Below are 55011 nucleotides of genomic sequence, written 5' to 3'. Positions count from 1 at the left end.
GGTTGAACGAGATCGCCACGTAGAAGAACGCGAAGAAAACGATCAGGAGGAAGTACGTGGCGATGTAGTACGGGTGGTCGCCCTTGACGAAGTGCTTCTGGATCCAGGTGGCCCAGCCGGCGGTGGAACCGCTGAACTGCACGACCAGTGCCGGGATGTAGAGCAGCGACGAGGCGAAGATGACGGGGATGATGCCCGCCTGGTTCACCTTGAGCGGGATGTAGGTCGAGGTGCCGCCGTAGGCACGACGGCCGATCATGCGCTTCGCGTACTGGACCGGGATCCGCCGCTGCGCCTGCTCGACGAAGACCACCAGGCCCACCATCGCGAGGCCGACCAGCATGACCACGCCGAACTCGACCCAGCCGTCCGCGATCTTGCCCTGCTCCTTGATGGCCCACAGGGATCCGATGAAGCCCGCGGCGATCGAGATGAACATCAGGATCGACATGCCGTTGCCGATGCCCCGGTCGGTGATGAGCTCACCGAGCCACATGACGACACAGGTGCCGGCGGTCATGGTGAGCACCATGACGACGGTGGTGAAGATCGACCGGTTCGGAACGATCTGGCTGGCCACCGAGCAGTTCTGGAAGAGGGCGCCGCTGCGGGCGGTGGCGACGAGGCCGGTGCCCTGCAGGATCGCCAGCGCGACCGTCAGATAGCGCGTGTACTGAGTGATCTTCGACGTGCCGGCCTGGCCCTCTTTCTTGAGGGTCTCCAGCTTCGGGATGACCACGGTCAGCAGCTGCAAGATGATGCTCGCCGTGATGTACGGCATGATGCCGAGCGCAAAGATCGTGATCTGCAGCAGCGCACCGCCACTGAACATGTTGACCAGCCCGAAGAGTCCGCCGTTCTGGCCGGACGCCTGTTCAACACAGATCTGGACGTTCGTATAGCTCACGCCGGGTACGGGAACATGGGACCCGAGCCGGAACAGCACGATGATGCCGAGCGTGAAGAGCAGTTTCTTGCGCAGGTCGGGCGTCTTGAACGCCCGGGCGAACGCGGTTAGCACGGTGCCTCCTGCGACCCCCGCGCTACTGCGTCAGAGGTGACGGTCTGAGGGATCGACGAATGTGTACAAGCAAAGGTGCAGGCCACCTTACCGGCGTCTGCACCTTCCATGGAACGACCAACCGGGGATGCCCCATATGTGAGGCACCCCCGGTCGGGTTTCTAGCTATTTGTCACTGAGTTCGTCTTAGACGAGCTCGGTCACAGAGCCACCAGCGGCGGCAATCTTCTCCTTGGCGGAGCCGGAGACGGCGTCAACCGAAACCTGCAGCGCCACGGAGATCTCGCCCTGGCCCAGGACCTTGACGAGGCTGTTCTTGCGAACCGCGCCCTTGGCGACCAGGTCGGCCACCGTGACTTCTCCACCCTCGGGGTAGAGAGCGCCGAGCTTGTCCAGGTTCACGACCTGGAACTCGGTGCGGAACGGGTTCTTGAAGCCCTTGAGCTTCGGCAGACGCATGTGGAGGGGCATCTGCCCACCCTCGAAGCGCTGCGGGATCTGGTAACGGGCCTTCTGGCCCTTCGTACCACGACCTGCCGTCTTACCCTTCGACGCCTCACCACGACCGACACGGGTCTTCGCGGTCTTGGCACCGGGGGCGGGACGGAGGTTGTGGGCCTTCAGCGGGCTGCTCTCAGCCATGTTAGTCAACCTCCTCAACCGTCACGAGGTGGCGGACGGTGTGAACCATTCCGCGGAACTCGGGGCGGTCCTCCTTGACGACGACGTCGTTCAGGCGCTTGAGCCCGAGCGAACGCAGCGTGTCGCGGTGGTTCTGCTTGCTGCCGATGTACGACTTGATCTGCGTGACCTTGAGGCGAGCCATTACGCACCCGCCCCAGCACGTGCACGGAGCAGAGCCGCGGGAGCGACGTCCTCGAGGGGCAGACCACGGCGAGCCGCGATCTCCTCGGGACGCTGCAGGCCCTTGAGGGCCGCCACGGTCGCGTGCACGATGTTGATCGCGTTGGAAGAACCAAGCGACTTCGACAGGATGTCGTGAACGCCGGCGCACTCCAGAACGGCGCGCACCGGGCCACCGGCGATAACACCGGTACCGGGGGCGGCCGGCTTCAGCAGCACGACGCCCGCGGCACGCTCACCCGTGATCGGGTGAGGAATGGTGCCCTGGATGCGCGGAACCTTGAAGAAGGACTTCTTGGCTTCCTCGACACCCTTGGCAATGGCCGCGGGAACTTCCTTGGCCTTGCCGTAACCGACACCTACAGTGCCGTCACCGTCGCCCACCACGACCAGCGCGGTGAAGCTGAAGCGGCGACCACCCTTGACAACCTTGGCGACGCGGTTGATCGCGACAACGCGCTCAACGTAAGCGGTCTTCTCGGCGGCAGGGCCACCGTCGCGACCCTTCCGGTCCCGCCGCTCGCCGCCACCGGCACCGCTTCCGCGGCGCTGGGGTCCAGCCATTGGATTACCTCTCTCTGTTACGTCCGTGAGTCCCGGAAAACGGGGCTTAGAACTTCAGCCCGGCTTCGCGGGCGGCGTCAGCCAGAGCGGCAATGCGCCCGGCGTATCGGTTGCCACCGCGGTCGAACACGACGGTCTCGACACCCGCGGCCTTGGCACGCTCGGCGACGAGTGCGCCGACGGCCTGGGCCTGCGAGCTCTTGTCGCCTTCGCCACCACGGATCGAAGCGTCCAGCGTCGACGCCGACGCCAGGGTGTGACCCTGGAGGTCGTCGATGACCTGAGCAACGATGTTGCGGTTGGAACGCGTCACGACGAGGCGCGGACGCTCCGCCGTACCCGAGACGTTCTTGCGGATGCGGATGTGGCGGCGGGCCTTGGCGGCACGCTTGTACGCGTCGCCCTTGGCGATCTTTACACCGTATGCCATGGCTACTTACCAGCCTTTCCGACCTTGCGGCGGATGACTTCGCCGGCGTACTTGACACCCTTGGCCTTGTACGGGTCGGGCTTCCGCAGCTTGCGGATGTTGGCGGCGACCTCGCCGACCTTCTGCTTGTCGATGCCCTCGACCGAGAACTTGGTGGGCGACTCGACCTTGAAGGAGATGCCCTCGGGCGCCTCGATCAGGATCGGGTGGCTGTAGCCAAGCTGGAACTCCAGGTTGGAGCCCTTCGCGGCGACGCGGTAACCGACACCGCTGATCTCAAGAGCCTTGACGTAACCCGTGGTCACGCCGGTGATCATGTTCGCCACCAGCGTGCGGGACAGGCCGTGCAGGGCCTTGTTCTGACGCTCGTCGTTGGGGCGGGTGACGTTCAGAACGCCGTCCTCACCCTTGACGATCTCGATCGGCGCCTTGACGGTGAGCGCGAGGGAACCCTTGGGGCCCTTCACAGCCACAGCCTGGCCGTCGATGGTGACGTCCACACCGGCGGGAACCTGGATGGGGAGCTTGCCGATTCGCGACATTGCTTTTCCTCCGTTCCCGACTACCAGACGTAGGCGAGGACTTCCCCACCTACGCCCTTCTTGCCTGCCTGCTGGCCGGTGAGCAGACCGTGGGACGTGGAGATGATCGCCACGCCCAGGCCGCCGAGCACCTTCGGCAGGTTGGTGGACTTTGCGTACACACGCAGACCGGGCTTCGAGATCCGCTTGATGCCCGCAATGGAGCGCTCGCGGTTCGGGCCGAACTTCAGCTCGAGGACGAGGTTCTTGCCGACCTCGGCGTCCTCGACCTTCCAGCCGGTGATGAAACCCTCCTGCTTGAGGATTTCTGCGATGTGCGACTTGATCTTGCTGTGCGGCATCACGACGGAGTCGTGGTACGCCGAGTTAGCGTTACGCAGACGCGTGAGCATGTCTGCGATCGGGTCAGTCATGGTCATGAAGTGGCCTTCGGCCTCTCTCGCCGGGGTTTCCTGTATGCGCCATCCCTCTCCCCACTCAGTGGCGGGACGGGTGCGGTGCGGGGACCTACGGCGTAGTAAGTCGTTATGGGCGGCGGACGCCCAACCACACAAGCCTAAGGCATGCGCGGCCGGGCATCCGCCGACCAGATGCTTACCGAGAGTGCCTGGAAGTTCCCAAGTCCTTGCGGACGAGAGGGAATTACCAGGAGCTCTTGGTCACGCCCGGCAGCTCGCCACGGTGAGCCATCTCACGAAGGCAGACGCGGCACAGGCCGAACTTGCGGTACACGGAGTGGGGGCGACCGCAGCGCTGGCAGCGGGTGTACGCACGCACACCGAACTTGGGCTTGCGGGCAGCCTTCGCGATGAGAGCCTTCTTCGCCATCTCGCTTACGCCTCCTTGAAGGGGAAGCCGAGGTGACGAAGGAGGGCGCGGCCCTCGTCGTCGTTGGTCGCCGTGGTAACCACGGTGATGTCCATACCCCGGGTACGGTCGATCTTGTCCTGGTCGATCTCGTGGAACATGACCTGCTCCGTGAGACCGAAGGTGTAGTTGCCACGGCCGTCGAACTGCTTCGGCGACAGACCACGGAAGTCACGGATACGCGGCAGCGCGAGCGACAGCGTACGGTCCAGGAACTCCCACATGCGGTCACCACGGAGGGTGACGTGGCAGCCGATCGGCTGACCCTCGCGCAGCTTGAACTGCGCGATGGACTTGCGGGCCTTCGTGACGGCCGGCTTCTGACCGGTGATCGTCGTCAGGTCCTTGATGGCGCCGTCGATCAGCTTGGAGTCGCGGGCTGCGTCGCCCACACCCATGTTGACCACGATCTTCACGAGGCCGGGAATCTGCATGACGTTCTCGTAGGAGAACTCTTCACGCAGCTTGCCCGCGATGTCCTCGCGGTACTTCGTCTTGAGACGCGGAGTGGTAGCCATCAGATGTCCTCACCCGTCCGCTTGGCAACGCGGATCTTGTTGCCCTCGTCATCGAAGCGGAAACCGACGCGGGTAACGACCTTCTGGCCGTCCTTCTCCACAACCAGCTGAACGTTGCTGACGTGGATCGGCGCCTCGGTGATCACGATGCCACCGGTCTGCGAGCCACCAGCGGTCTGGCCGGCCTTGGTGTGCTTCTTGACCCGGTTGACACCCTCGACGAGGACACGGTTCTCAGTAGGGATGGCCAGAATGACCTTGCCCTGCTTGCCCTTGTCCTTACCGGTGATGACCTGAACCAGGTCGCCCTTCTTGATCTTCATGCTTACAGCACCTCCGGCGCGAGCGAGATGATCTTCATGAACTTCTTCTCGCGCAGCTCACGGCCCACCGGGCCGAAGATACGGGTGCCGCGAGGGTCGCCGTCGTTCTTCAGAATGACGGCGGCGTTCTCGTCGAAGCGGATGTACGAGCCGTCCTGGCGGCGGCGTTCCTTCACGGTGCGAACGATGACCGCCTTGACGACGTCACCCTTCTTCACGTTGCCACCGGGGATCGCGTCCTTGACGGTGGCAACGATGACGTCACCGATGCCCGCGTAGCGGCGACCGGAACCACCGAGAACACGGATGCAAAGGATCTCCTTGGCACCAGTGTTGTCGGCGACACGCAGTCGCGACTCCTGCTGGATCACGTCTATCTCCTGTTTGTCTGCCGGTTCCCGGCGGGGGCTTCACTCCGAAGAGCTACCGCCCCCACCGAGCCTGGCGGAACGAACCTGAGGGGCCCCTGGGCTGCTGCCCAGGGCCTCAGATAATTACTTGGCCTTCTCGAGGATCTCGACGATGCGCCAGCGCTTGCTCGCCGACAGCGGACGCGTCTCCATGATGAGGACGCGGTCGCCGACGCCGGCAGCGTTCTGCTCGTCGTGCGCCTTGAGCTTGTTCGTACGGCGGATGACCTTGCCGTACAGAGCGTGCTTCACGCGGTCCTCGACAGCGACGACGACGGTCTTGTCCATCTTGTCGCTGACGACAAGACCCTCACGGGTCTTGCGGAAGCCGCGGTCAGTCGTCTCAGTCACGTTCTTCTCGCTCATCAGGCGCTCTCCACCGTCTCGATACCGAGCTCACGCTCGTGCATCAGGGTGTAGATGCGAGCGATGTCCTTACGGACGGACTTGAGCCGGCCGTTGTTCTCCAGCTGACCCGTGGCCGCCTGGAAGCGCAGCTTGAACAGCTCTTCCTTGGCCTCGCGCAGCTTGCCAACGAGCTCCTCGTTACCGAGCTCACGCAGCTCGGACGCCTTGGTTCCCGTCGCCATCACGACTCACCTGCCTCGCGCCGAACAATCCGGCACTTCATCGGAAGCTTGTGAGCAGCGCGGGTGAGCGCCTCACGAGCAATCTTCTCGTTCGGGTAGGACAGCTCGAACATGACCCGGCCCGGGTGCACGTTCGCGATCCACCACTCGGGAGAACCCTTACCGGAACCCATGCGGGTCTCGGCAGGCTTCTTCGTCAGGGGACGGTCCGGGTAGATGTTGATCCAGACCTTGCCGCCACGCTTGATGTGGCGGGTCATCGCGATACGAGCCGCCTCGATCTGGCGGTTCGTCACGTAGGCGGGGGTAAGCGCCTGAATGCCGTACTCGCCGAACGAGACCTCAGTACCGCCCTTGGCCATACCGCGGCGCTTCGGGTGGTGCTGCTTGCGGTGCTTGACCCTACGAGGGATCAGCATGTCGGTCAGGCCTCCGTTCCGGTGCTCTCAGCCGGAGCGGCGGCGGGAGCGTCGGCCTTGGGGGCCTCGGCACCAGCAGCCTGCTGCGGCTTGCGGCCACCACGGCCGCCGCGCTCGCCACCACGGCCACCACGGCCGGCGGGACGGTCGCCAGCGCCGGCGGCACCACGGGCCGGGCGGTTACCCGCACGGGCCGCAGCGTTCTCGGCGCGAACCTCGGCGATGTTCTTGACGTCGCCCTTGTAGATCCAGACCTTCACACCGATACGACCGAAGGTGGTCTTGGCCTCGAAGAAGCCGTAGTCCACGTTCGCGCGGAGGGTGTGCAGCGGCACACGGCCTTCGCGGTAGAACTCGGAGCGGGACATCTCGGCGCCGCCGAGGCGACCGCCACACTGGATCTTGATGCCCTTGGCGCCGGCCTTCATCGTGCCCTGCATGCTCTTACGCATGGCGCGACGGAAGGAGACGCGGGAGGAGAGCTGCTCGGCAACGGCCTGCGCGACCAGCTGAGCGTCGACCTCGGGGTTCTTGACCTCGAGGATGTTCAGCTGGACCTGCTTGCCCGTGAGCTTCTCGAGGTCACCGCGGATGCGGTCGGCCTCGGCGCCACGGCGGCCGATGACGATGCCCGGACGAGCGGTGTGGATGTCCACACGCACGCGGTCACGGGTGCGCTCGATCTCAACCTTCGAGATGCCGGCGCGCTCCATGCCGGACGTCATCATCCTGCGGATGGCGACGTCTTCCTTGACGTAGTCCTTGTACAGCTTGTCGGCGTACCAACGCGACTTGAAGTCGGTGGTGATGCCGAGCCGGAACCCGTGCGGGTTTACCTTCTGGCCCATTACCGGGAACCTTCCTTGCTGCTGACGACCACGGTGATGTGGCTGGTCCGCTTGCGGATCCGGTAGGCACGGCCCTGGGCACGCGGACGGAACCGCTTCAGGGTCGGGCCCTCGTCCACGTACGCCTCGCTGATGACCAGCGTGGAGGCGTCCGGGTGGTTGTAGTTGTGTGCGGCGTTGGCAATGGCGCTGTCGAGCACCTTGCCAACCGGCACGCTCGCGGCCTGCGGGGCGAAACGCAGGACCGCCTGAGCCTCCGTGGCATCCATGCCACGGATAAGGTCCACCACTCGGCGGGCCTTCATGGGCGTGACGCGGATGTACCGCGCCTGGGCCCTGGCTTCCATGGTTGTCCCTTCGGTGTAAGTCATAGTCGTAACCACCCCGCCTTTAGCGGCGCTTCGACTTCCGGTCGTCCTTGACGTGGCCGCGGAAGGTGCGAGTCGGCGAGAACTCGCCGAGCTTGTGGCCGACCATCGACTCGGTGACGAACACCGGGACGTGGATCTTGCCGTTGTGCACCGCGATGGTGTGACCCAGCATGGCCGGGATGATCATCGAGCGACGGGACCAGGTCTTGATGACGTTCTTGGTACCGGCTTCGTTCTGTACGTCCACCTTCTTGATGAGGTGTCCGTCGACGAAGGGTCCCTTCTTGAGACTGCGCGGCATCTAAACCCGCTCCTAGCGCTTCTTGTTCGTCTTGCGGCGGCGGACGATGTACTTGCTCGAAGCCTTCTTCGGCGAGCGAGTACGACCCTCCTTCTGACCCCACGGGGAGACCGGGTGACGACCACCGGAGGTCTTACCCTCACCACCACCGTGCGGGTGGTCGACCGGGTTCATCGCGACACCGCGGACGGAGGGGCGAACGCCCTTCCAGCGCATGCGGCCGGCCTTGCCCCAGTTGATGTTCGACTGCTCGGCGTTGCCGACCTCACCGACGGTCGCGCGGCAGCGCGCGTCGACGAGACGGATTTCACCGGACGGCATACGAAGGTGGGCCATGGTGCCCTCCTTCGCCAGCAGCTGCACGGAGGCACCAGCGGAGCGGGCGAACTTGGCGCCGCCACCGGGACGGAGCTCGATCGCGTGGATCGTGGTACCGACCGGGATGTTGCGGAGCGCCAGGTTGTTACCGGGCTTGATGTCGGCCGTGGGGCCGTTCTCAATCCGGTCGCCCTGCTTCAGGTTCTTCGGCGCAATGATGTAGCGCTTCTCACCGTCGGCGTAGTGCAGGAGCGCGATGCGCGCAGTGCGGTTGGGGTCGTACTCGATGTGCGCGACCTTGGCCGGCACGCCGTCCTTGTCGTGACGACGGAAGTCGATCACACGGTAGGCGCGCTTGTGGCCGCCACCCTGGTGTCGAACCGTGATCCGACCGGTGTTGTTACGGCCGCCCTTGCTGTGCAGGGGGCGGACCAGCGACTTCTCCGGCGTGGACCGCGTGATCTCGACAAAGTCGGCGACGCTGGAGCCACGACGGCCCGGGGTCGTCGGCTTGTACTTGCGGATACCCATTTCTCAGTCCTCGTCCGATTCCGGACGACTAGACCTCCGTTAGGAGGCCTGGCCGCCGAAGATGTCGATTCGGTCGCCCTCAGCGAGGGTCACGATGGCGCGCTTGGTGTCAGCGCGCTTGCCGAAACCGGTCTTGGTGCGCTTGCGCTTACCCTGACGGTTGATCGTGTTGACCCCGGTGACCTTGACCCCGAAGACCGCCTCGACGGCCTGCTTGATCTGAGTCTTGTTGGAGCCGGGCGCGACGATGAACGTGTACTTGTTCTCGTCCAGCAGCGCGTAGCTCTTCTCCGAGACAACCGGCTTGATCAGCAGGTCGCGCGGGTCAGTGAAGGTCTTGCTGGTAACGGTCGCCTCAGACATCAGGCGTCGCTCCCTTCGGTCTCATCGGCCTTGGGGCCAGACACGAAGGACTCGAAAGCGGCCTGAGTGAAGACCACGTCGTCAGAGACGATCACGTCGTACGTGTTCAGCTGGCCCGGCTCCAGGATGTGCACCTGGGGCAGGTTGCGGGCGGACAGCCACGCAGCCTCGTCGGCGCGCTCGACGACCAGGAGCACGTTCTTGCGCTCCGAGATCTTGCCGAACAGCGTCTTGGCGGCCTTCGTGGAGGCGGCACCCTCGACCACGCCGGTGACGACGTGGATGCGGGAGTGACGCGCACGGTCCGAGAGGGCACCGCGGAGGGCGGCGGCCTTCATCTTCTTCGGGGTCCGCTGCGAGTAGTCACGCGGCTGCGGGCCGTGGACGACGCCACCGCCTACGAACTGCGGAGCGCGGGTGGAACCCTGGCGAGCGCGGCCGGTGCCCTTCTGGCGGTACGGCTTGCGGCCACCACCACGGACTTCGCCACGACGCTTGGTCTTGTGCGTGCCCTGACGGGCAGCGGCCAGCTGAGCGACAACGACCTGGTGGATCAGCGGAACGCTGGTCTTCGCGTCGAAGATCTCCGCGGGGAGCTCGACGGTACCGGCCTTGTCGCCTGCCGGCGAAAGGATGTCAATGGTGCTCATTACCTCAAGCCCCCTTGGCCGCGGTACGGACCAGGACGAGGCCGCCGTTCGGACCGGGGACCGCGCCCTTGATGAGGAGCAGACCCTTCTCCGCGTCAACCGCGTGGATGGTCAGGTTCTGGGTGGTGACGCGCTCGTTACCCATACGACCGGCCATGCGCATGCCCTTGAAGACACGCCCAGGGGTGGCGCAGCCACCGATCGAACCGGGGGAGCGGTGCTTGCGCTGGACGCCGTGCCCTGCGCCGAGGCCCTTGAAGTTGTGACGCTTCATGACACCGGCGAAGCCCTTGCCCTTGCTGTTGCCCGTGACGTCAACCTTGACGCCGGACTCGAACACGGCAGCCGTGATCTCCTGGCCGAGCGTGTACTCGCTGGCGTCGGAGGTACGGAGCTCCACCAGGTGGCGGCGGGGGGTGACGTCGGCCTTGGCGAAGTGACCCTTGAGGGGCTTGTTCACCTTGCGCGGGTCGATCTCGCCGAAGGCGATCTGGACCGACTCGTAGCCATCGATCTCGTTCTTACGGACCTGGGTAACAACGCAGGGCCCGGCCTTGACCACGGTCACCGGGACGACACGGTTGTTCTCGTCCCAGACCTGGGTCATGCCGAGCTTCTCGCCCAGGACGCCCTTGATCTGCTTTGCCATCTTCTCCGTGCCTCTCAGAGCTTGATCTCGATGTCAACGCCGGCCGGAAGGTCCAGGCGCATCAGCGAGTCAACGGTCTTGGGCGTCGGGTCGAGGATGTCGATCAGGCGCTTGTGAGTGCGCATCTCGAAGTGCTCGCGCGAGTCCTTGTACTTGTGCGGCGACTTGATGACGCAGTACACGTTCTTCTCAGTGGGCAGCGGCACCGGGCCCGCGACCGACGCACCAGTGCGCGTCACCGTCTCGACGATCTTCTTCGCCGACGAATCGATGACCTCGTGGTCGTAGGCCTTGAGCCGGATGCGGATCTTCTGTCCCGCCATGGCTACTCCGTAGTCCTGTCTGTTGTGGAAACGCTCTGGTTCTCGGCCGGCTGCGGATCGCTCCGCCGCTCTCCTCCGACCCACGCGGTCGGGCGTGTCGCGCTCCCTCTACAGAAAATTCCCATACGGAAATTCCCTCGTCCAAGGGGGCGCGGTCCCAAGACCGCAGATCGGGGGCAAACACCCACCGAGTACCTGGCAGGCACCGTGCTGACGCTTCCCAGAAGATTCCCGTACGTCCGCCCCATTGCTGCCCCGAGAGGCAGGTAAGGCGACGAGTACTGTGGGACTTGCTTCCGGTCCTCCCGGCGGGAGGCGCGCAGCATCGGCACACGGCCGAGCAACTTGAGTAGTCTGCCATACGAGACACGTATGGCGCCAATCGGGCCGAAGAGAATACCCCGCCACGCTGAGTGGTCAAACTGCACCGCGCTGCGGGGGTCCCGGTACCTTGTCCGGCGCCCGCTCGGGAACGCGATATCGCGCCGCAGCCCGCGCCCTGTCCGGTTTCCGGGCCCTTGCCGCGGTCTCACCGGTCCACCGGAACACCAGGGGGCGCGGGCCCGGCGGGGGTGTCCTCGTCGAAGACGGGGGGCGGGACCGTCGTGGACGTCACACCCGCGATCGTCGGCCTGTCCGGATCCACCGAGGGGGGCGGGGCGCTCGGGCGCGCCGCCCACCTCGCCCACCTCGGTCGGCGGTCGCGGCGCCTCCCCCGGCCCCGCCCCCGCCGGCGAACCGTTGGATCACTTCGTGAAGTAGCCGGTGATGTCCGCGATCAGGTCGACCGTGCCGTCGTTGTTGTAGAAGCTGACCTTCCCGTCCACGACCGGGACGACCACCAGGTTCGGGATCGTCTGGCCCCGGGTGAAGTTCAGGTTCGAGGCGCTGGAGCGGGTCGTGCCGCTCGGGTACACCGAGACGTAGCTCGCCGCCGTGGGGTTCGTCGCGGTCACGTTCAGGACGACCGCGGTGACGCCTTCGGCCGGGATACCAGCGGTACCCGCCACCGGCAGGGTCACCACACCCTGCGCGCCCACCTTCGCCTTCGCCACGCCCAGCCCGGCGCGCGTGTCCATCAGCCGCTTCGGGCCGATGTTGACGTGCGTCGATCCCTCGCCGGCCGAGGTGAAGTAGCCGGTGACGTCCGCGATCAGGTCGACCGTGCCGTCGTTGTTGTAGAAGCTGACCTTCCCGTCCACGACCGGGACGACCACCAGGTTCGGGATCGTCTGGCCCCGGGTGAAGTTCAGGTTCGAGGCGCTGGAGCGCGTGGTGCCGCTCGGGTACACGGAGACGTAGCTCGCCGCCGTGGGGTTCGTGGCGGTCACGTTCAGGACGACCGCGGTGACGCCTTCGGCCGGGATGCCCGCCGTACCCGCCACCGGGAGCGTCACCACACCCTGCGCGCCCACCTTCGCCTTCGCCACGCCCAGCCCGGCGCGCGTGTCCATCAGCCGCTTCGGGCCGATGTTGACCTGGGCCGAGCCCCCGTCCGCCCTCGCGAAGTAGCCGGTGACGTCCGCGATCAGGTCGACCGTGCCGTCGTTGTTGTAGAAGCTGACCTTGCCGTCCACGACCGGGACGACCACCAGGTTCGGGATCGTCTGACCGGGTGTGACGTTCAGGTTCGAGGCGCTGGAGCGGGTCGTGCCGCTCGGGTACACCGAGACGTAGCTCGCTGCCGTCGGATTGGTCGCCGTCACGTTCAGGACGACCGCAGTGACGCCTTCGGCCGGGATGCCCGCCTTGCCCTCCACCGGCAGGGTCACCACGCCCTGCGCGCCCACCTTCGCCTTCGCCACGCCCAGCCCGTCGCGCGTGTCCATCAGCCGGGTCGGGGGAACCGGCACGAACGTGGCGGACTTCGGTACGGGGACCTCCGCGACGACGGTGACCGGCAGGCTCGTGGAGACCTTGCCGTTCAGTGCGGTCGCCTTGACCTGGACCGTGTGGGTGCCGGTGGTCAGCACCGTGTTCGCCGTACGGGCCGTGCCCTCGGTGGTCGCGGCCGGTGCTCCGTCCACGAGGAGCTCGAAGGAGCGCAGCAGGCCGTTCGCCGTGCTGGTGGTCCAGTCGACCTTCAGGGGTCCGGTGGACTTGAGGCTCACGCCCGGCCCGGGGGCCGTGCCGTTCACCGCGGCGATCTTCAGCTGCGCCGCCGGACCGCCGGTCCGGATCGCGGCGAGCTGGTCGTAGAGCCCGCCGCCCGGGCAGATGGTGTTGAAGCCGTCCCGGTGGCCCGAGAGGGTCTTGAACGGGTACGCCTGGCCCCCGGTGAACGAGGTGCCGGCGTAGTTCTTCGAATCGGTGCCGGCCACCAGCGTGGTCGTGCCGTTCAGGTCTCCGTCGTACTGGCCGAGCTTGTAGGCCGCGATCTGGGAGATCGAGTCCAGGGCGGCGGCCGAGGCCCCGGCGGTCTGGTGGTCGCCGAGGACGGCGATGCCCATCGACTCCGAGTTCCAGCCGTAGGTGTGCGCGCCCTGGACGGGCTGGTCGATGCCGCCCAGGCGGCCCTCGAAGAGGGTGCCGCACTTGTCGACCAGGAAGTTGTAGCCGATGTCGCGCCACTTCTCGACGGTCACGTGGTACTCGTGGATGCCCCGCACGATGGCCGCGGACTGCGAGCAGTCGTACGGTTGCGAGCTCGCCGTGTGGTGGACGAAGGCGGCCTTGATCCTGCCGCCGGGGAGGTAGCCGGGGCCCTCGTCGTTCAGGCTCTCGTCGGCCTCCCACTCGGCCCGGGTGACCACCTTGGGCTGCGGGGCGGTGGAGACCGGTCCGGGCGGCAGCACCTCCGTGGCGAAGGCGACCGGCTCGGCGGGCAGCTCGCCCTTCTTCGCGGCGCCGGCGGTGCCGGGGTCCACCAGGTTGAGGGTCAGGCCGGCGGGCAGGGCCGCGCCGCCCTTCACGCGCACCTCGGCGCCGTTCGAGGGGCCGACCCACACCGGCTCGGTGGCGCCGGGCGCGCCGGGGCGCTTGCCGTCGAGGCCGGGCTTCACCGGGTCCAGCGCGATCCACCCGGACCACTTCCCGGTCTCCGAGCTGCGCGAACGGGCCTCGATGGCGCCGTCGACCTTGGCCTCGGGGTCCGTCCAGGTCACGCCGAGGAGACCGAAGAGGTCCGTGTCCTGCTGGGCGAGTACGGCCTCGCCGGTGCCCTTGGTCTTCAGCGCGAGCCGGTCGACCCCGGCCTTCGCCCTGCCCGGCTGCCCGGCCGCGGCGCTGTAGGGCTTCGCCTTGCCCGGCCCCTCCCCCGCTGCCTTGGCGTCGGGGCCGTCCGGTCCGGATCCGCCCGCCACCCCCTGGAAGCCGAGCACCGCCGCCACACCGAATGCGGTGGCCAGCGCGGTACCGCGCACGCGACCCAGTCTCACGTTGTCCCCAACTCCTGTTCCGAGCACCTCAGGCAACCCACCTGACCGCCCGGATGCTACTGGCAGGCGGACGGAGGGAGTCCGGCGGGGGCCGGTCCGGAGAAACACGGACCCCGGCCCGCCGTGAGGGGCGGACCGGGGCCGGGGTCTCGGTGCCGAAGGGGTGCGGGCGGGGGCCTCAGCGGTGGCGCCAGAGCACCCAGTCGTGCGTCTCGTTCACCTCGGCCACGTACCAGCCCTGGGGGGCGTTCGGCCAGGAGTCCTGCGGCTCGGCGTCCTTCGAGGTCAGCGGCAGTACGGCCGCGTCCGCCAGGGCCGGCGGCCGGTCGCCCTGCCGCAGTTCCCTCGTCCAGACCCGGCCCTCGTAGACCTCGTACGCCTGGGCCATTCGCAGGCCCCAGTCGACGCCCTCGTCCATCACCAGGTTCTCGCCCGGCTTGAGCTCCGCGGACTGGGTGAAGCCTGTGGCCAGGTACTTGCGGATCTTCCGGTGCGGCTCGGCCACGTTCGAGGTGACCGTGGTCGTCGCGTACGTGCCGAACAGGGCCAGCGACACCGCGACGGCCCAGACCACCCGGCGCCCGCCGGCCAGCCGGAACATCACGCAGGCGGCGAGCACCAGCAGGGCTCCGGCGATGGTCCGCCACATGTGCAGCTTCGTCCACTCCGAAGCGAGGAACAGTGCGTCGGGCATCGCCCACGGGATGATCCAGCGCGCGTAGAGGCCCTTGCCGACCACCATGATCACGAACTCGGCGGTGACCACGGTGAACACCACCGCGCTCAGCACCAGCCGCAGCAGGTCTCCGGTCCGTGCGCGCCACAGCGCGGCGACGCCGACCACGAAGAACGCCGGCACGAGGACGGCCAGGTACCGGGCGTAGACCCAGTTGTCGATCCGCTTGTCACCGGGCAGTCCGGCCGCCGCCGCGAGCGCGATCCCGCACAGCAGGGCGACCATGGCGAAGGAGACCACCCGCGAGGCCCGGGTGAAGCGGGGGCTGAACACCGCGAACACGCACAGGGCGAGGGCGATCGCGCCGAAGCCCCAGGAGGAGACCGAGAAGTACCAGAGCTGGCCGATCGCACGGGTCACCGTGCGGCGCAGCAGCTCGGGCTCCACGAGGTTGTCCATGACCTGCGTGCCGACCGAGCTCGGCGGGGTGTCCTTGAACTGCGCCTCCAGCCAGGTGGCGAGCAGTTTGGCGCCCAGCACGGAGACGGCGAGGCCGCCCCAGGCGGCGAGCGTGGAGCGCGGCGGCGCCCACCTGAAGACCAGTGCGCCCAGGAACACCGCCGCCGTGATGGCCACGACCACACCGCCGCGGTCGTGCACGGCCATGGAGTAGCCGGCCAGCAGTCCGGCCCCCGCTCCGTACCAGGTGCGGCGGCGCGGGTCGCCCTCGCTCAGCCAGCCGTGCAGGGTGATCAGCCAGCCGAGGAGGACCACCGGGAGCACGGTGTCGGACATCGCGAACTCGGAGTAGAAGACCACGGGCGGCATCAGCGCGGCCGCCGTGGCGATCAGGAACGAGAGCCCCCTGGGCAGGTCGAGCCTGCGCAGGGCCACGTAGGCCAGGGGAAAGACGAGCGCGTTGAGCAGCGTGTTGATGCCCATGACGAGCTGGTACGCGGTGACCGGGTCGTCCGCGATCCGCAGGGCCGGGGAGAGCAGCAGCGGATAGCCGCCGGGGATGACCGAGCCGACCGGCATCTCGGTCGTGGGCCGCCCCGCGAGCACCCGGGCCAGGACGAGGTACGAGGGCTCGTCCGCGTGGACCGAGGGGTAGCTGTTGCCCCACACCAGGGAGAGCCGGAACAGGACCTGCGTCAGGTATCCGGTGACCAGTGCCGCGGGCCAGAACCACCGCCGGCGGAGGGCGGAGTCCCGCAGGGCGAGCAGCCGCTCGGTCCCGGCGGGCCTTCCGTTCCGTTCAGGGGCGGACGCGTCCCTCGCTCCGGCCGCGTCCATCGTTTCGGTTCCCGACTGCACCCCTGGCACTTCCTGTTCTGGTTGGACTGCTGGGCAGGCTCAGCTCTGCCCGGAGGTGAAGGCGTGCCGGGCCAGGTTCTTGGCACCCTCGCGGTTCCCGCGGCGCAGCGCCCCGGGGAGCATCGTGATCGCGTGGAAGCGGGAGGCACTGTGGATGCGGGCGGCGCGGGCGGCCTTGGGCCAGCCGCGGGCATCCATCCGGTCGGCGACCGCGTCGAAGTAGCGCGCCTGCTCGGTGAAGCGGGTGCCGGTGAAGGCCTGGACCGAGGACTCGCTGACGGCGTGCCGGCGGTACTGGAAGACGGTGGCCGAGGCGTCGATCACCATCGCCTCACCGAGTTCGAGCAGGTCGACGACGAGCGCGAGGTCCTGGACCACCGAGTACTCGGACTGGAAGTTCACCTTGCGCAGGGCCTCACCGCGCCAGGCGATGGACGGGAAGTACAGCCAGTTCCCGCGCAGCACGCTGACGGCCAGCTCCTCGCCCGCCATCGTGCGGTTGCCCTTGACCTGCGGGGCGTAGAGCCTGCGCTTGACGTTGTCGGCGAGACCGGCGGTGACCCGGCCCTCGCCGTCGATGACCTCGACGCCGGGCTGGATCATTCCGATGCCCGGCTGGGCCTCGGCCAGGCCCCGTACGGTCTTCAGGTAGTTCGGGTGGAGCACGTCGTCACAGCCCATGATGACGACGTAGTCGGCCTCGGAGAGGCGCACGCACTTCTTGAAGTTCTCGTTGATGCCGAGGTTCTGCTCGTTGCGGGTGTAGTGGACCCGCTCGTCGCCGAGCTCCGCGAACCAGCCCGGTACGTCCGGCTCCTTGCCGTCGTCGATGACGACGAGCCGGAAGTCCGGGTCGGTCTGCGCCAGGATGCTGCGGACCGCGTCCTGCATCAGCTTGACGTCCCCGTAGTAGGGGAGCATGAAGTCGAAGGTCGCCACGATGGTCCTCAGGCCTTTACGGAGTCTGCGGGCTCGGTCTGCACGACGGGCTCCGCCGGGGTGGCCGGAGCCTCGGGCTCGACCGGGGCGGGCTGGCGGACGGCGTCCGGGCCGAGGCGCTCGTCGTTGTGGCGCGCGCCCTCGCTGAGGGCCACCGTCCGGGCGAGGTCGGTGATCTTCTTCTCGAGCGAGCGGAAGCGCAGGAAGGTGTTGAGCGTGAGGAAGCCCATGGCCAGGACCATCACGTACAGCACCAGGTCGGTGCCGCGGCCGACGCCGAGCTGCTGGGCCAGCCAGGTCACGTCGGTGGGCCGCAGGACGGCGTACACGTTGACGAGGACGAACACCGAGAAGGCGATGCGCTTCCAGGCACGGGTCTTCGCCTGGTCCCAGTTGCGTATGAACATGAGGGCCAGCGACACGGAGCCCAGGATGAGCACCAGCTGGATCCAGAAGTACTTCATCGGCGGCCACGCTCCCGCAGGGTGATGTCGAAGAGGATGTTGACGCCGTTGATCAGGGACTGACCCTTGGCGCGCGAATACTCGGTGTACAGGATGTCCACGGGGACCTCGACGACGCGCAGTCCGGAGCCGGCCAGGTAGCCGACGATCTCGGAGGCGTGGGCCATGCCGTTGTGGGTGATCTGCAGCTTCTCCGCCGCCGCGCGGCCCAGGACGCGCAGGCCGTTGTGCGCGTCGGTGAGGTTGAGCTTGCGGGCGGTCGGGCTGACGGCCGCGGCCGTGCGCAGCACGACCCGCTTGATCCACGGCACTTGGCCGTTCTGCTCGATGAAGCGGGAGCCGAGCACCACGTCGGCCTCGTCGGAGCGCAGGACGGCGACCATCTTCTCGACGTCGTGGGTCTGGTGCTGGCCGTCGGCGTCGAAGGTGGCGAAGTAGCGGGCTCCCGGCTGGGAGAGGGCGTACTTCAGACCGGTCTGCAGGGCTGCGCCCTGGCCGAGGTTGACCGGGTGCTGCACGAGGTGGGCGCCGGTGGAGGCGATGTGCTTCGCGGAGTCGTCCGAACTGCCGTCGTCGACGACGACTATGTTCGGAAAGGTCTTGCGCGCTCCCTCGACGACATCGGCGATCACCTGGCCCTCGTTATAGGCCGGTATGACCAGCCAGACATCGTCGTATTGGGACACGGTAGCTCCAGCGGAATGTGGCACATGCGAGTGCTCGGGGATCTGTGGGACTTCGGAGGCGGGCACGGTCACTTCCCGGCTGCGCCGGCGCCCAGCGGGCTCGCGACGTCCGTCTGCCCGGGGCTGTCGCCGGCTCCCGGAACGGCTTCCGGGAACTTCAGTCTCAGCGCTGCCAGCATAGCGAGGACGGTGGCGACGGAGCCGAGGGCATAGGCCAGGATCACACGGAGAGCCACGTCGCCGGGGGCGAAGGTGACGCACACGAGCACGGCGGTACCGATGGCCCAGCAGAGCAGCTGCAGGTTGTGCCGCTTGAATACCATCAGCGCCTGACCGAGCACCATCGCGAACATGTACGCCACGGTGCCGGCGGACAACAGGAAGAAGTCGAAGCGGCCCAGGGCGGGCTGGGCTCCGAAGAGGACGCCGATCAGCCAGGGGCCCAGCACGGTGGCGGGGATGCCGCCGAGCAGGCCGAGCGCTCCGACGACCATGCCGATCCGGCGCAGCATCGCCGAGAAGGCGGCCCGGTCGCCGCCCTGGAAGGCGGCGCTGAGCCCGTTGAGCAGCGAGGCCTGCAGCGAGCCGAAGACGAAGAGCGGTACCCGGGCCAGGACCAGGGCGTTCAACAGGGCCGCGATCAGCACGCTGTCCGTGGGCGCGAGCAGCTTGGTGCTCATCACGGAGGCGTTGACCACGACTTGGGACAGCAGGGTCGAGCAGATCAGCAGGCCCAGCCCGGACGTCAGTTCGCGCCAGGCGATCTGCTCGCCGGGTTCGACGACGCGCAGCAGCGCGGGCAGCGTGACCACGGCGGCGATGACCGGCGCCAGCGCCAGTACGAGGCTGAAGGCGAGCGCGGAGTCCGGTACGGCCACGGCGCAGCCGAAGGCGAGCACGATCCGCAGCCCGCCGTCGACGGCGAGCTGGGTGCCGTACGCGCCGAACCGGCCGAGGCCGGCCAGCACCCCGCGGGTGAGGTAGCAGACGGCCATGCCGGTGAAGGCGCCGCCGAGGGCCGCCACCAGGGACCGGTCCCCGTGGAAGAGCACGTCCGCGATGGGGCCCGCGGCCGCCGCGAGCACGAGCAGGGTCGCCCCGAGGATCGCCGCGGTGAGCAGGGTGGCCCGGCGCAGGACGGGGCCCGCGCCGTGGCCGTCGACCGCGCGGGCGGCGACGATCCGGGTGAGTTCCTGCTCGATGGGGAAGAAGATGCCGAGCCCGATCGCCATCACGATCGTCCACAGCACCGAGACGTTCGCCATGGCTTCCGTGGACAGGCTGTGGCCGGCCACGCCGAGGTGGACGTACGAAGCCGCCCCGAGCACGACGGTGCCGCCGGCCACCGCGACGGTGCCCGGCGGCAGGGCCGCGCTGATCTTGCTCAGCAGGGGACTCATCCCGCGTGGCCGTTCCTGTCCGCGCCCTCGGGCGCGGCGAAGGCGGGCAGGGCCAGGGCCGCTGCCAGCTGCTCGCTCCAGTCGGCGAGCGGGGACAGGCCGGCCTCGGCCCAGCGGTCGTGCGCGAGCACGCTGAACGCCGGGCGGACGGCGGGCCGTACGAACGCGGAGGAGTCGGTGGGACGGATCCGCTCGGGGTCCAGTCCGCTCAGCCGGTAGGTCTCGCGGGCCAGCCCGAACCAGGTGGTCCGGCCGCTCGCGGTGCCGTGGTAGACGCCGCCGGGGGCGCGGCCCGCGAGGGCGGCCTGCCCGAGCTCGACGAGGCGGCGGGCCAGCGCGTAGGACCAGGTGGGCTGGCCGTGCTGGTCGTCGACCACGTCGAGGGTGTCCCGCTGGGCGGCCAGCTTGAGCATGGTGGCGACGAAGTTCGGGCCGTGCTCGCCGTACAGCCAGGCGGTGCGGACCACGTAGCCGTGCTGCGGCAGCAGTTCGGCCACGGCCTGCTCGCCGACCAGCTTCGAGCGGCCGTACGCGTTGACCGGGCCGGTCGCGGCGTCCTCGGCGTACGGCTGCTCGGCGTCGCCGGGCAGCACGTAGTCGGTGGACACGTGCAGCAGGCGGGCGCCGGCCGCGGCACAGGCCTCGGCCAGGACGCGCACGCCGGTGCCGTTGACGGCGGTGGCGGCCTCTTCGGAGGTCTCGGCACCGTCGACGTCGGTCCAGGCGGCGCAGTTCACGACCACGGCCGCGCCCTCGACGGCGGCCCGGACGGCGGCCGGGTCGGTGATGTCGAGGTCGGCGCGGCGCAGGCCGACGGCCTCGATGCCGGCGTCCTTGAGGACGGCCAGGACGTCCTGGCCGAGCATGCCGGCGGCGCCGGTGACGAGCCAGCGGGCGCCGGCGGTGCTGTCTGTTGCTTCCGTTGCTTCCGCGGCGGTCACTTCTGCAGCGCTGCCTTGGCCTTCAGGGGCTCCCACCAGGCGCGGTTCTCGCGGTACCAGTCGATGGTGGACGCGATGCCCTCCTCGAAGGTGACCTGCGGGGCGTAGCCGAGCTCCGAGCCGATCTTGCTGATGTCGATGGAGTAGCGCAGGTCGTGGCCCTTGCGGTCCTCGACGCGCTCGACCATCTCCCAGCCCAGCCCGGCGGACTCCAGCAGGACGCCGGTGAGCTCCTTGTTGGTGAGCTCGACGCCGCCGCCGATGTTGTAGACCTCGCCGCCGCGGCCCTTGCGCATGGCCAGGTCGATGCCGCGGCAGTGGTCGGAGACGTGCAGCCAGTCGCGCACGTTGCCGCCGTTGCCGTACAGCGGGACCTTCTTGCCGTCCATCAGGTTCGAGACGAACAGCGGGATGACCTTCTCCGGGAACTGGTAGTGCCCGTAGTTGTTGGAGCAGCGCGTGACCACGACGTCCATGCCGTGCGTGCGGGCGTAGGCCAGCGCGAGCAGGTCGGAGGAGGCCTTGGAGGCGGAGTACGGGGAGTTGGGCACCAGCGGCCACTCCTCGGTCCAGGAGCCCTCGCTGATCGAGCCGTAGACCTCGTCGGTGGAGATGTGGACGAAGCGGCCGACGCCGTGCTTGCGGGCGGCGTCCAGGAGGACCTGGGTACCCACCACGTTGGTCATCACGAAGGGGCCCGCGCCGGCGATCGAGCGGTCCACGTGGGACTCGGCCGCGAAGTGCACGACGACGTCGTGACCGGGCATCACCTGGTCGACGGCCTCCGCGTCGCAGATGTCGCCCTTGACGAAGGAGTAGCCGGCATGGCCGGCGACCGGGGCGAGGTTGGCTTCGACGCCGGAATACGTCAGCTTGTCGAAGACGGTGATCTGGGCCGTGGGGTCCGAACCGAGCTGCTGGCGGACGAATTCTGAACCGATGAAGCCGGCGCCGCCGGTCACAAGGATGCGCATAATACAAACAGTCTAGCCGCTCGCCTACTCCACCACGGCCGTCCGCCCGCTCCCCGCCGGGCCCGGACGGCGCGCCTCCACCGGTCTCGCATAGGGTTGTGCCCATGCGTGGAATTCTCTTGGCCGGCGGCACCGGATCCCGACTCTGGCCGCTGACGCGGGCAGTGTCGAAGCAGCTGCTGCCCGTCTTCGACAAGCCGATGATCTACTACCCGCTCTCGACGCTGGTCATGGCGGGGATCAGCGAGATCCTCGTCATCACCACCCCGGACGACCGCGACCAGTTCGAGCGCCTGCTCGGCGACGGCTCGCAGTTCGGCATCCGGCTGGAGTACGCCGTCCAGGAGCGCCCCGAGGGCATCGCCCAGGCCTTCGTGCTCGGCGCCGACTTCATCGGCGACGACTCCGTCGCCCTGATCCTCGGCGACAACATCTTCCACGGCAGTGGCCTCGGCACCCGCCTGGCGCAGCACACCGACGCCAAGGGCGGCCGGGTCTTCGCGTACCCGGTGGCGGACCCGACGGCGTACGGCGTGGTCGAGTTCGACGGGAACGGCCAGGCCATCTCCATCGAGGAGAAGCCGACCCACCCCAAGTCCCGTTACGCCGTGCCCGGTCTGTACTTCTACGACAACCAGGTCGTGGAGATCGCCCGAGGCCTGAAGCCCAGCGCCCGCGGGGAGCTGGAGATCACGGCCGTCAACGACGCGTACCTCCAGGCCGGTGAGCTGAATGTCACCATCCTCGACCGCGGTACCGCCTGGCTGGACACCGGCACCTTCGTCTCGATGGTGCAGGCCTCGGAGTTCGTGCGCGTGATCGAGGAGCGACAGGGCTTCAAGATCGGCTGCATCGAGGAAGCCGCCTGGCGGGCGGGTCTCATCGACTCCGCGCAGCTGCGCGCGCTGGCCGAGCCGCTCGTCAAGAGCGGTTACGGCGACTACCTGATCGGTCTGCTCGAAGAGGAGGCCGCGCGATGAAGTTCCGCGAACTCTCCATCGAGGGCGTGTTCGAGGTAACCCCCCAGCAGCACGGTGACCCGCGCGGCATGTTCATGGAGTGGTACCGCTTCGACCACCTCGCCGAGGTCGTCGGGCACCCGCTGAACCTGGCGCAGGCCAACCTCTCGGTCTCCCAGCGCGGCGTGGTGCGCGGCATCCACTTCGCCGACGTCCCGCGCGGCCAGGCCAAGTACGTCACCTGCGTGCGCGGCGCCGTGCTCGACATCATCGTGGACATCCGGGTCGGCTCCCCGACCTTCGGCCGCTGGGAGGGCGTCCGGCTGGACGACGTCGACCGCCGCGCCGTCTACATCCCCGAGGGCATGGGCCACGGCTTCTGCGCACTGACGGACGACGCCACGCTGTCCTACGTCTGCTCGGAGACGTACAACCCGACGGGCGAGCACTCGGTCCACCCGCTCGACCCCGACCTGGGCATCGACTGGCCGGCGGACGTCCCGCTGCTGTCGGCCCGCGACGACGCGGCCCCCTCGCTGGCCGACGCCATCGCGTCCGGCCTCCTGCCGGACTACGCCGCCTGCATCGAGTTCACGGAGTCCCTGCGGGTGAAGTGACCGCCGCGCACGGAGCGACGCAAGGAAGAGGGCCGCACCCCCGGGGGTGCGGCCCTCTTCGCGTACCCGCCCGCGGCACGCGGCACCGGCACGCGGCACCGGCACGCGGGCCCGTACGAGGAAGGGCCCCTCCCCCCGTCGCGTGAACGACGGGGAAGGGGCCCTCCTGTCAAACATGGTGCCCGCTCGCACGGGCTACCAGGTCAGAACACGAATTACTTCGTGATCTTGGTGACCTGGCCGGCGCCCACGGTACGACCACCCTCACGGATGGCGAACTTCAGGCCCTCCTCCATGGCGACCGGCTGAATCAGCGTGACCGTCATCTCGGTGTTGTCGCCCGGCATGACCATCTCCGTGCCGGCCGGCAGGGTGACGACACCCGTGACGTCCGTGGTACGGAAGTAGAACTGGGGACGGTAGTTGTTGAAGAACGGGGTGTGACGGCCACCCTCGTCCTTCGACAGGATGTACGACTGGGCCTCGAACTCGGTGTGCGGCGTGACCGAACCGGGCTTGATGATGACCTGGCCGCGCTCGACGTCCTCGCGCTTGATGCCACGGAGGAGCAGACCGACGTTCTCGCCCGCCTGGCCCTCGTCGAGCAGCTTGCGGAACATCTCGATACCGGTGACCGTGGTGGTGGTCTTGGTCTCCTTGATACCGATGATGTCGACGGTCTCGTTGACCTTCAGGACACCACGCTCGATACGGCCGGTGACGACGGTACCGCGACCGGTGATCGTGAAGACGTCCTCGACGGGCATGAGGAACGGCAGCTCGGTGTCACGCGGCGGGGTCGGGATCGCCTCGTCGACGGCAGCCATGAGGCCGAGAAGCTTCTCGCCCCACTCCTTGTCGCCCTCGAGCGCCTTCAGCGCGGAGACGCGGACGACCGGAAGGTCGTCGCCCGGGAAGTCGTAGTCGGAGAGGAGCTCACGAACCTCGAGCTCGACGAGCTCCAGGATCTCCTCGTCGTCCACCATGTCGGCCTTGTTCAGGGCGACGACGATGTACGGAACGCCGACCTGGCGGGCCAGGAGCACGTGCTCCTTGGTCTGCGGCATCGGGCCGTCGGTGGCGGCGACCACGAGGATCGCGCCGTCCATCTGCGCGGCACCGGTGATCATGTTCTTGATGTAGTCCGCGTGACCCGGGCAGTCGACGTGGGCGTAGTGACGCGCCTCGGTCTGGTACTCGACGTGCGCGATGGAGATGGTGATACCGCGCTGGCGCTCTTCGGGAGCCTTGTCGATCTGGTCGAAGGCCGAGGCCTCGTTCAGGTCCGGGTACGCGTCGTGCAGCACCTTGGTAATGGCGGCCGTGAGGGTCGTCTTACCGTGGTCAATGTGACCGATGGTGCCGATGTTGACGTGCGGCTTAGTCCGCTCGAACTTCGCCTTCGCCACGGGGTCCTCCTGGAGAGTGGTTCTGTACGCCTTGCTCATCGGCGCCAGGTGATCTTTGCTGGATAGCCGGTACCCCGGGGCAACGGGAGGGTTGCTCCTGTTGCCCCTGGGGCTCCGGTGACAAGCCTAAAGCGTGTACTCGGAAGAGTTACTCGCCCTTGGCCTTCGCGATGATCTCCTCGGCGACGTTCCGGGGAACCTCGGCGTAGGAGTCGAACTGCATCGAGTAGCTGGCGCGACCCGAGGTCTTGCTGCGGAGGTCTCCGACGTAGCCGAACATCTCCGAGAGGGGCACGAGGCCCTTCACGAGGCGAGCACCGTGACGCTCCTCCATGGCCTGGATCTGGCCACGACGGGAGTTGATGTCACCGATGACGTCACCCATGGACTCCTCCGGCGTGGTGACCTCGACGGCCATCATCGGCTCGAGGAGCACGGGAGAAGCCTTGCGCGCGGCCTCCTTGAACGCCTGCGAACCGGCGATCTTGAAGGCGAGCTCGGAGGAGTCGACCTCGTGGTAGCCACCGTCGAGAAGAATGACGCGGACGCCGGTCATCTCGTAGCCGGCGAGGATGCCGAACTTCATGGCTTCCTGCGCACCCGCGTCGACCGAGGGGATGTACTCCCTCGGGATGCGGCCACCGGTGACCTTGTTCACGAACTCGTACGCCGGACCGTCGGCCTCGAGGATCGGCTCGATCGCGATCTGCACCTTGGCGAACTGACCGGTACCACCGGTCTGCTTCTTGTGGGTGTAGTCGTGACGCTCCACCGTCTGGCGGATCGTCTCGCGGTAAGCGACCTGCGGCTTGCCGACGTTGGCCTCGACCTTGAACTCGCGCTTCATACGGTCGACCAGCACCTCGAGGTGCAGCTCGCCCATACCGCCGAGGATGGTCTGGCCGGTCTCTTCGTCCGAGTGAACGTGGAAGGAGGGGTCCTCCTCCGCGAGAGACTGGATGGCGACACCCAGCTTCTCCTGGTCACCCTTGGACTTGGGCTCGATGGCGACCTGAATGACCGGGGCCGGGAAGTCCATGGACTCCAGGATGACCGGGTTCTTGTCGTCACACAGCGTCTCACCGGTGGTGGTCTGCTTCAGGCCCATGACGGCGACGATGTCACCGGCGCCCACCGCTTCGATCTCTTCACGCTTGTTGGCGTGCATGCGGTAGATCTTGCCGATGCGCTCCTTCTTGCCCTTGACGGAGTTCAGCACCGCAGTGCCGGCCTCCAGGCGGCCCGAGTAAACCCGGACGAAGGTGAGCTTGCCGAGGTGCGGGTCGCGCATGATCTTGAACGCGAGCGCCGCGAGGGGCTCCTCGTCAGACGGCTTGCGCTTCACGACGACCTCGGCGTCCCGGACGTCGTGGCCTTCGATGGCCTCGATGTCCAGGGGCGACGGGAGGTAGCGGACGACGGCGTCGAGCAGGGGCTGAACACCCTTGTTCTTGAACGCCGTGCCACAGAACACCGCGGTGACGGTGGCACCCTTGTCGCCCTTGGAGCCGATGATGATGCGACGCACAGCGGCGTGCAGCTGCTCGACGGTGGGCTCGACGCCCTCGAGGAACAGCTCCATGATCTGGTCGTCGTTCTCGGCGACCGTCTCGACCAGCTTGGCGTGCCACTCTTCAGCGGCTTCCTTGTGGGTGTCCGGGATGTCGACGATGTCGTACATCTCGCCCTTGGTCGCCTCGGCGGACCAGACGAACGCCTTCATGGTGACCAGGTCGACAACGCCCTGGAAGTCCATCTCGGCACCGATGGGGAGCTGCATGACGATCGGAACCGCACCGAGGCGGTCCTTGATCATGTCGACACAGCGGTGGAACTCGGCGCCGGTGCGGTCCAGCTTGTTGACGAAGCAGATGCGCGGGACGCCGTAGCGGTCCGCCTGACGCCAAACGGTCTCGGACTGCGGCTCCACACCGGCGACACCGTCGAACACGGTGACGGCACCGTCGAGGACGCGGAGCGAACGCTCCACCTCGACCGTGAAGTCCACGTGACCCGGGGTGTCGATGATGTTGATGGTGTGGTCGACGTCTTCGAGCGGCCAGTGGCAGGTCGTCGCGGCAGACGTGATCGTGATGCCGCGCTCCTGCTCCTGCTCCATCCAGTCCATCGTGGCAGCGCCGTCGTGGACTTCACCGATCTTGTACGACACACCGGTGTAGAACAGGATGCGCTCGGTGGTGGTCGTCTTGCCCGCGTCGATGTGAGCCATGATGCCGATGTTGCGCACCTTGGCCAGGTCAAGCGAAGTGGTAGCCATATCGGCTCAGTCTTCTCTCGGTCTCGATGTGGGTTGGGACTACCAGCGGTAGTGCGCGAAGGCCTTGTTGGACTCGGCCATCTTGTGCGTGTCCTCGCGCTTCTTGACGGCAGCGCCAAGACCGTTGGAGGCGTCGAGCAGCTCGTTCATGAGGCGCTCGGTCATCGTCTTCTCGCGGCGGGCGCGGGAGTAACCCACGAGCCAGCGCAGCGCGAGGGTCGACTGACGACCCGGCTTGACCTCGATCGGCACCTGGTAGGTGGCGCCACCGACACGGCGGGACTTGACCTCAAGCGACGGCTTGACGTTCTCCAGCGCGCGCTTCAGCGTGATGACCGGGTCGTTGCCGGTCTTCTCGCGGAGGCCTTCCATGGCGCCGTAAACGATGCGCTCGGCGGTGGAGCGCTTGCCGTTCAGGAGGATCTTGTTGATGAGCGACGTCACCAGAGGAGATGCGTAGACCGGGTCGATGATGACCGGGCGCTTCGGGGCGGGGCCCTTACGAGGCATTTTTTACTTCTCCTTCTTGGCGCCGTAGCGGCTGCGGGCCTGCTTGCGGTTCTTGACAGCCTGGGTGTCAAGCGCACCGCGGATGATCTTGTAACGAACACCCGGCAGGTCCTTCACACGGCCACCACGCACGAGCACGATGGAGTGCTCCTGCAGGTTGTGTCCCTCACCCGGAATGTAAGCGGTGACCTCGATGCCAGAGGTCAGACGCACACGCGCGACCTTACGCAGCGCCGAGTTCGGCTTCTTCGGGGTGGTCGTGAACACTCGCGTGCAGACGCCACGACGCTGGGGCGAAGCCTCAAGCGCGGGGGTCTTTGTCTTCTCGACCTTGTCCTGCCGGCCCTTACGGACCAGCTGCTGGATCGTAGGCACTACTTCTCCGGTTTCTGTGTGCCGTGTAGTGAAGCTAACCTGGAACATTTGCCGACCCACGCGGTCGGGTGTGTCGGATCCGGCGGACCTCCACGCAAGCGTGGAAACGCATGAATCGCGGTGGCTGATACGGCTCAAGTGCGGTTGATGGACACGCACAGGAGCCCAGGCACACCCCAGGCACAAGGTCTGAGCGTACCCACCGCATCCACTCCGGTCAAAACAAAAGCCTCCGCCCCCGGAGCCCGAAGGCCTCTTTGACCAGTCGCCACAAGGCCGAGGCCCGAATGCGGTCCCTCCGACGTGCGGTCGTGGTGCGCGTGTGCTACGCGGGAGGCCGCCGCCCCTCGCGCGCACGCACCGTACCGGGGCGGTGGCCGTGGGACCGGGCCCCCGCTTCAGGCCTCGGGGTAGGCCCTGTCAGGCCCCGGTCCGTGCGGCACGAAGGGCCAGGAAGAGCGGCTCGTACAGCTCCTGCTCCGAGCAGGGCCCTCACCGCCTCCGGGTCGGGCGCATCGCCGCCAGGAGCATGGGCGTCAGCTCGCCGCACTCGCCGGCCCGCCCGCCCGGGTCCGCCCCCGCGGCCAGCGTGATCCCCGGCGGCCCGACCGGCGTGCCACGGGATTTCCCCGGAGCCGGTCGGCCGCACGATGCGCAACCGCGTCCCGTTCGGCAACCGCGACCCCCGCTCTCCACCGAAAGGAGGAACCCACGCGTCCGGAGCCTGCGAGCACACCCTGCGCACACCCGTCCGGACCACCCCGACGACGGCCACCCCGCCGCCCGCCCCGGTCCTCACCCCCGGCGTCCCCGTCCTGCCCCGGGCCGCCCCCGCGCCCCCACCGCCGCCGGCCCGTCACCCGCTGATGACACCGCCCGGCGTACGGGCCGCAGGGCCCCGGCGGCTCCGTGGCGAGTGGCCGTACGACGCCGACGGCCGGACACCCCGCACCCGTAGGGCGGGCGCGCCCGACGGACCCGCGCGCGCCGGGCCCGCCGTCCGGCGCCGTGGGGCGGACCGCTGGGCCACACCATGGACGCTGCACCGGACGTACCACCACCAGTCGGACAGTCGACCAGCAGGGAGCACACCCTTGGGGACCTTGGCCGTCGAGCCCGCGACGCAGAGCAGTCCACCCCCGGATCAGGACCGGCCCGCCCCGCGTCGCGCCACCCGCTTCCACGGCCCGGTCCTCGCGTTCCTCATCGCCTCGGGCGCCTTCTGCGCGTCCTGGGCTGCCCGGGGCACCTTCCCCTTCGGCACCACCGGCCGGGCCGTCAACGACCAGGCCAACCAGTACGTCCCCTTCCACCGCGCCCTGTGGGACCTGGTCCACGGCCAGGCCGCCGGCGACCTGCTCTTCAGCTGGCGCGGCGGCTTCGGACAGCAGTTCCTGTCCGACTACCACACCTACCTCGGCAACCCCTTCTCCTGGCTGGCCGTCCTCGTCCCCCGCGCACACGTGGACCTCGCCGTCTTCGCGATCACCCCGCTCACCATGGGCACCGCCGCCGCCCTGATGACCGTCTACCTCGGCAAGGTCCACCCCGGCCCGTGGTGGCAGCGGGGCGTGCTCGGCGCCGTCTACGGGCTGTGCGGCTGGGCGCTCAGCGACGCCTCGTACATCCCGATGTGGATGTGGGGCCTGGTCGCGCTCCCGCTCCTGGGCATCGCCGTCGAGTGGTGCCTGGAGGGGCGCCGCTGGCCGGGCGTGGCGCTGCTGGTCGCACTCGCCTGGTTCGGGAACTTCTACACCGCGATGATGGCGACGATGGCCGCCTGCGTGCTGCTCGCCGTCCGCCTGGCCGTACTCGACCTCACCGGAGTCCAGCGGCTGCGCGCCGTGTGGCGGGCCGGGACGGCCGCCGCGACGGGCATCCTGCTCACCCTGCCCCTCCTCCTGCCGGCGTTCCTCTCCAGCGGGGCCGCCCGGCCCACCGAGGCGGCCGCCTTCGACCCCGTCCGGATCGAGGTCTTCCTGACGGGCATGCTCCCCGGCACCCACCTGTGGGGCGGCCGGCCCCGGCTGTACGTGGCCTCGCTCGGCCTGATCCTCGCCGGGTCCTTCCTCCTCAACTCGGCCGTCGCGCGCAGGACCCGCCTGGTGTGGGCGGCGGCGGCCCTGCTCGTCGTCCTCTCGTTCCAGTTCCCGCCCACCCAGTACGTGTGGCACGGGCTGGCGGTGCCCAACGGCAACCCGTACCGCGAGACCTTCGTCTTCAGCGGAATGCTGGTGGTCATCGCCTGGCTCTCCCTGGCCCACCGGCCGCGCCCGCCGCACCTGGCGCTCGCCGCCGCCCTGCTGGTCGGCGCCGCCTTCGCACTGCGCCACACGGACGATTTCGGCGGCGCCACCTGGCCGGCCGTCCTGGGCGGCGGCGCGGTGTCCCTCCTCGCCCTGGTCCTACTGGCGCTGGGCGAGAAGCACCGGGTACTGGTCCCCGTGGCCGCGCTCCTCATGGCCGGCGTCGTCTTCGCCGAATCCACCGCCGCCGCGGTCAACGCGGACGCGCGCCGCGCCCGCGAACGCTGGGCGAAGCCGATCGCCACCTCCGGCGCGTCGATCACGAACCACTACGACGCAGTCCGCTCGGTCGAAGGCTGGCCCGCGTACCGCACCGACTCGGGCACCCCGCAGACCTCGTACAACGACGCCCTCGCCCTCCACGCGGAAGGCCCGCAGTACTACAGCAGCTACCTGCCCGAGGCCGCGTACCAGGCCCTCGAGCCCCTCGGCTACGGCTACAAGAACGACGGCCGGACCTTCTTCGGCGCCGACAACCCCGTCCTGGACGCGATCTTCTCGATCGGCGCCCGGGCCGAACCGGGTCCCGAGAAGAACAGCTGGACGGCCCGCACCTTCCCCGCCCCGCCCCTGGTCACCGTGCGCAGCGCCCCGTACGCCTCCCCCAACCCCCCGGCCAGCGTCTTCGCGCGCCAGGAAGAGGTGCTCGGCGCCACCGTCTACCGGGTCCCGCCCGTCAGCCGCGGCGGCACCGCCGCGAAGCAGCGGTACACCGCCGAGTGCGCCCCCGGCTCCGAGGCCTTCTGGTACTCGCCCCGGCTGTACGGCACGTTCGCCTTCGGAGGCACCGAGAAGCCCCTGGAGGACCGGATGGCCGGGGTCGTCCGTCTCGGCGAGGTCCCCGCCTCCGGCCGGGTCGACGTCACCGTGCGGACCCGTACCCGGGGCGGCACGGCCGGCCCGCACCCCGTCGGCTGCCTGGACCGGGCCGCGCTCGCCACGACGGTCGGCCGCCTCACCGTCACGGGCGCCACCCGGGTCACCGCGGGCGGCCACACCATCGAGGCCACCCTCCCGGAGGGTGCCTCCGGCACCGCCGTCTTCGCGATGACCGCCGTCCCCGGCTGGCACTGCTCGGCCCCGGTGAAGAGCTTCCACGGCCTGGTCTCCCTGGACATCCCGCAGGGCACGGACAAGGTCTCCTGCGCCTTCACCCCCCGGGGCCTCACCCCCGGCCTGGCCGGTGCCACCCTCGCCCTCCTGGCCCTGGCCTCGGTCACCGTGAGGGGCCTGCGCCGCCGCCGCACCGGGGACTGACGCCGGACGGGCCCGACCCCGGACGCGAAGAAGCCCCCCGCCTCTCCTCTCGGAGCGGCGGGGGGCTTCTTCGTACTGCCTACTGTCTAGCGACCTCAACCGTTGTACGGGCCGTAGTCGTAGTCCTCCAGCGGGACGGCCTGGCCGGAGCCGGTGCCGAAGGGCGAGTAGTCGATGTCGTCGTAGCCGACGGCCGAGTACATCGCGGCCTTGGCTTCCTCGGTCGGCTCGACCCGGATGTTGCGGTAGCGGGCGAGGCCCGTACCGGCCGGGATGAGCTTGCCGATGATGACGTTCTCCTTGAGGCCGATCAGGGAGTCGGACTTGGCGTTGATCGCCGCGTCCGTCAGAACCCTGGTCGTCTCCTGGAAGGACGCCGCCGACAGCCAGGACTCGGTCGCGAGCGAGGCCTTGGTGATACCCATCAGCTGCGGACGGCCGGAGGCGGGGTGACCGCCCTCGGTGACCACACGACGGTTCTCGGTCTCGAACTTCGACCGCTCGACGAGCTCGCCCGGCAGGAGCTCCGCGTCGCCGGACTCGATGATCGTCACGCGGCGCAGCATCTGCCGGATGATGATCTCGATGTGCTTGTCGTGGATCGACACGCCCTGCGAGTTGTAGACCTTCTGGACTTCGCCGACCAGGTGGACCTGGACCGCACGCTGGCCGAGGATGCGCAGCACGTCGTGCGGGTTGGTGGCACCCATGGTCAGCTTCTGGCCGACCTCGACGTGGTCGCCCTCGCCGACGATGACCTTGGCGCGCTTGGAGATCGGGAAGGCCGTCTCCTCGCTGCCGTCGTCGGGCGTGATGACGATCTTCTTCGTCTTCTCGGTCTCCTCGATCCGCACGCGGCCGGCGGCCTCGGAGATCGGGGCGACACCCTTCGGGGTACGGGCCTCGAAGAGCTCGACGACACGCGGCAGACCCTGCGTGATGTCGTCACCGGCCACACCACCGGTGTGGAAGGTACGCATCGTCAGCTGGGTACCGGGCTCACCGATGGACTGGGCGGCGATGATGCCGACCGCCTCACCGATGTCGACCAGCTTGCCGGTGGCGAGCGAGCGTCCGTAGCAGAAGGCACAGGTGCCGACCGCGGACTCACAGGTCAGGACCGAGCGGGTCTTGACCTCCTCGACGCCGTTGGCGACCAGGGCGTCGATGAGCACGTCACCGAGGTCGACGTTGGCCGGCGCGATGACCTTGCCGTCGATGACGACGTCTTCGGCCAGCATGCGGGCGTAGATCGAGGTCTCGACGTCGTCGGCCTTGCGCAGCGCGCCGTCCTCGCCGCGAACGGCGATCTTCAGCTTCAGGCCGCGCTCGGTGCCGCAGTCCTCCTCGCGGATGATGACGTCCTGCGAGACGTCCACCAGACGACGGGTGAGGTAACCCGAGTCGGCGGTACGCAGGGCGGTGTCCGCCAGACCCTTACGGGCACCGTGCGTGGAGATGAAGTACTCCAGAACGGTGAGGCCCTCACGGAAGGACGCCTTGATCGGACGCGGGATGGTCTCGTTCTTCGCGTTCGACACCAGACCACGCATACCGGCGATCTGTCGCATCTGCATCATGTTTCCTCGGGCACCCGAGTCAACCATCATGAAGATGGGGTTCGTCTTGGGGAAGTTCGCGTTCATCGCCTCGGCAACCTCGTTGGTCGCCTTGGTCCAGATCGCGATGAGCTCCTGCGTGCGCTCGTCCTTGGTGATCAGACCGCGCTCGTACTGCTTCTGGACCTTCTCGTCCAGCTCCTCGTAGCCCTTGACGATGGCCTTCTTGGCCTCGGGCACGACGACGTCGGAGATGGCCACGGTGACGCCCGAACGGGTCGCCCAGTGGAAGCCGGCCGCCTTCAGGTTGTCGAGCGTCGCCGCCACGATCACCTTGGGGTAGCGCTCCGCCAGGTCGTTGACGATCTCGGAGAGCTGCTTCTTGCCCACCGAGTAGTCGACGAACGGGTAGTCCTCGGGCAGCAGCTCGTTGAAGAGCGCGCGACCCAGGGTCGTCTTCAGACGGAAGCTGTCGCCCGGCTGGAACTCCTGCTCGCCCTCTTCGGCGATCGGGGCCACCCAGCCGCGCGGCGGGATGGTGCCCACCGGGAAGCGGATGTCCACGGCCGACTGGAGAGCCAGCTCGCCGTTGTCGAACGCCATGGTCGCCTCGGCGGTCGAGCCGAACGCACGGCCCTCGCCCTTGACGTCACGGAGCTCGCCGTCGGTGGTGAGGAAGAACAGACCCAGCACCATGTCCTGGGTCGGCATGGTGACGGGACGACCGTCGGCCGGCTTCAGGATGTTGTTCGAGGACAGCATCAGGATGCGGGCCTCGGCCTGCGCCTCTGCCGAAAGCGGCAGGTGCACGGCCATCTGGTCACCGTCGAAGTCCGCGTTGAACGCGGTGCAGACGAGCGGGTGGATCTGGATGGCCTTGCCTTCGACCAGCTGGGGCTCGAAGGCCTGGATGCCGAGGCGGTGCAGCGTGGGCGCACGGTTCAGCAGAACCGGGTGCTCGGCGATGACCTCTTCGAGCACGTCGTAGACGACCGTGCGGCCGCGCTCGACCATGCGCTTCGCCGACTTGATGTTCTGCGCGTGGTTCAGGTCGACCAGGCGCTTCATCACGAACGGCTTGAAGAGCTCCAGCGCCATGGCCTTGGGCAGACCGCACTGGTGCAGCTTCAGCTGGGGACCGACGACGATCACGGAACGCGCGGAGTAGTCCACGCGCTTGCCGAGGAGGTTCTGACGGAATCGACCCTGCTTGCCCTTCAGCATGTCGCTGAGGGACTTCAGGGGACGGTTACCGGGACCGGTCACCGGACGACCACGACGACCGTTGTCGAAGAGGGCGTCGACGGCCTCCTGAAGCATGCGCTTCTCGTTGTTCACGATGATCTCGGGGGCACCGAGGTCGAGAAGGCGCTTCAGTCGGTTGTTGCGGTTGATCACGCGGCGGTACAGGTCGTTCAGGTCGGAGGTCGCGAAGCGGCCACCGTCCAGCTGCACCATCGGACGCAGGTCCGGCGGGATCACCGGCACGCAGTCCAGAACCATGCCCTTGGGCTTGTTGCTGGTCTGCAGGAACGCGGAGACGACCTTGAGGCGCTTCAGCGCACGGGTCTTCTTCTGGCCCTTGCCGGTACGGATGATCTCGCGGAGGCGCTCGGCCTCCTCGTCGAGGTCGAAGGACTCCAGACGCTTCTGGAGCGCCGCGGCGCCCATGCAGCCGTCGAAGTACGTACCGAAGCGGTCGCGCAGCTCGCGGTAGAGCAGCTCGTCGCCCTCGAGGTCCTGGACCTTGAGGTTCTTGAAGCGGGCCCACACCTCGTCGAGGCGGTCGATCTCGCGCTGGGCGCGGTCACGGAGCTGCTTCATCTCGCGCTCGGCACCTTCGCGCACCTTGCGGCGTACGTCGGCCTTCGCGCCCTCGGCCTCGAGCTCGGCCAGGTCGGTCTCGAGCTTCTTGGCACGGCCTTCGAGGTCCGAGTCGCGTCGGTTCTCGATCTGCTGGCGCTCGACGGAGACGTGCGCCTCCAGGGACGGGAGGTCGCGGGTGCGGCGCTCGTCGTCCACGAACGTGATCATGTACGCGGCGAAGTAGATGACCTTTTCGAGGTCCTTCGGCGCGAGGTCCAGCAGGTAGCCAAGACGCGACGGAACGCCCTTGAAGTACCAGATGTGGGTGACGGGAGCGGCAAGCTCGATGTGGCCCATCCGCTCGCGGCGCACCTTGGCGCGCGTGACTTCGACGCCACAACGCTCACAGATGATGCCCTTGAAGCGGACACGCTTGTACTTGCCGCAGTAGCACTCCCAGTCCCGGGTCGGACCGAAGATCTTCTCGCAGAAGAGTCCGTCCTTCTCGGGCTTGAGGGTGCGGTAGTTGATGGTCTCCGGCTTCTTGACCTCGCCGTGGGACCAGGTTCGGATGTCGTCCGCGGTGGCAAGGCCGATCCGCAGCTCGTCGAAGAAGTTGACGTCGAGCACTGTGCGTCAATCCCTCTTTCGGGGTCGAGTCTCAATCATGGTCTGAACGGTCCCGGGGATGACGGGGGGCTCTTGAGCGAGCCCCCCGTCAGGCCCGTCAGACCTCTTCGACGCTGCTCGGCTCACGCCGGGACAGGTCGATACCGAGCTCCTCCGCCGCGCGGAAGACGTCCTCGTCGGTGTCGCGCATCTCGATGGACATGCCGTCCGAGGACAGCACCTCCACGTTGAGGCAGAGCGACTGCATTTCCTTGATGAGCACCTTGAAGGACTCGGGAATGCCCGGCTCGGGGATGTTCTCGCCCTTGACGATGGCCTCGTAGACCTTCACGCGGCCGGTCACGTCATCGGACTTGATGGTCAGCAGCTCCTGGAGGGCGTAAGCGGCGCCATAAGCCTCGAGCGCCCACACCTCCATCTCACCGAAGCGCTGGCCACCGAACTGCGCCTTACCACCCAGCGGCTGCTGCGTGATCATCGAGTACGGACCGGTCGACCGAGCGTGGAGCTTGTCATCGACCAGGTGGTGGAGCTTCAGGATGTACATGTAGCCGACCGAGACCGGCTCCGGGAACGGCTCGCCGGAGCGGCCGTCGAACAGACGCGCCTTGCCGGACGGGAGGACCAGGCGGTCCCCGTCGCGGTTCGGGATCGTGTGCTCGAACAGGCCGGAGATCTCGTCCTCACGGGCACCGTCGAACACCGGGGTGGCGACGTTGGTGCCGGGCTCGACGCGGTCGGCGCCGATGACCTTCAGTCGCTCGGCCCACTCCTCCGCGAGGCCGGAGACGTCCCAGCCGCGGCTGGCGAGCCAGCCGAGGTGGATCTCCAGGACCTGTCCCGGGTTCATTCGGGACGGGACACCCAGCGGGTTCAGGATGATGTCGACCGGCGTGCCGTCCTCAAGGAAGGGCATGTCCTCGATCGGAAGGATCTTGGAGATGACACCCTTGTTGCCGTGGCGGCCGGCGAGCTTGTCACCGTCGGTGATCTTGCGCTTCTGGGCGACGTAGACGCGGACCAGCTGGTTCACGCCCGGGGGAAGCTCGTCGCCCTCCTCGCGGTCGAAGACGCGGACACCGATGACCTTGCCGATCTCACCGTGAGGAACCTTGAGCGAGGTGTCGCGCACCTCGCGGGCCTTCTCACCGAAGATCGCGCGGAGCAGGCGCTCTTCCGGGGTCAGCTCGGTCTCGCCCTTGGGCGTGACCTTGCCGACCAGGATGTCGCCGGCGACTACGTCCGCACCGATGCGGATGATGCCGCGCTCGTCGAGGTCCGCCAGGACCTCCTCGGAGACGTTCGGGATGTCCCGGGTGATCTCCTCGGGGCCCAGCTTCGTGTCACGGGCGTCGACCTCGTGCTCCTCGATGTGGATCGAGGAGAGGACGTCGTCCTGCACGAGGCGCTGCGACAGGATGATCGCGTCCTCGTAGTTGTGACCTTCCCAGGGCATGAACGCGACGAGCAGGTTCTTGCCGAGGGCCATTTCGCCCTCTTCGGTCGCAGGACCGTCGGCGAGGACCTGGGACTCGATGATCCGGTCACCCTCGTTGACGATGACCTTCTGGTTGACCGAGGTGCCCTGGTTCGAGCGGGAGAACTTCGCGACGCGGTACGTGGTGTACGTGCCGTCGTCGTTGGCGACGGTGATGTAGTCGGCCGAGACCTCCTGGACGACACCGTCCTTCTCCGCACGGATCGAGTCACCGGCGTCGACCGCACAGCGGTACTCCATGCCGGTGCCGACGAGCGGCGCCTCCGCCTTGATGAGGGGAACGGCCTGGCGCATCATGTTCGCGCCCATGAGGGCACGGTTGGCGTCGTCGTGCTCCAGGAAGGGGATCATCGCGGTAGCGACGGACACCATCTGGCGCGGGGAGACGTCCATGTAGTCGACGTCGTCGCCGGCGATGTAGTCGATCTCGCCGCCACGACGACGAACCAGCACGCGGTTCTCGGTGAAGCGCATGTCGTCGGACAGGCCGGCGTTGGCCTGGGCGATGACGAAGCGGTCTTCCTCGTCGGCCGTCAGGTAGTCGACCTCGTCGGTGACGACACCCTCGATGACCTTGCGGTACGGGGTCTCGACGAAGCCGAACGCGTTGACGCGGCCGTAGGACGCGAGCGAGCCGATCAGACCGATGTTCGGGCCTTCAGGGGTCTCGATCGGGCACATGCGGCCGTAGTGCGACGGGTGAACGTCTCGGACCTCGAAGCCGGCCCGCTCACGGGACAGACCACCCGGGCCGAGCGCCGACAGACGGCGCTTGTGGGTGAGACCCGACAGCGGGTTGTTCTGGTCCATGAACTGCGACAGCTGGCTGGTGCCGAAGAACTCCTTGATGGAGGCGACGACCGGCCGGATGTTGATCAGGGTCTGCGGCGTGATCGCCTCGACGTCCTGGGTCGTCATCCGCTCGCGGACGACGCGCTCCATACGAGCCAGACCCGTACGGACCTGGTTCTGGATGAGCTCGCCGACGTTGCGCAGACGACGGTTGCCGAAGTGGTCGATGTCGTCGGTCTCGACGACGATCGAACGACCCGACTCACCGACGGTCTCGGTCTCACCGGCGTGCAGCTTGACCAGGTACTTGATGGTCGCGATGACGTCGTCGGTGGTGAGCACGCCGGCGTCCAGCGGCTCGTCCGCGCCGAGCTTCTTGTTCACCTTGTAGCGGCCGACCTTCGCGAGGTCGTAGCGCTTCGGGTTGAAGTAGAGGTTCTCGAGCAGCGTCTGAGCGGCCTCGCGGGTCGGCGGTTCGCCCGGACGCAGCTTGCGGTAGATGTCGAGCAGCGCGTCGTCCTGGCCCTGGGTGTGGTCCTTCTCCAGGGTGGCGCGCATGGACTCGTACTCGCCGAACTCCTCGAGGATCTGCTCAGTGGTCCAGCCGAGAGCCTTCAGGAGGACGGTGACGGACTGCTTGCGCTTGCGGTCGATGCGAACACCGACCATGTCGCGCTTGTCGATCTCCATCTCGAGCCAGGCACCCCGGGAAGGGATGATCTTGGCGGCGAAGATGTCCTTGTCGGACGTCTTGTCGATGGAGGAGTCGAAGTAGACACCGGGGGAACGGACGAGCTGCGACACGACGACACGCTCGGTGCCGTTGATGACGAAGGTGCCCTTGTTGGTCATGAGCGGGAAATCGCCCATGAAGACCGTCTGAGACTTGATCTCTCCGGTCTCGTTGTTCGTGAACTCGGCAGTGACGAAAAGCGGCGCCGCGTACGTGAAGTCGCGGTCCTTGCACTCGTCGACCGAGTTCTTCGCCGGCTCGAAACGGTGGTCGCGGAACGTCAGCGACATCGACCCGGAGAAGTCCTCGATCGGCGAGATCTCCTCGAAGATCTCTTCCAGACCGGACTTGGTGGGAACGTCCTGTCCGCTCTCAAGCGCCGACTCGACGCGAGACTTCCAGGCGGCGTTGCCGAGCAGCCAGTCAAAGCTCTCGGTCTGCAGCGCCAGGAGGTTCGGAACCTCGAGGGGCTCCTTGATCTTTGCAAAGGAGATGCGCAGCGGGGCGGTGCTGGCACCGTTGTTCGTATTGGTCGAGGCGTTGCGCGAGGCGGCCAAGAGGGGGTCCTTCCGAGGGCTCGGACTCACTACGCGCGTACCGGTCCCAGCTGACACAGAAGACAAGCGCCCCCCATCTGGTCAAAAGGACCAGCTCAGGGCCGTTCAATCAAGTGTGCTCATGCGTGGGCATGCCCCTGGCGACGGGCAGGGGGCAGCTAACAGGCAGCGCAAAGGGTCAGTGTAGCCACTAGGCTCACTGATGTCCAGACCAGGTTTCCGGAAACCGGCAACAGGCCTTCCCCATGTCGTTTAAACAACCTTGCGTCCCGCTCGGCTCCGCATACAGAGCGCGTAACAGTACTGCCCTCTTCGTAGTCGATCCATGCCCGATGTGGACCCGATCCATGCCTCGGATCTCGGATCGGGCCTGCCGATCTCACGACGGATCTGAGAATTGCGCGCCGCGTCCCGTTCGTCAAGGCCCCCTGCTCCGAGCGGATCATCGAAGGACCCTGCCGCAGAGCAACGAAGATCACCCTACTCCCCAACGAGACAGGGGCAAATCAGGCACTCCGGGTACGCCAAAGGGCGACCACCCTTACGGGTGATCGCCCTTGGCTGAGGCCTCAGAGGGGCCTCAGAGGTGTTACTTGACCTCGACAGCCGCGCCGGCAGCCTTGAGGGACTCGGCGGCCTTGTCAGCGGCCTCCTTGGCGACCTTCTCGAGGACGGGCTTCGGAGCGCCGTCGACGAGGTCCTTGGCCTCCTTCAGGCCGAGGGAGGTCAGCTCGCGGACGACCTTGATGACCTGGATCTTCTTGTCGCCGGCACCGGTGAGGATGACGTCGAACTCGTCCTGCTCCTCGACGGCCTCGGGGGCAGCGCCGCCACCGGCGGGGCCGGCAACCGCGACGGCCGCGGCGGCGGTGACGTCGAACTTCTCCTCGAACGCCTTCACGAACTCGGAGAGCTCGATGAGGGTGAGCTCCTCGAACTGAGCGAGCAGGTCTTCCTGGCTGAGCTTCGCCATGATGGGCGATCCTTCCACTAAATCGGCAGGTGCCGGATGTATATAGAGGCGGGCGTAACGGCCCGCTTTGACCCGCGCACTAGGCGGCGCGGATCAGTGCGCGAGCCGAATTACTCGGCACCGCCCTGCTCGGCGAGCTTGACGCGAAGCGCTTCCGCAGTGCGGACGAACTTCGACGGCAGCGCCTGGAAGAGCGAGGCAGCCTGAGACTGCTTGCCCTTGAACGCGCCGGCCAGCTTGCTGAGCAGAACCTCGCGGGACTCGAGGTCCGCAAGCTTCTTGATCTCATCGGCGGTGAGCGCCTTACCATCAAGGACACCCGCCTTGATGATGAGGTTCGGGTTTTCCTTGGCGAAGTCACGCAGGCTCTTCGCCGACTCCACCGGGTCACCGGTGATGAAGGCGACCGCGGTGGGACCAGCGAAGTGCTCGTCCAGCGCGGTGATCCCGGCCTGGTTGGCCGCAATCTTGGTCAGCGTGTTCTTCACCACGGCGTACTGGGCGTTCTCACCGAGAGAGCGACGCAGCGTCTTGAGCTGCGCGACGGTGAGACCCCGGTACTCGGTCAGCACGGCGGCGTTCGAGTCGCGGAACTGGTCCGTGAGCTCGGCTACCGCGGCAGCCTTGTTGGGCGTCGGCATAGTGCGTCGGCCTCCTTCCGGGTGATGAGGACCGCTCAGAAGGGGCATAAACACGAAACGCCCCGGCGCAGGCGCCAGGGCGTAGCTCAACCGGAACGAGTTCCGGGAACTTTCCTTGAACACCTGCGCAGGACGTCCGCGGTTAGCGGATCCTTCGGCCACCGCACCCTTGCAGGCACGGCAACGACCAGCGGTCTTTGGCTTCTCGACGAGAGTACGTGAAGGGTGCCCCGCCGAGCAAATCGGTCATCCGAGGGCCCGTACGAGCCCCGCGGGCCCCGTACGCGCCCGCGGGGGCGCCTGGGAGAGCCCGGACGCGAAAGGGCCCCACGCGCCCGGTGAGGGGGCGTGGGGCCCGTTCAGCCAATCAGTGAGCCCGGGGGCTCGGAGCCGTGAGGCTCAGGCCTGATCAGACCGCGGCCGGGTCTTCCTCGACGAGGAGGTTCCGGGTGCGGTTCGAGTCCAGCAGGATGCCGGGACCCATGGTGGTGCTGAGGGCGGCCTTCTTGATGTAGCGGCCCTTCGCGGCGGACGGCTTCAGACGAAGGATCTCGTCCAGGGCCGCGCCGTAGTTCTCGACGAGCTGCTCATCGGAGAAGGAGACCTTGCCGATGATGAAGTGCAGGTTCGAGTGCTTGTCGACGCGGAACTCGATCTTGCCACCCTTGATCTCGGTGACAGCCTTCGCGACGTCCATCGTGACGGTGCCGGTCTTCGGGTTCGGCATCAGGCCACGGGGACCGAGCACGCGGCCGAGGCGGCCGACCTTGCCCATGAGGTCCGGCGTGGCGACAACGGCGTCGAACTCGTTGAGGCGGTTGCCCTTGGCGATCTCGTTGATGAGCTCGTCGTCGCCGACAATGTCGGCGCCGGCGGCTTCCGCGGCCGCAGCACGGTCACCGGTCGCGAAGACCAGGACCCGGGCGGTCTTGCCGGTGCCGTGCGGGAGGTTCACGGTGCCGCGGACCATCTGGTCGGCCTTGCGCGGGTCTACACCCAGGCGGAAGGCGACCTCGACGGTGCCGTCGAACTTGGTCGCGGAGGTCTCCTTGGCGAGACGGACGGCCTCGAGCGGGGCGTACTGCTTCTCCCGGTCGACCTTGGCGTCCGCAGCGCGGAGAGTCTTGCTGCGCTTCACTTCTGCTCCTGTGTTGTGATCAGGCGTGGAGTCGTGGTGCGGACCAGCGCTTGGCCCTACCACTGTGGTGCTGGGGTGGCTGAATCAGCCTTCGACCGTGATGCCCATCGAACGCGCGGTGCCGGCGATGATCTTCTCGGCCGCGTCGATGTCGTTGGCGTTCAGGTCAGGCATCTTGAGCGTGGCGATCTCGCGAACCTGGTCGCGCGTAAGCTTCGCGACCTTCGTCTTGTGCGGCTCGCCAGAGCCCTTCTCCACGCCGGCGCTCTTCAGGATGAGACGCGCGGCCGGCGGGGTCTTGGTGATGAAGGTGAAGGAGCGGTCGTCGTAGACCGTGATCTCCACCGGCACGACCATGCCACGCTGCGACTCGGTCGCGGCGTTGTAGGCCTTGCAGAACTCCATGATGTTGACGCCGTGCTGACCGAGCGCGGGGCCGACCGGCGGTGCCGGGTTGGCCGCGCCGGCCTTGATCTGGAGCTTGATAAGCCCCGTGACCTTCTTCTTCTTGGGAGGCATTGCTCTCTCCGGGTCCTAGTGAGAGTTTTTCGCCGCCAATCCGGTCATCCGGATGGAGGCATACCGCACCACGATAACGGGTATCGGTGCGAGGCTAAAAACCGAGCAGGTCAGACCGCCCGCGAGGGGGCAATCTGACCTGTCCGGAAGCGTGAGTCAGGAGACGTTGATCCGAGCTGGATCAGTTCTTCTGGATCTGGTCGAAGCTGAGCTCGACCGGGGTCTCGCGGCCGAAGATCTCGACGAGACCCTTGACCTTCTTCGAGTCCGGGTTGATCTCGTTGATGGTCGCCTGCAGCGTCGCGAACGGGCCGTCGGTGACGGTGACCGAGTCGCCGACCTCGAAGTCCAGGACCTCGATGGCGCGCTTGACTGCGGGCGCCGGCAGGCCGGCCTCTTCCGCGGCCAGCTTGGCGGCCTTCTCCTGCAGCTCCGGAGCGAGCATCTTGACGATCTCGTCCAGGGTCAGCGGGTACGGGTCGTACGCGTTGCCCACGAAGCCGGTGACGCCCGGGGTGTTGCGGACGACGCCCCAGGACTCGTTCGTCAGATCCATGCGGACGAGAACGTAACCGGGCAGCTTGTTCTGCCGGACGTTCTTGCGCTCGCCGTTCTTGATCTGGACGATCTCTTCCTCGGGCACCTCGGCCTGGTAGATGAAGTCCTCGACGTTGAGCGAGACGGCGCGCTGCTCCAGGTTGGCCTTCACGCGCTTCTCGTAGCCGGCGTAGGTGTGGATGACGTACCACTCGCCGGGCAGGAGGCGCAGCTCTTCGCGCAGGGCCTGGATGGGGTCGACGGGCTCGGCGGGCTCGACGTCGGCGGCATCGATGGCCTCCGCGTCGTCAGCCTCGGCCTCGACGGCGTCGTCGTCGGAAGCCTCGTCGGCCTCGTCCTCGTCGGCATCCTCGGAGTCGTCGGCCTCTTCGGTGGCGTCGTCGTCAGCGTCCTCGGAGTCGGCTTCGGCGTCGACCTCGCCCTCGACGTGCACCGCGGCCTCTTCGGCGGCGACACCCGCCTCGGCGTCGGCGAGCTCGGCCTCGTCCGGGTCCACAGCGTCTGCAGCCTCGACGATGTCGAGCTCGTCCTCGACGGACTCGACGGAGTCGGGGCTCACGTTCAGGTTCGGGTCAGACACGGTGGCTGCTTCTTCCTGGATACAAAAGGTGGTCGAACATGCGAAAACGGGCGGCACCCATCAAGGCGCCGCCCTCCGCGGGGATCAGCCGAAGACGAACTTGATGGCTTCCTGGAACCCATAGTCAATCACGGTCACCAGACCGATCATGATGACGACGAAGACGATCACCACAGAGGTGTACGTCGTCAGCTGGTTGCGAGTGGGCCAAACAACCTTGCGGAGTTCCGCGACGATCTGGCGGTAGAACAGCGCGAGACGACCCAGAGGGCCCTTCTTACCGCGCTTGCCGCCCTTGCGGGCCTTCTTCTCGCGAGTGTCATCCTCGGCGTCAGGCATGTCGATGGAGCCCAGGGCGTCCGTCACGTCTCTCACCTGAATCCGGGTCGTGGCCGTAGCCGCGCCCGGTTGCGCCGCACGGCACTGCATCTAAGTACGTACCTGCGCACACACTTCCGAGATGGAGTGTGGAGCAGGGCCGGAGGGACTCGAACCCCCAACCGCTGGTTTTGGAGACCAGTGCTCTACCAATTGAGCTACGACCCTTTGCGTCCCTCAACCTACCGCATCCAGGCGAGTGCACGGTGTGCTCACGCTCTGCAGCGGCCGACGAGGGCCAACGACGGTTGAGTGTACGTGGTCCGGGCCCTGACGTCGAACAGCACCGACCGGAGAGCCTCCGTCCGGTAACTGAAACGGAGTGCGGCGCTCGTTTCGCGTCTGGGACGATTGGCCGCATGACCTCTGAAACGCCTTCCGCCGAGCGCCGCGTCTCCGCCCGTATCGGTGCCATCTCCGAGTCCGCCACCCTCGCCGTCGACGCCAAGGCCAAGGCCCTCAAGGCCGCCGGGCGTCCGGTGATCGGCTTCGGAGCCGGCGAGCCCGACTTCCCGACCCCGGACTACATCGTCGACGCCGCGGTCGAGGCCTGCCGCAACCCCAAGTACCACCGCTACACGCCGGCCGGCGGTCTGCCCGAGCTGAAGGCCGCCATCGCCGCGAAGACGCTGCGCGACTCCGGCTACGAGGTCGACGCGTCCCAGGTCCTGGTGACCAACGGCGGCAAGCAGGCGATCTACGAGGCGTTCGCGGCCATCCTGGACCCGGGTGACGAGGTCATCGTCCCGGCGCCGTACTGGACCACGTACCCCGAGTCGATCCGTCTCGCGGGCGGCGTCCCGGTCGAGGTCGTCGCCGACGAGACCACCGGCTACCGCGTCTCCGTCGAGCAGCTCGAAGCGGCCCGCACCGAGCGCACGAAGGTCGTCCTCTTCGTCTCCCCGTCGAACCCGACCGGCGCCGTCTACTCCGAGGCCGACGCCGAGGCGATCGGCCGCTGGGCCGTCGAGCACGGCCTGTGGGTCCTGACCGACGAGATCTACGAGCACCTCGTCTACGGCGACGCGAAGTTCGTCTCGCTCCCGGCGATCGTTCCCGAGCTGGCCGACAAGTGCATCGTGGTCAACGGCGTCGCCAAGACGTACGCGATGACCGGCTGGCGGGTGGGCTGGATCGTCGGCCCGAAGGACGTGGTCAAGGCCGCGACCAACCTCCAGTCGCACGCCACCTCCAACGTCTCCAACGTGGCCCAGGTCGCGGCGCTGGCCGCCGTCTCCGGCAACCTGGACGCCGTCCACGAGATGCGCACCGCCTTCGACCGCCGCCGCCAGACGATCGTGCGGATGCTCAACGAGATCGAGGGCGTCTTCTGCCCGACCCCCGAGGGCGCGTTCTACGTCTACCCCGCGGTCAAGGACGTCCTCGGCAAGGAGATCCGCGGCAAGCGCCCGCAGACCTCCGTCGAGCTCGCGGCCCTGATCCTGGACGAGGCCGAGGTCGCGGTCGTCCCCGGGGAGGCCTTCGGCACCCCCGGCTACCTCCGCCTCTCCTACGCCCTGGGTGACGAGGACCTGGTCGAGGGCGTCTCCCGCATCCAGAAGCTCCTCGCGGAGGCCAAGGCCTGAGGCTCGGACGGTTCGGCAGCCAGACCCTGAGCGGCGGTTCCCCTGCGGGGGAGCCGCCGCTCAGGCGTTTCCGACGGCCCCGGATTTACGTTCGGGCAAGGACCCGTTCAGGGAATGGGGCTGCCGATCGGGTGACAAGTACGGCAGGATCAACAAATGGAGCACGTACGCGATCTCACGCTTCTGCCGAAAGCCCACCTCCACCTGCACTTCACCGGCTCGATGCGCCCGTCGACGCTGCTGGAGCTCGCCGACAAGTACGGCGTCCGCCTCCCGGACGCCCTCACCTCCGCCGAGCCACCGAAACTCCGCGCCACCGACGAACGCGGCTGGTTCCGCTTCCAGCGGCTCTACGACGCCGCCCGGTCCTGCCTCCGCGAGCCCGACGACATCCGCCGCCTGGTCCGCGAGGCCGCGGAGGAAGACGTGCGCGACGGCAGCGGCTGGCTGGAGATCCAGGTGGATCCCACCTCCTACGCCCCTCTCCTCGGCGGGATGATCCCGGCCGTCGAGATCATCCTCGACGCCGTGGACGCCGCCTCCCGCGAGACCGGCCTCGGCATGCGCGTCATCATCGCCGCCAACCGCATGAAGCACCCCCTCGACGCCCGCACCCTGGCCCGGCTCGCCGTCCGCTACGCCGACCGCGGCATCGTCGGGTTCGGCCTCTCCAACGACGAGCGCCGGGGCATGGCCCGCGACTTCGACCGGGCCTTCGCCATCGCCCGCGAGGGCGGACTGCTCGCGGCCCCGCACGGCGGCGAACTCACCGGCCCCTCCTCCGTCCGCGACTGCCTCGACGATCTGCACGCCGTCCGCATCGGGCACGGCGTACGGGCGGCCGAGGATCCCCGCCTGCTCAAACGGCTCGCCGACCGGCAGATCACCTGTGAGGTCTGCCCGGCGTCCAACGTCGCCCTCGGGGTGTACGAACGCCACGAGGACGTCCCGCTGCGCACCCTCTTCGAGGCCGGGGTGCCGATGGCCCTGGGTGCGGACGACCCGCTGCTCTTCGGGTCCCGGCTCGCGGCCCAGTACGAGATCGCCCGCCGGCACCACGACTTCACGGACGCGGAGCTCGCCGAGCTGGCCCGCCAGTCGGTGCGCGGCAGCGCCGCGCCCTCCGACGTGCAGGACAAGCTGCTGGCCGGGATCGACCACTGGATCGCCTGGTAGGGGCGGCGTGCGGAGGAGCGGCGGCGTAGGGGACGGCGCGCGTCAGCGCGTGAGCCGCAGGTCGCCCTCGTGGCAGTCGGCCCGGACCCGCGCGCCGTCGGGGAAGCCGATCTCCAGGTGGGTGCGCCCCTGCGCGGGCAGTGCGAACTCGGCGACCGATTCCACGGTCTCGCCGAGGTGGCGCAGGAAGGGGTGGTCTCCGAGGTCCTCGCCGACCTCGATGCGGCCCCACTCCCCCATGTCGTAGGGCTCGTGGGGCGCCTCGGATTCCACCATGAGACAGGCGTCGGACCCGGTGGTGATCCGGGTGGACTCCCCGTCGCTGTCGAGGAGCCAGACGTCGAGGGGCGCCTCGGAGCGTTCGCCGTCGCTGATGTGCCAGGACGCGACGACCCTTCTGATCGTGCGTCCCACCAGCCGGGTGGGGTCCGTACCGGCCCCGTGCAGGGGACAGAGCATGGGCGGGCCGGGACTCCTCAGATGCTGACGCCGACCGTCACCGGCTCGTTGACCAGGGTGACGCCGAAGGCCGCGTGCACGCCCGCAACGACCTCGCGGGCCAGGGCGAGGAGGTCTTCGGTGGTGGCCTCGCCCCGGTTGGTGAGGGCGAGGGTGTGCTTGGTGGAGATCCGGGCCGGGCCGTCGCCGTAGCCCTTGGTGAAGCCGGCCTTGTCGATCAGCCAGGCCGCGCTGGTCTTCGTACGGCCCTCGCCGGCCGGGTACGCGGGCGGGGCGGTCTCGGGGCCGAGCCGCTCCTGGGCGCGGGCGAGGAAGGCGGCGTACGCCTCGTCGCCGAGGATCGGGTTGTGGAAGAAGGAACCGGCCGACCAGGTGTCGTGGTCGGCGGGGTCGAGGACCATGCCCTTGCCGGCGCGCAGCCGCAGGACGGTCTCGCGGGCCTGCGCCGCGGGCACCCGGTCGCCGGCTTCGACACCGAGGGCGCGGGCGGTCTCCGGGTACTTGACCGGCGCGGACAGGCCGCCCGCGTCCTCCAGGGCGAAGCGGACGCGCAGGACGACGTACCGGTCGGGCTGGTGCTTGAAGAGGCTGTCGCGGTACGAGAACGCGCACTCGGCGGCCGAGAGCGTGACCGTTTCCCCGCGCGTGCGGTCGTAGGCGACGACCTCGGTGATCGTGTCGCAGACCTCCTGGCCGTACGCCCCGACGTTCTGGATCGGGGTGGCACCGGCCGAGCCGGGGATTCCGGCGAGGCATTCGATGCCCGCGAGCCCGGCGTCGACGGCGCGGGCGACGGCCTCGCTCCAGTTCTCGCCGGCCGCGAGTTCCAGCCGGGTCCCGTCGAGCGCGAACCCGGTGGTCGCGATCAGCAGGGCGGTGCCGTCGAAGCCCCGGTCGCCGATGACCAGGTTGCTGCCGCCGCCGATGACCAGGAGCGGGGTGCCGCTCTCGTCCGCGGCGCGCACGGTGGCGACGACCTCGGCGTCGGTGGTCGCGGTGACCAGCCGGGCGGCGGGGCCGCCGAGCCGGAAGGTGGTCAGCGGGGCGAGGGGGGCATCGTGGAGTTCCTGCACGTGGACAAGAGTACGGTCCGCGTCCCCCCGACCAGGCGGGGCCACGGACCGTACGCGTCCCGCAGGGCCGTACGGGGCCTCAACGGCCCCTTCGGGCCCACTACGCGAGGGCGACCACCGCGCGCGACATCCCCAGCACCTTCTGCCCGGCGCTCATGGCCGTCAGGTCGACCCGCACCCGGTTGTCGTCCAGCTTCGCCGCGACCTTGGCCGTGACCTCGATCAGCGCGCCCCGGCCGTCGTTCGGAACGACGACCGGCTTCGTGAACCGCACTCCGTACTCGACGACGGCACCCGGGTCGCCGACCCAGTCGGTCACCACGCGGATCGCCTCGGCCATGGTGAACATGCCGTGCGCGATCACGTCGGGCAGTCCGACCTCGGTGGCGAACTTCTCGTTCCAGTGGATCGGGTTGAAGTCGCCCGACGCACCCGCGTACCGCACCAGCGTCGCCCGCGTGACGGGGAAGGACGCCGCAGGCAGCTCGGTGCCGACCTCGACGTCGTCGTACTGGATCTGGGCAGCCATGTCAGGCCTCCTCGGGGGCGCGGGAGACGAGCTTCGTCAGGGCGGTCACCACGTGCTCGCCGGACTCGTCGTGGACCTCACCGCGGATGTCGATGACGTCGTTGCCGGCGAGCGACTTGATGGCCTCGATGGTCGAGGTGACCGTCAGCCGGTCACCGGCCCGCACGGGACGGGTGTACGCGAACTTCTGGTCGCCGTGCACGACGCGGCTGTAGTCCAGACCCAGCTGCGGGTCGTCGACGACCTGACTGGCGGCCGCGAATGTGATGGCAAACACAAAGGTCGGCGGGGCGATCACGTCTTGGTGACCGAACGCCTTGGCTGCTTCGGGATCCGTGTACACCGGATTGGCGTCACCCACGGCGACCGCGAACTCGCGGATCTTCTCCCGGCCGACCTCGTACGGATCGGTGGGCGGGTAGCTCCGCCCCACGAAGGACTGGTCGAGCGCCATGACTCCCTACCTCCTTGTTGAAACGATCTGTCGAAACGACATAAGGCCGCCCCCCAAATGAAGGGGGCGACCTCATGACTGTGCCTGTTGAACGAGACTTCGCTAAGTGCTAGCGGGTCTCGCGGTGCGCGGTGTGCGAGTTGCAACGCGGGCAGTGCTTCTTCATCTCAAGACGGTCCGGGTTGTTACGCCGGTTCTTCTTGGTGATGTAGTTCCGCTCCTTGCACTCCACGCAGGCCAGCGTGATCTTCGGGCGGACGTCGGTGGCAGCCACGTGAGTGCTCCTTGACGGACATTAGGGACGGATGAACGCATAAAAGAGTAGCCGATCGGGAGACCGACCCCGCAATCGGCTACTGTGTGTAGCGGCGACCGGACTTGAACCGGTGACACAGCGATTATGAGCCGCTTGCTCTACCGACTGAGCTACGCCGCTTTGATGAGATCCGCTCCCCACCCGAGGGTGGGGAACCTCTCTCACCAGAGCCCCAATGCGGAATCGAACCGCAGACCTTCTCCTTACCATGGAGACGCTCTACCGACTGAGCTATTGGGGCGAGCGAGGAAGACATTACACGGTCGCCCGCCGATCGCCCAAATCCTTTGCGGGGCCTGGCCTCGGAGCACCACCGCCGCCTTTCTTGATCCGTGCGAAACGCGTCGCCGGACCCCACTCGGGTCACTTTTCACCCCGAAAAGTGTCGGGCATCACAGCGGCGATCACCCCAGTCCCACTCTGAGTCACCACGAAATCCCGCCGACCGGGCCGGATGTCCGGTCCGGGCCCCACGAACGGGACGAGCCCGAGGGGCGGAGACCCCGACAGGCAGCCCCCGGACGGCCGCCGAGGGCGGACACAGCCGCGAGGACCGGCGGACGGCACGGGGCCGGGCCAGGGGGGGACGGGGCCGGCGGGGCCAGGGGGCAGGCCGGGGGCCGGGGCCGGCGGGGCGGGCGCCAGGTCCGCTGCTGATCCGCGCGGAAGGCCGTGGGGTCCGCCGGGGGGGCGGGGACCCCTGGTCGGCGGCGGGGTTTGCGCCCGCGGGCCGGCCCCCGAGGGCTCGCGGTCGCGATCCGCTCAGACGCACCCGCGCGCGGGGCAGGGCCCGGCCGAACCCGGAGGGCGGGACGAGTGCGGGCTCCGCTTCGGAGCGGGGCGGGAGCCGGTTCTCGGAGCCCGCACCGGGAGGCGGGCCCCGGGCCCGGCTCGCGGGGGTGGGAGTCCCGGGTCGGGCGCCGGGTCGGGCGCCGGGTCGGGCCGACCTTGCCCCCGGGGCACCCTCCCGGTCGGGATCCGCCCAGACGCACCGGTACGACTATTGCCCTCTTCCGCGAAGCGAGCACCCCTGGCCCCTAGGCTCTGAGCACGCTGCGTGATCTTGGGCCGCGGGCCGCGGCCACGGCCCCAGGAACCGCCCGAGCCCCCGCAGGAGCGCGATGTCCGACAGCCAGCCGCAGCAGCCGTCCCACTCCCGGCGCAACCGCCCCGGCAGCGGCCAGGGGCAGGGGCACGGGCACGGCCCCGAGGGCACCCAGGGAGGCCCGGGGTCGGCGGCCCCCGAGTCCGTCACCCTGCTCCTCTCCGGCGCCCGCCTCACCGACGGCCGCGCCGTCGACGTGCGCCTCGGCGGCGGCCGGATCCAGGCCGTCGGCACGGCCGGCAGCCTGCCCGCCGCCTCGGGCGCCCGCGTCGACCTCACCGGCTACCTGCTGCTCCCGGCGCCCGCCGAGCCGCACTCCCACGGGGACACCGCCCTGACCGCGGACAGCAAGGGCCCGGTCTCCTACTCCCCCGACGAGGTGCAGCGCCGCGCCACCGAGGCGGCCCTGCTCCAGCTCGGGCACGGCGCCACCGCCGTCCGGTCCCACGTGCGCATCGGCGACGTTCACGGTCTCGGTCCCCTGGAAGCCGTGCTCCAGGCCCGCCGCTCCCTGCGCGGGCTCACCGACCTCACCGCCGTCGCCGTTCCCCGCCTGCTCACCGGGGTGGCCGGGGCCGACGGGCTCGCCATGCTGCGGGACGCCGTCAAGATGGGCGCCTCCGTGATCGGCGGCTGCCCCGACCTCGACCCCGACCCCACCGGGTTCCTCGAAGCCGTCCTGGAGCTCGCTTCCGAGCACGGCTGCCCCGTCGACCTGCACACCGACGGTGACGACCCCGCCCGCCTGTCCCGGCTCGCGGCCATGGCCGGCGGGCTGCGGCCCGGGGTCTCCATCGGGCCCTGCGGCGGTCTGTCCCGGCTACCGCTCGACGCGGCGACCCGGGCCGCCGACCAGCTGGCGGCCGCCGGCGTACGGGTGACCTGCCTCCCCCAGGGCGACTGCGCGGCCCTGGAACGGCGGGGCCTGCGCACCGCCCCCGTACGGCTGCTGCGCGCCGCGGGGGTCCGTGTGGCGGCCGGCAGCGGGGCCCTGCGCGACGCGGGCAATCCGGTCGGGCGCGGGGACCCGCTCGAAGCCGCGTACCTCCTGGCCTCCCAGGGCGGGCTGCGCGCCACCGAGGCCTACCACTCCGTCGCCGGCGCGGCCCGCGAGGCGATGGGCCTGCCCGAGGTCCGGGTGGAGGCCGGCTTCCCGGCGGAGCTGCTCGCCGTGCGCGGAGACCGGATGGCGAGCGTGCTGTCCCTCGCGTACAGCCGGATCGTGATCCACCGCGGGCGGGTGGTAGCCCGGACGAGTGCCGTACGGGAGTACTGCGACTCGGCCGTCGCGGTGGCCCTGGACCTGCCCCGGCAGGGCCGTACGGAGCCCGGTCCCTGAGGGTTCGCCGCACGTTCCCGGGCGCGGGCGCCCGGCACGTCGTACGGTCGTGGCATGCGCATCGTCATCGCGGGTGGACACGGTCAGATCGCGCTGCGGCTGGAGCGCCTGCTCGCCGCGCGCGGGTACGAGGTCGCGGGCATCATCCGCGATCCGGCACAGGGCGACGACCTCAGAGAGGCGGGCGCCGAACCGGTGCTGTGCGATCTGGAATCGGCGTCGGTCGAGCACGTGGCGGGCATCCTGCAGGGCGCGGACGCCGCGGTGTTCGCGGCGGGCGCGGGTCCCGGCAGCGGGGCCGGACGCAAGGACACCGTGGACCGGGGCGCGGCGGTGCTGTTCGCGGACGCCGCCGAACGGGCCCGCGTACGCCGTTTCCTGATGGTCTCTTCCCTGGGCGCGGACCCCCGCCGTGAGGGCGACGAGGTCTTCGACGCCTACCTCCGCGCCAAGGGCGAGGCCGACGAGCACGTCCGCACCCGTCTGGGCCTGGAGTGGACGATCCTGCGCCCGGGCTCGCTGATCGACGACGCGGGTACCGGCCTGGTCCGTCTGGAGGTGCGGACGGGCAGCGGGCCGGTCCCCCGCGACGACGTGGCGGCGGTGCTCGCCGAGCTGATCGAGACGCCCGCGACGGCGGGCCTGACCCTGGAGCTGATCGCCGGCTCGACCCCGGTCCCGGTGGCGGTCAAGGACGTGGCGGGCAACTAGCCCCGCCCCGGCCGGACGGAAGCCCGGCCGGCCGGAACTGGCGGTCGGGGGCCGGTCGGCCCGATACCAGTCGGCCCGATACCAGTCGGCCGGTCAGAAATCGGCGGTCAGCCGGTCGTCGGACCGCCCGACCGAATCCTGATGGAACCGCTTCTCGTACGCCTCCCGGATCCGCTCGATGCGCGCGCCGCGCTCTCCGGCCTCCTTCTCCGGGTACAGCAGCACCACCTCGTACGAGATCTCACGGATGACCCTCCCGTCCCGCTGCCACTGGCCGCGCCCGCCCTGGAGGGTCAGCCCCTCGGGGAAGGCCGGGGTGATCTCCTTTTCGAGGAACCCCATGAACTCCCGCTCCCCGACCGGCGGACGGCCGTCCGGCCGTTCCGTGCCGAAGTAGAGCCGGGTCTCTTGGTAGGGATGCCCCACATCGCTGTTCAGCGCCGCTCCGACCAGAGCCGGGATGCCCGCTCCGAGCAGGGTGAGGAGAACCCCGCCGCCGACCTTGCCACGCATGTCAGAAGTCCATTTCACGCCGGATGAACGACCGGAGCCCCGCATCGGTACGCCCGATCCGCCCTATGGGCTCACCCCGCGCTCGTGGCATCGCCGTCCCGCCCCTCACGCCGTCTCCAGCCTGCGGCGCCACCACGGATCACCCGGCGGGGCGTACGGATCGTTGAGCGTCCGGGCGAGGAACCTCGCGTCGAGCGGGGCGAGCACGGCCCGCAACTCCCGCGCGGCGCGGCGCGGCAGGGACTGGCAGAAGACCTCCAGGGCCTCCCGGTGGTCGACGCCCCAGACGGGTTGGCAGCAGGGGTAGTCGTCGTACCAACTCGGATAGATGATCCACGAGCGTCCGCGCCCGTACACCGTCGCGCGCCAGGCGGACAGCGCGCGATGGGCCGCGCCCGGCTCGTACCGGTGGCGTTCGACGCGGGCGATCTCCGCAAGGGTGCGGGAGGAGACGCCCGGAACGACGGCTCGGTCGTCCACTCGGGACGTCCGGCGTGGCAGGTCCGCCCGGACCTGCGAGGGCGCCTTACGCGCCATGGCCCTTTCGGCCGCTGATACTGATGCTGATCACGTGGACAGCATGCGTCTAGAACAGCTTCGCCGCCCAACGGTTTTCCGCGGGGTGCGAGGTGTGGGGTGCGAGGTGTGGGGTGTACGAGAAAACCCCCGTCCATTGCGTTTCTGCAATGAACGAGGGTTTCACTCGCGTGGCGGCGCCAGGGTTCGAACCTGGGTAGGCTGAGCCGGCAGATTTACAGTCTGCTCCCTTTGGCCACTCGGGCACACCGCCATGATCGCTGCCATCTTTCCGCCTTGCGGCGGCGCTCCGTGGCAACGACGTAAACGATACCCGATGACCGGGGGTGCTTCGCCACCGGATTGATCAGCACCGCACGTGGGCGCGGTGGCTAGGCTTTGCGGAGCGGTCCGGGGATGTCCGGCCGTGCCCTCCGGGGCCGTCACTACCGACTTCAAGGAGCCACAGCACATGGCCGACTCCAGTTTCGACATCGTCTCGAAGGTCGAGCGGCAGGAGGTCGACAACGCCCTCAACCAGTCCGCCAAGGAGCTCTCGCAGCGCTACGACTTCAAGGGCACCGGCGCCACGATCGCCTGGTCCGGCGAGAAGATCCTGATGGAGGCGAACTCCGAGGAGCGCGTCAAGGCCGTCCTGGACGTCTTCGAGACCAAGCTGGTCAAGCGCGGGATCTCCCTCAAGGCGCTCGACGCCGGTGAGCCGCAGCTGTCCGGCAAGGAGTACAAGATCTTCGCCACGATCGAAGAGGGCATCTCCCAGGAGAACGCCAAGAAGGTCGCGAAGATCATCCGCGACGAGGGCCCCAAGGGCGTCAAGGCACAGGTCCAGGGTGAGGAGCTGCGCGTCAGCTCCAAGAGCCGCGACGACCTCCAGGAAGTCCAGGCCCTCCTCAAGGGCAAGGACCTGGACTTCGCGATCCAGTTCGTGAACTACCGCTGATCACCGGCTTCGGCCTCGGTTCAGCCCGCACGCCGGCCCGGCGGTCCTTCGAGGACCGCCGGGCCGCGGCGGTTCTGGCGCCGGTGTCTGCGGCGGGGGCGCCGCGGGCCGTGTCGTGGGACCGGCGCTCGGCCGGGTGTGTGCCGGGCGTGAACGGCGTACGCGCCCGTGGCCCCCTCCGTGTGCACTTGGGCGGCGAGGAGTGCGCCCACCAGGGTGAGGGGTGTCCGTCACCGCCTCGACAGGGGGTTCCCGCATGCCTGGGGCCGGCACGTTACGTGAAGACTTCGGGGCGTCCGTGGTGGTCGCCCTGGTCGCACTACCGCTCTGCGTCGGGGTGGCCGTCGCCTCCGGGGTGCCGGCCGAGCTGGGGATCCTCACCGGGGTGGTGGGCGGGCTGGTCACCGGCTGGTTCCGGGGCAGTTCCCTCCAGGTGAGCGGCCCGGCCGCCGGGCTCACGGTGCTCGTCTACGAGGCCGTGCGGACGTACGGACTGCCCGCACTCGGCGTACTCGTCCTGGCCG

At 68.4% G+C, this 55011-nt stretch carries 58 protein-coding genes and 4 tRNA genes (2 of these 62 only partly in view); 9 read left to right on the top strand and 53 right to left on the bottom strand.

Features of this window, described 5'->3' with window-relative positions; translation table 11 throughout:
* The 30 genes from secY to rfbB all read right to left on the bottom strand — a co-directional run.
* Positions 1-1021, bottom strand: partial view of a preprotein translocase subunit SecY gene (gene secY, locus AC6CKD_RS01145; RefSeq protein WP_478687858.1) — the 5' portion only. 296 nt of this gene lie to the left of the window's left edge; 1021 of the gene's 1317 nt are visible here — the first part of the coding sequence; its start codon is at positions 1019-1021; the stop codon falls past the left edge of the window.
* A 186-nt stretch (positions 1022-1207) separates the two neighbouring features.
* The gene (gene rplO / locus AC6CKD_RS01140) at positions 1208-1663 is read right to left on the bottom strand and encodes a 50S ribosomal protein L15 (RefSeq protein ID WP_243333371.1); all 456 of its coding nucleotides are present in this window, start codon (positions 1661-1663) and stop codon (positions 1208-1210) included.
* A gap of 1 nt (position 1664) precedes the next feature.
* Positions 1665-1847 (bottom strand): 50S ribosomal protein L30, encoded by a 183-nt coding sequence (gene rpmD / locus AC6CKD_RS01135; protein ID WP_112447741.1) that lies wholly within the window; start codon positions 1845-1847, stop codon positions 1665-1667.
* The gene (gene rpsE, locus AC6CKD_RS01130) at positions 1847-2449 is read right to left on the bottom strand and encodes a 30S ribosomal protein S5 (RefSeq protein ID WP_008739695.1); all 603 of its coding nucleotides are present in this window, start codon (positions 2447-2449) and stop codon (positions 1847-1849) included. The genes rpmD and rpsE overlap by 1 nt, the downstream gene beginning before the upstream one ends.
* A 46-nt stretch (positions 2450-2495) precedes the next feature.
* A complete protein-coding gene (rplR, locus tag AC6CKD_RS01125; RefSeq protein ID WP_030008471.1) occupies positions 2496-2879 on the bottom strand; it encodes a 50S ribosomal protein L18 in 384 nt (127 codons plus the stop codon).
* A 2-nt stretch (positions 2880-2881) separates the two neighbouring features.
* The gene (gene rplF, locus AC6CKD_RS01120) at positions 2882-3421 is read right to left on the bottom strand and encodes a 50S ribosomal protein L6 (protein WP_243333369.1); all 540 of its coding nucleotides are present in this window, start codon (positions 3419-3421) and stop codon (positions 2882-2884) included.
* Between the two features lie 20 nt (positions 3422-3441).
* Complete coding sequence (gene rpsH, locus AC6CKD_RS01115) at positions 3442-3840, bottom strand: 30S ribosomal protein S8 (RefSeq protein ID WP_008739698.1); 399 nt, start codon at positions 3838-3840, stop codon at positions 3442-3444.
* A gap of 223 nt (positions 3841-4063) precedes the next feature.
* Positions 4064-4249 carry a type Z 30S ribosomal protein S14 gene (locus AC6CKD_RS01110; RefSeq protein WP_003956452.1) on the bottom strand — a complete coding sequence of 62 codons (186 nt, stop codon included), beginning with the start codon at positions 4247-4249 and terminating at the stop codon, positions 4064-4066.
* A gap of 5 nt (positions 4250-4254) precedes the next feature.
* Positions 4255-4806, bottom strand: a complete 552-nt coding sequence (rplE, locus tag AC6CKD_RS01105) for a 50S ribosomal protein L5 (protein WP_030388859.1) — start codon at positions 4804-4806, stop codon at positions 4255-4257.
* Complete coding sequence (gene rplX, locus AC6CKD_RS01100; protein WP_215023444.1) at positions 4806-5129, bottom strand: 50S ribosomal protein L24; 324 nt, start codon at positions 5127-5129, stop codon at positions 4806-4808. The genes rplE and rplX overlap by 1 nt, the downstream gene beginning before the upstream one ends.
* 2 nt (positions 5130-5131) lie before the next feature.
* The gene (rplN, locus tag AC6CKD_RS01095) at positions 5132-5500 is read right to left on the bottom strand and encodes a 50S ribosomal protein L14 (RefSeq protein WP_003956455.1); all 369 of its coding nucleotides are present in this window, start codon (positions 5498-5500) and stop codon (positions 5132-5134) included.
* 123 nt (positions 5501-5623) lie between these two features.
* Positions 5624-5905 carry a 30S ribosomal protein S17 gene (rpsQ, locus tag AC6CKD_RS01090; RefSeq protein WP_243333368.1) on the bottom strand — a complete coding sequence of 94 codons (282 nt, stop codon included), beginning with the start codon at positions 5903-5905 and terminating at the stop codon, positions 5624-5626.
* Positions 5905-6129, bottom strand: coding sequence for a 50S ribosomal protein L29 (rpmC, locus tag AC6CKD_RS01085; protein WP_008739703.1), 225 nt, complete (start codon positions 6127-6129; stop codon positions 5905-5907). Before rpmC ends, rpsQ begins: the two co-directional genes overlap by 1 nt.
* Positions 6129-6548: a 50S ribosomal protein L16 gene (rplP, locus tag AC6CKD_RS01080; protein WP_030026326.1), complete on the bottom strand. Its 420-nt coding sequence runs from the start codon at positions 6546-6548 to the stop codon at positions 6129-6131. The genes rpmC and rplP overlap by 1 nt, the downstream gene beginning before the upstream one ends.
* Before the next feature lie 5 nt (positions 6549-6553).
* A complete protein-coding gene (gene rpsC / locus AC6CKD_RS01075; protein WP_112447746.1) occupies positions 6554-7396 on the bottom strand; it encodes a 30S ribosomal protein S3 in 843 nt (280 codons plus the stop codon).
* Positions 7396-7743 carry a 50S ribosomal protein L22 gene (rplV, locus tag AC6CKD_RS01070; protein WP_007265904.1) on the bottom strand — a complete coding sequence of 116 codons (348 nt, stop codon included), beginning with the start codon at positions 7741-7743 and terminating at the stop codon, positions 7396-7398. Before rplV ends, rpsC begins: the two co-directional genes overlap by 1 nt.
* 43 nt (positions 7744-7786) lie before the next feature.
* Complete coding sequence (rpsS, locus tag AC6CKD_RS01065) at positions 7787-8068, bottom strand: 30S ribosomal protein S19 (protein WP_023539342.1); 282 nt, start codon at positions 8066-8068, stop codon at positions 7787-7789.
* Between the two features lie 12 nt (positions 8069-8080).
* The gene (rplB, locus tag AC6CKD_RS01060; protein ID WP_112447748.1) at positions 8081-8917 is read right to left on the bottom strand and encodes a 50S ribosomal protein L2; all 837 of its coding nucleotides are present in this window, start codon (positions 8915-8917) and stop codon (positions 8081-8083) included.
* A gap of 39 nt (positions 8918-8956) precedes the next feature.
* The gene (gene rplW / locus AC6CKD_RS01055) at positions 8957-9280 is read right to left on the bottom strand and encodes a 50S ribosomal protein L23 (protein WP_030154694.1); all 324 of its coding nucleotides are present in this window, start codon (positions 9278-9280) and stop codon (positions 8957-8959) included.
* The gene (gene rplD, locus AC6CKD_RS01050; protein ID WP_327254486.1) at positions 9280-9930 is read right to left on the bottom strand and encodes a 50S ribosomal protein L4; all 651 of its coding nucleotides are present in this window, start codon (positions 9928-9930) and stop codon (positions 9280-9282) included. The genes rplW and rplD overlap by 1 nt, the downstream gene beginning before the upstream one ends.
* Before the next feature lie 4 nt (positions 9931-9934).
* Entirely contained in the window at positions 9935-10579 is a 645-nt protein-coding gene (gene rplC, locus AC6CKD_RS01045) for a 50S ribosomal protein L3 (RefSeq protein WP_112447750.1), read from the bottom strand.
* Positions 10580-10593: 14 nt separating this feature from the next.
* Positions 10594-10902 carry a 30S ribosomal protein S10 gene (gene rpsJ, locus AC6CKD_RS01040; protein WP_003948644.1) on the bottom strand — a complete coding sequence of 103 codons (309 nt, stop codon included), beginning with the start codon at positions 10900-10902 and terminating at the stop codon, positions 10594-10596.
* 746 nt (positions 10903-11648) lie between these two features.
* Positions 11649-14264 (bottom strand): peptidoglycan recognition protein family protein, encoded by a 2616-nt coding sequence (locus AC6CKD_RS01035; protein WP_498324569.1) that lies wholly within the window; start codon positions 14262-14264, stop codon positions 11649-11651.
* Between the two features lie 193 nt (positions 14265-14457).
* Positions 14458-16272, bottom strand: coding sequence for a hypothetical protein (locus AC6CKD_RS01030; RefSeq protein ID WP_498324568.1), 1815 nt, complete (start codon positions 16270-16272; stop codon positions 14458-14460).
* Positions 16273-16311: 39 nt separating this feature from the next.
* Entirely contained in the window at positions 16312-17211 is a 900-nt protein-coding gene (locus AC6CKD_RS01025) for a glycosyltransferase family 2 protein (RefSeq protein WP_498324567.1), read from the bottom strand.
* A gap of 8 nt (positions 17212-17219) precedes the next feature.
* On the bottom strand, positions 17220-17675 hold the full coding sequence (locus AC6CKD_RS01020; RefSeq protein ID WP_498324566.1) for a DUF2304 domain-containing protein: 456 nt from the start codon (positions 17673-17675) through the stop codon (positions 17220-17222).
* Complete coding sequence (locus AC6CKD_RS01015; protein WP_498324565.1) at positions 17672-18361, bottom strand: glycosyltransferase family 2 protein; 690 nt, start codon at positions 18359-18361, stop codon at positions 17672-17674. The genes AC6CKD_RS01020 and AC6CKD_RS01015 overlap by 4 nt, the downstream gene beginning before the upstream one ends.
* 68 nt (positions 18362-18429) lie before the next feature.
* Positions 18430-19761 carry a lipopolysaccharide biosynthesis protein gene (locus tag AC6CKD_RS01010; RefSeq protein ID WP_498324564.1) on the bottom strand — a complete coding sequence of 444 codons (1332 nt, stop codon included), beginning with the start codon at positions 19759-19761 and terminating at the stop codon, positions 18430-18432.
* On the bottom strand, positions 19758-20627 hold the full coding sequence (gene rfbD, locus AC6CKD_RS01005) for a dTDP-4-dehydrorhamnose reductase (protein ID WP_498325387.1): 870 nt from the start codon (positions 20625-20627) through the stop codon (positions 19758-19760). The genes AC6CKD_RS01010 and rfbD overlap by 4 nt, the downstream gene beginning before the upstream one ends.
* Before the next feature lie 71 nt (positions 20628-20698).
* On the bottom strand, positions 20699-21676 hold the full coding sequence (gene rfbB / locus AC6CKD_RS01000) for a dTDP-glucose 4,6-dehydratase (RefSeq protein WP_498324563.1): 978 nt from the start codon (positions 21674-21676) through the stop codon (positions 20699-20701).
* Positions 21677-21780: 104 nt separating this feature from the next.
* Between rfbB and rfbA the strand changes: the two genes are divergently transcribed.
* Together rfbA and rfbC are read left to right on the top strand one after the other, a co-directional pair.
* Entirely contained in the window at positions 21781-22656 is an 876-nt protein-coding gene (gene rfbA / locus AC6CKD_RS00995; protein ID WP_478687867.1) for a glucose-1-phosphate thymidylyltransferase RfbA, read from the top strand.
* A complete protein-coding gene (rfbC, locus tag AC6CKD_RS00990) occupies positions 22653-23252 on the top strand; it encodes a dTDP-4-dehydrorhamnose 3,5-epimerase (protein WP_498324562.1) in 600 nt (199 codons plus the stop codon). Before rfbA ends, rfbC begins: the two co-directional genes overlap by 4 nt.
* 215 nt (positions 23253-23467) lie before the next feature.
* Here the strand turns inward: rfbC and tuf are convergent, their stop codons facing one another.
* The 4 genes from tuf to rpsL all read right to left on the bottom strand — a co-directional run bounded on the left by tuf (position 23468) and on the right by rpsL (position 27824).
* A complete protein-coding gene (gene tuf / locus AC6CKD_RS00985) occupies positions 23468-24661 on the bottom strand; it encodes an elongation factor Tu (RefSeq protein ID WP_112447760.1) in 1194 nt (397 codons plus the stop codon).
* A 148-nt stretch (positions 24662-24809) separates the two neighbouring features.
* Positions 24810-26939, bottom strand: coding sequence for an elongation factor G (fusA, locus tag AC6CKD_RS00980; RefSeq protein ID WP_243333348.1), 2130 nt, complete (start codon positions 26937-26939; stop codon positions 24810-24812).
* Positions 26940-26978: 39 nt separating this feature from the next.
* Positions 26979-27449 (bottom strand): 30S ribosomal protein S7, encoded by a 471-nt coding sequence (rpsG, locus tag AC6CKD_RS00975; protein ID WP_215023410.1) that lies wholly within the window; start codon positions 27447-27449, stop codon positions 26979-26981.
* Between the two features lie 3 nt (positions 27450-27452).
* Positions 27453-27824 (bottom strand): 30S ribosomal protein S12, encoded by a 372-nt coding sequence (gene rpsL / locus AC6CKD_RS00970; protein ID WP_007265893.1) that lies wholly within the window; start codon positions 27822-27824, stop codon positions 27453-27455.
* 1094 nt (positions 27825-28918) lie between these two features.
* Here rpsL and AC6CKD_RS00965 point away from each other — a divergent pair.
* On the top strand, positions 28919-31387 hold the full coding sequence (locus tag AC6CKD_RS00965) for a YfhO family protein (RefSeq protein ID WP_498324561.1): 2469 nt from the start codon (positions 28919-28921) through the stop codon (positions 31385-31387).
* Positions 31388-31482: 95 nt separating this feature from the next.
* Here the strand turns inward: AC6CKD_RS00965 and AC6CKD_RS00960 are convergent, their stop codons facing one another.
* From AC6CKD_RS00960 to AC6CKD_RS00920, 9 genes are all read right to left on the bottom strand, one after another.
* On the bottom strand, positions 31483-35382 hold the full coding sequence (locus AC6CKD_RS00960; protein ID WP_274549082.1) for a DNA-directed RNA polymerase subunit beta': 3900 nt from the start codon (positions 35380-35382) through the stop codon (positions 31483-31485).
* A 97-nt stretch (positions 35383-35479) separates the two neighbouring features.
* A complete protein-coding gene (gene rpoB / locus AC6CKD_RS00955; RefSeq protein ID WP_243333342.1) occupies positions 35480-38962 on the bottom strand; it encodes a DNA-directed RNA polymerase subunit beta in 3483 nt (1160 codons plus the stop codon).
* A gap of 589 nt (positions 38963-39551) precedes the next feature.
* Positions 39552-39935, bottom strand: a complete 384-nt coding sequence (gene rplL, locus AC6CKD_RS00950) for a 50S ribosomal protein L7/L12 (protein ID WP_498324560.1) — start codon at positions 39933-39935, stop codon at positions 39552-39554.
* Between the two features lie 110 nt (positions 39936-40045).
* Positions 40046-40576, bottom strand: coding sequence for a 50S ribosomal protein L10 (rplJ, locus tag AC6CKD_RS00945; protein WP_215023401.1), 531 nt, complete (start codon positions 40574-40576; stop codon positions 40046-40048).
* 409 nt (positions 40577-40985) lie between these two features.
* Entirely contained in the window at positions 40986-41714 is a 729-nt protein-coding gene (gene rplA, locus AC6CKD_RS00940; RefSeq protein WP_498324559.1) for a 50S ribosomal protein L1, read from the bottom strand.
* Between the two features lie 84 nt (positions 41715-41798).
* Positions 41799-42233 carry a 50S ribosomal protein L11 gene (gene rplK, locus AC6CKD_RS00935; RefSeq protein ID WP_266880601.1) on the bottom strand — a complete coding sequence of 145 codons (435 nt, stop codon included), beginning with the start codon at positions 42231-42233 and terminating at the stop codon, positions 41799-41801.
* Positions 42234-42414: 181 nt separating this feature from the next.
* Positions 42415-43371, bottom strand: coding sequence for a transcription termination/antitermination protein NusG (nusG, locus tag AC6CKD_RS00930; protein WP_498324558.1), 957 nt, complete (start codon positions 43369-43371; stop codon positions 42415-42417).
* An 84-nt stretch (positions 43372-43455) separates the two neighbouring features.
* Complete coding sequence (secE, locus tag AC6CKD_RS00925) at positions 43456-43737, bottom strand: preprotein translocase subunit SecE (RefSeq protein ID WP_243333337.1); 282 nt, start codon at positions 43735-43737, stop codon at positions 43456-43458.
* Positions 43738-43844: 107 nt separating this feature from the next.
* Positions 43845-43917 (bottom strand) — tRNA-Trp (locus tag AC6CKD_RS00920).
* Between the two features lie 191 nt (positions 43918-44108).
* On the opposite strand from AC6CKD_RS00920, the gene AC6CKD_RS00915 reads away from it, so the two are divergent.
* Together AC6CKD_RS00915 and AC6CKD_RS00910 are read left to right on the top strand one after the other, a co-directional pair.
* On the top strand, positions 44109-45335 hold the full coding sequence (locus AC6CKD_RS00915; RefSeq protein ID WP_498324557.1) for a pyridoxal phosphate-dependent aminotransferase: 1227 nt from the start codon (positions 44109-44111) through the stop codon (positions 45333-45335).
* A gap of 156 nt (positions 45336-45491) precedes the next feature.
* Positions 45492-46511, top strand: a complete 1020-nt coding sequence (locus AC6CKD_RS00910) for an adenosine deaminase (protein ID WP_498324556.1) — start codon at positions 45492-45494, stop codon at positions 46509-46511.
* Positions 46512-46553: 42 nt separating this feature from the next.
* On the opposite strand, the gene AC6CKD_RS00905 is transcribed toward AC6CKD_RS00910, so the two are convergent.
* The 7 genes from AC6CKD_RS00905 to AC6CKD_RS00875 form a co-directional block, all read right to left on the bottom strand.
* Positions 46554-46970 (bottom strand): hypothetical protein, encoded by a 417-nt coding sequence (locus tag AC6CKD_RS00905; RefSeq protein ID WP_478687882.1) that lies wholly within the window; start codon positions 46968-46970, stop codon positions 46554-46556.
* Positions 46971-46987: 17 nt separating this feature from the next.
* A complete protein-coding gene (locus AC6CKD_RS00900; protein WP_498324555.1) occupies positions 46988-48043 on the bottom strand; it encodes a UDP-N-acetylmuramate dehydrogenase in 1056 nt (351 codons plus the stop codon).
* A gap of 100 nt (positions 48044-48143) precedes the next feature.
* Positions 48144-48572 carry a MaoC family dehydratase gene (locus tag AC6CKD_RS00895; protein WP_498324554.1) on the bottom strand — a complete coding sequence of 143 codons (429 nt, stop codon included), beginning with the start codon at positions 48570-48572 and terminating at the stop codon, positions 48144-48146.
* 1 nt (position 48573) lies between these two features.
* Positions 48574-49026 carry an FAS1-like dehydratase domain-containing protein gene (locus AC6CKD_RS00890; RefSeq protein ID WP_498324553.1) on the bottom strand — a complete coding sequence of 151 codons (453 nt, stop codon included), beginning with the start codon at positions 49024-49026 and terminating at the stop codon, positions 48574-48576.
* Between the two features lie 109 nt (positions 49027-49135).
* Positions 49136-49300 (bottom strand): 50S ribosomal protein L33, encoded by a 165-nt coding sequence (gene rpmG / locus AC6CKD_RS00885; protein ID WP_003956487.1) that lies wholly within the window; start codon positions 49298-49300, stop codon positions 49136-49138.
* A gap of 89 nt (positions 49301-49389) precedes the next feature.
* A tRNA-Met gene (locus AC6CKD_RS00880) sits at positions 49390-49462 on the bottom strand.
* A gap of 48 nt (positions 49463-49510) precedes the next feature.
* Positions 49511-49583, bottom strand: a tRNA-Thr gene (locus tag AC6CKD_RS00875).
* Positions 49584-50463: 880 nt separating this feature from the next.
* On the opposite strand from AC6CKD_RS00875, the gene AC6CKD_RS00870 reads away from it, so the two are divergent.
* Complete coding sequence (locus tag AC6CKD_RS00870) at positions 50464-51786, top strand: amidohydrolase family protein (RefSeq protein ID WP_498324552.1); 1323 nt, start codon at positions 50464-50466, stop codon at positions 51784-51786.
* 54 nt (positions 51787-51840) lie between these two features.
* Positions 51841-52497, top strand: a complete 657-nt coding sequence (locus tag AC6CKD_RS00865; protein WP_498324551.1) for an SDR family oxidoreductase — start codon at positions 51841-51843, stop codon at positions 52495-52497.
* A 93-nt stretch (positions 52498-52590) separates the two neighbouring features.
* On the opposite strand, the gene AC6CKD_RS00860 is transcribed toward AC6CKD_RS00865, so the two are convergent.
* The 3 genes from AC6CKD_RS00860 to AC6CKD_RS00850 form a co-directional block, all read right to left on the bottom strand.
* Complete coding sequence (locus tag AC6CKD_RS00860; protein ID WP_498324550.1) at positions 52591-53010, bottom strand: DUF3574 domain-containing protein; 420 nt, start codon at positions 53008-53010, stop codon at positions 52591-52593.
* Between the two features lie 105 nt (positions 53011-53115).
* Positions 53116-53490: a hypothetical protein gene (locus AC6CKD_RS00855; RefSeq protein WP_498324549.1), complete on the bottom strand. Its 375-nt coding sequence runs from the start codon at positions 53488-53490 to the stop codon at positions 53116-53118.
* A gap of 228 nt (positions 53491-53718) precedes the next feature.
* Positions 53719-53800: transfer RNA gene (locus tag AC6CKD_RS00850), tRNA-Tyr, on the bottom strand.
* 198 nt (positions 53801-53998) lie between these two features.
* Between AC6CKD_RS00850 and AC6CKD_RS00845 the strand changes: the two genes are divergently transcribed.
* Both AC6CKD_RS00845 and AC6CKD_RS00840 read left to right on the top strand, forming a co-directional pair.
* A complete protein-coding gene (locus AC6CKD_RS00845) occupies positions 53999-54487 on the top strand; it encodes a YajQ family cyclic di-GMP-binding protein (RefSeq protein WP_243333311.1) in 489 nt (162 codons plus the stop codon).
* 256 nt (positions 54488-54743) lie between these two features.
* A protein-coding gene (locus AC6CKD_RS00840) for a SulP family inorganic anion transporter (RefSeq protein WP_498324548.1) crosses the window boundary here: on the top strand, positions 54744-55011 show its beginning. It continues 1169 nt past the right edge of the window; 268 of the gene's 1437 nt are visible here — the first part of the coding sequence; it begins with the start codon at positions 54744-54746; its stop codon lies beyond the right edge, outside the window.

It is taken from the genome of Streptomyces sp. GQ60 (assembly GCF_059758875.1).
Note: the sequence above shows the minus strand (reverse complement) of the source record. Positions and strands in the feature narration are given on the sequence as shown.

What these genes read in the sequence shown, in the direction of transcription:
- rplO (WP_243333371.1), bottom strand. Translation starts at nt 1,663, where the DNA reads ATGGCTGAGAGCAGCCCGCTGAAGGCCCACAACCTCCGTCCCGCCCCC.
- rpmD (WP_112447741.1), bottom strand. Translation starts at nt 1,847, where the DNA reads ATGGCTCGCCTCAAGGTCACGCAGATCAAGTCGTACATCGGCAGCAAG.
- rpsE (WP_008739695.1), bottom strand. Translation starts at nt 2,449, where the DNA reads ATGGCTGGACCCCAGCGCCGCGGAAGCGGTGCCGGTGGCGGCGAGCGG.
- rplR (WP_030008471.1), bottom strand. Translation starts at nt 2,879, where the DNA reads ATGGCATACGGTGTAAAGATCGCCAAGGGCGACGCGTACAAGCGTGCC.
- rplF (WP_243333369.1), bottom strand. Translation starts at nt 3,421, where the DNA reads ATGTCGCGAATCGGCAAGCTCCCCATCCAGGTTCCCGCCGGTGTGGAC.
- rpsH (WP_008739698.1), bottom strand. Translation starts at nt 3,840, where the DNA reads ATGACCATGACTGACCCGATCGCAGACATGCTCACGCGTCTGCGTAAC.
- AC6CKD_RS01110 (WP_003956452.1), bottom strand. Translation starts at nt 4,249, where the DNA reads ATGGCGAAGAAGGCTCTCATCGCGAAGGCTGCCCGCAAGCCCAAGTTC.
- rplE (WP_030388859.1), bottom strand. Translation starts at nt 4,806, where the DNA reads ATGGCTACCACTCCGCGTCTCAAGACGAAGTACCGCGAGGACATCGCG.
- rplX (WP_215023444.1), bottom strand. Translation starts at nt 5,129, where the DNA reads ATGAAGATCAAGAAGGGCGACCTGGTTCAGGTCATCACCGGTAAGGAC.
- rpsQ (WP_243333368.1), bottom strand. Translation starts at nt 5,905, where the DNA reads ATGAGCGAGAAGAACGTGACTGAGACGACTGACCGCGGCTTCCGCAAG.
- rpmC (WP_008739703.1), bottom strand. Translation starts at nt 6,129, where the DNA reads ATGGCGACGGGAACCAAGGCGTCCGAGCTGCGTGAGCTCGGTAACGAG.
- rplP (WP_030026326.1), bottom strand. Translation starts at nt 6,548, where the DNA reads ATGCTGATCCCTCGTAGGGTCAAGCACCGCAAGCAGCACCACCCGAAG.
- rpsC (WP_112447746.1), bottom strand. Translation starts at nt 7,396, where the DNA reads ATGGGCCAGAAGGTAAACCCGCACGGGTTCCGGCTCGGCATCACCACC.
- rplV (WP_007265904.1), bottom strand. Translation starts at nt 7,743, where the DNA reads ATGGAAGCCAGGGCCCAGGCGCGGTACATCCGCGTCACGCCCATGAAG.
- rpsS (WP_023539342.1), bottom strand. Translation starts at nt 8,068, where the DNA reads ATGCCGCGCAGTCTCAAGAAGGGACCCTTCGTCGACGGACACCTCATC.
- rplB (WP_112447748.1), bottom strand. Translation starts at nt 8,917, where the DNA reads ATGGGTATCCGCAAGTACAAGCCGACGACCCCGGGCCGTCGTGGCTCC.
- rplW (WP_030154694.1), bottom strand. Translation starts at nt 9,280, where the DNA reads ATGTCTGAGGCGACCGTTACCAGCAAGACCTTCACTGACCCGCGCGAC.
- rplD (WP_327254486.1), bottom strand. Translation starts at nt 9,930, where the DNA reads ATGAGCACCATTGACATCCTTTCGCCGGCAGGCGACAAGGCCGGTACC.
- rplC (WP_112447750.1), bottom strand. Translation starts at nt 10,579, where the DNA reads ATGGCAAAGCAGATCAAGGGCGTCCTGGGCGAGAAGCTCGGCATGACC.
- rpsJ (WP_003948644.1), bottom strand. Translation starts at nt 10,902, where the DNA reads ATGGCGGGACAGAAGATCCGCATCCGGCTCAAGGCCTACGACCACGAG.
- AC6CKD_RS01020 (WP_498324566.1), bottom strand. Translation starts at nt 17,675, where the DNA reads ATGAAGTACTTCTGGATCCAGCTGGTGCTCATCCTGGGCTCCGTGTCG.
- AC6CKD_RS01010 (WP_498324564.1), bottom strand. Translation starts at nt 19,761, where the DNA reads ATGAGTCCCCTGCTGAGCAAGATCAGCGCGGCCCTGCCGCCGGGCACC.
- rfbD (WP_498325387.1), bottom strand. Translation starts at nt 20,627, where the DNA reads ATGCTCGGCCAGGACGTCCTGGCCGTCCTCAAGGACGCCGGCATCGAG.
- rfbB (WP_498324563.1), bottom strand. Translation starts at nt 21,676, where the DNA reads ATGCGCATCCTTGTGACCGGCGGCGCCGGCTTCATCGGTTCAGAATTC.
- rfbA (WP_478687867.1), top strand. Translation starts at nt 21,781, where the DNA reads ATGCGTGGAATTCTCTTGGCCGGCGGCACCGGATCCCGACTCTGGCCG.
- rfbC (WP_498324562.1), top strand. Translation starts at nt 22,653, where the DNA reads ATGAAGTTCCGCGAACTCTCCATCGAGGGCGTGTTCGAGGTAACCCCC.
- fusA (WP_243333348.1), bottom strand. Translation starts at nt 26,939, where the DNA reads ATGGCTACCACTTCGCTTGACCTGGCCAAGGTGCGCAACATCGGCATC.
- rpsG (WP_215023410.1), bottom strand. Translation starts at nt 27,449, where the DNA reads ATGCCTCGTAAGGGCCCCGCCCCGAAGCGCCCGGTCATCATCGACCCG.
- rplL (WP_498324560.1), bottom strand. Translation starts at nt 39,935, where the DNA reads ATGGCGAAGCTCAGCCAGGAAGACCTGCTCGCTCAGTTCGAGGAGCTC.
- rplJ (WP_215023401.1), bottom strand. Translation starts at nt 40,576, where the DNA reads ATGCCGACGCCCAACAAGGCTGCCGCGGTAGCCGAGCTCACGGACCAG.
- rplK (WP_266880601.1), bottom strand. Translation starts at nt 42,233, where the DNA reads ATGCCTCCCAAGAAGAAGAAGGTCACGGGGCTTATCAAGCTCCAGATC.
- AC6CKD_RS00915 (WP_498324557.1), top strand. Translation starts at nt 44,109, where the DNA reads ATGACCTCTGAAACGCCTTCCGCCGAGCGCCGCGTCTCCGCCCGTATC.
- AC6CKD_RS00910 (WP_498324556.1), top strand. Translation starts at nt 45,492, where the DNA reads ATGGAGCACGTACGCGATCTCACGCTTCTGCCGAAAGCCCACCTCCAC.
- AC6CKD_RS00905 (WP_478687882.1), bottom strand. Translation starts at nt 46,970, where the DNA reads ATGCTCTGTCCCCTGCACGGGGCCGGTACGGACCCCACCCGGCTGGTG.
- AC6CKD_RS00895 (WP_498324554.1), bottom strand. Translation starts at nt 48,572, where the DNA reads ATGGCTGCCCAGATCCAGTACGACGACGTCGAGGTCGGCACCGAGCTG.
- AC6CKD_RS00890 (WP_498324553.1), bottom strand. Translation starts at nt 49,026, where the DNA reads ATGGCGCTCGACCAGTCCTTCGTGGGGCGGAGCTACCCGCCCACCGAT.
- AC6CKD_RS00870 (WP_498324552.1), top strand. Translation starts at nt 50,464, where the DNA reads ATGTCCGACAGCCAGCCGCAGCAGCCGTCCCACTCCCGGCGCAACCGC.
- AC6CKD_RS00865 (WP_498324551.1), top strand. Translation starts at nt 51,841, where the DNA reads ATGCGCATCGTCATCGCGGGTGGACACGGTCAGATCGCGCTGCGGCTG.
- AC6CKD_RS00860 (WP_498324550.1), bottom strand. Translation starts at nt 53,010, where the DNA reads ATGCGTGGCAAGGTCGGCGGCGGGGTTCTCCTCACCCTGCTCGGAGCG.
- AC6CKD_RS00845 (WP_243333311.1), top strand. Translation starts at nt 53,999, where the DNA reads ATGGCCGACTCCAGTTTCGACATCGTCTCGAAGGTCGAGCGGCAGGAG.